The organism is Sedimentibacter sp. MB35-C1, assembly GCF_030913635.1.
Lineage (GTDB): Bacteria > Bacillota > Clostridia > Tissierellales > Sedimentibacteraceae > Sedimentibacter.
This window is the reverse complement of record NZ_CP133188.1, coordinates 57,672-115,342: the sequence shown is the minus strand read 5'-3', so window position 1 is coordinate 115,342 and position 57,671 is coordinate 57,672. Positions and strand designations below refer to the sequence as shown.

The window sequence follows — 57,671 nt, the reverse complement described above, 5'->3', positions numbered from 1 at the left end:
TTATTATTAAAAGGCAAGCAAGGACATATTAAACTTCATGTAAGGACATTTAAAAAGAATAACTACATATATATTTACGGCAACGAAAAATATGCCGAGTATGAAAAAATACGTAAAAAGCTGGATGTTGAAATTGCAAATGCCATTAAAATTCATAAGCAGTCTCTTCCAGAAAGCCTTCCAAGCTCAGAAAATATCTCTTTTGCCTCCTTGTATATTCCGGCGCAGGAACTGGGCGGGGATTTGTTCGATGTATTTAAAGTAGACAACGGGTTGCTTAATGATTATTTTGAACAATATGTATGCTTTGCGGCTGACGTATCGGGACATGGACTTGACAGTGCAATGCTGGCTATTTTTGTTAAGGATACTATAAGAAGCTACTTTACACTAAAACATATACCAGGGCAGGTGCTATCACCTAAAGAAATTATGGAATTTTTTGTCGAGCAGTATATGAATGAAGGATATCCGGTAGAATATCTTGTCTGCATTTTTTTATCCGTATTTGATTTAAGGACAAATGAGCTGACTTATTGTAATGCGGGATTTCACATGTGTCCCGTACTTATAAGAAACAATGGATATGTAACAGAGTTGAACAAAGCAAGTCTCCCGGTTTCAACTGCAATAGGCACAGACTTGTACAAGTATGCAGACCAGTCTCTGCCCTTGTCTCCGGAAATGACGCTGTTTATTATGTCTGACGGACTGCCGGAGCAAAGATCAAACAATGAATTTTATGAGACCAGGCTTAAAAAGCTGTTTACTGAAATATATAAGCTGAAGCCCGATGACATAGTAAAAAAAGTCCACAAAGATTTTAATGATTTTCTAAAACTTGAAAAAATCAATGATGATATAACATTAGTTGTGGTAAAATTATCATAGATTTTAAACTATGTTAAATTAAGTTGTTCTAATGATGCAGAATTACAAAGTTATGATTTGTTCTTAAGAAGGAGAAAAGGTATTATGGAATCCGTTAGCATAAAACTTTTAACGTTGAGTGATATAGATCAGCTGTTTGAATTTGAAAAAGAAAATAGAGTATATTTTAAAAATATTGGATTGCCTAGAATAGATGAATATTACAACTATAATTTTTTTGTTCAAATTGTTAAAGAATTGGTTTGTGAACAAGATAAAGGTATGCACTATATGTACACGGTAGTAGATTCGGGAAAACAATTTGTCGGAAAGTACAATCAGTATATGCTACAACATGGAAAGTGGATAGATAGTTTGCTATTTGAAAAAATATTGGACTAAATAAAACTACATCATACTAAATGTAGGATTTGAACAATTGAGGAGGACATATGGAAAAAAATCAAGATGTAAAAAACAAAATACGCAGTAACAGAGAATTTATGAAAAGTACATTTGCTAAGGAAAGACACAAATCTGATCAGCAAAAGCAGCTTCCTCAGCCGCCTTTGACAAAAGCACCTATGAGCAATACTGCTATTAAACTAAGCAAAGAATTTTCTTCATTAATAAAAGAGCCTGATTATTTAAAATTGGTTCAGGAAAGAAAAACTCACCGTGTTTATAAAAATGAAAGCATAACTATTGACCAATTATCATTCCTGCTGTGGACTACTCAGGGAATTAAAGAAATAAGAGGAAATAATTATGCAACAGTTAGGCCAGTTCCGTCTGCAGGAGCAAGGCATGCGTTTGAAACATATTTGACGGTTTTAAATGTAGAGGGGCTAGAAAAAGGTATATATCATTACTTACCAATGGAACACTCCTTAGAATTTATTAAATCAGTTGACGAACTTGAAAATAAAATATCTGATAGCTTGAGGGGGCAGACATTTGCCGCAAAAGCAGCAGTTGTTTTTTTCTACAGCGCAGTTCCATACAGATGCGAATGGAGATTTCTTTTGGAATCACATAAGTTAATGCTGCTTGATGCAGGGCATGTAATGCAAAATTTGTATCTAAGCAGCGGAGCAATAGGCTGCGGAGCATGTGCGATGGCTGAATTTGATCAGGAATTAGTTGACAATTTGCTTGGACTTGACGGAGAAAATGAGTTTATAATATACATATCGCCTGTTGGAGTTATATAATGCAACAAGAAATATAGTGTTATATGCTTAACTATTCGCAGTAAATACAATTATTAGGAGAGTGTTATGTCAAAAACAGCATTTTTAATAGTGGATATGCAAAAAAATTGCAAAGAAGAAACATCTTGTAAAGCATCCTTTGAAAGGGCAGTAGAATATATTAATGAAATAAGTCAATATTTCCGCAAAAAAAAGTATCCTGTAGTAATTATACAAGATTTAGAATCAGGAGGACCGGAAACGGACGGCTTTAAATGTGTGGATGAATTAATAATATCAGATGATGATTTTTTTGTACATAAATCTTTTAACAATGCTTTTTGGAAAACAGAGCTGGATGCCATTCTTAAGAATGAAGGTGTGGACTGTGTTGTTATAAGTGGATTTGCTGCAGAGTACTGCGTGTTGTTTACATACAACGGCGCCATTGAAAGAGGGTATAACGCTTTTTTGCTACAAAAAGGCATAGCAGGATTTAATGATGATGAGATTAAACACATTCAGCTGCTGAGATCTGTTGTCAGCTATGATTCACTTGAATACTTTTTAAAATAAGCTCCAAGTACGAAGGAGCATGCATAAAAACGCAGCGTATTGAATCAAAGTATGCTGTAACACTTGGATTTGTGTCATTCGCAAATCCTTCTTTATTTGCAAAAAAATATATATCATAATAATAAGTAGAAAGTAGTAACATTTATATTGACGTTACATAAAATGTAATGTTATAATAAATGTAACGATATTGGGAGGTTGAATATGGAAAGAAAAAACTACATTGTACTTAGAACCGATAAAGAATTGAAGATTTTTATGTCACCTGTCAGACAAAAAATAATAAAAATAATGAGCAGAGAAGGCAGGTCGGTAACTTCTAAACATATCGCCGACAAATTGAACACTTCGCCATCTTCGGCACAGCATCATATTAAGCAGTTGGAGCAGATTGGAATAATCGAATTTGACCACAACGAAATTATAAACGGCATAACAGCCAGGTATCTTAGATTATCTGACAAGACTGTCAGCATAGGACAGGATTTAAATGATGGCTTATCACTGGAACGTGATGCTCTGGCAAGAAGCATTATAAATGAAACATATAACGGTTATAATGAGCTGATAACGTCAAAGAGAGAATTAATAAGTGAAGAGTACAGAAATGGAAATAGATTAGTAGATCAATTGACAGGCGTTGTTCATTTAACTACCCATGAGGCAAATGAATTGTTCAGCATTATAGACGATTTTATAAAAAAACATTCAAGAGCTTCAGACAATACTCACCCCTTTGAGTATGCTTTGATTGCATATAGATCAGATTTAAATGATAATGACAGGAATGGTTAATTATGAGATTAAACATATATTCTCTGATATTTTTCCTCAATTCATATATAAATGGCCTCATGGTTCCTATATTAAGTTTATTGCTTATGGATAAAGGCGCATCCATGAGTAATTTATCATTAATAATAGGCATGTATGCAGTTACCGTAGTTATTTTCGAACTGCCTACGGGAATAATGGCAGATATTGTTGGAAGAAAAAGGACGTTTTGTATATCATTGATTGTATCCTTGATAAGTTCATTATTTTTCTTATTTGGAAAGGGTATAGCTGCAATATGTATGGGAATTTTTATGCAGGGGCTTACCAGAGCAATATCTTCTGGATCGTTTGAAGCTCTGTTTATTGATTCATACATTGATTCATTTGGAAAGGTCGCATTGCATAAAGTAACCACAAGGATAAATGTACTGGATGCATTGGGATTATCGGCGGGAGCATTAACCGGCGGATTATTTCCTGAAATTTCAAAAAATTACTTTACATTATTAGGAACATACGATTTAAATATTATAATCAAAATAATATTAACGCTTACAGTTCTTATGCTTGCATTTATTTTTATTAAGGAAACAGCTGCAATAGAAACAGAAAAAAGAATATCATTAAAACAACATGTTAAAAGTAGTTCTGCATTTATATTAAAAAACAGGACTATTATTTGCATTTTTATTTCTGTTTTTTCAACGGGATTTTTACTCTATGCATTAGAGGTGTATTGGCAGCCTCATTTCATAACGCTGATGGGGGATGAAGGCTTTATGGCGCTTCTCGGCGTTATGGCATTTTTGTATTTAGCTGCGGCTATGGCAGGACATATTGTATCAGGTGTGCTAATTAAAAAGATTAACGCTAAAAAAATGTATTTAATTCTAAGAGTATTTCTGTCATTATCATTGATAATAATGGCTTTGCAATTGAACATTGCTTCTTTTATAGCGCTTTATGCATTGGTGTATTTGATTTTCGGTATGGCAAGCATACCGGAAGGTGTGATATTAAACGAAGAAGTGCCTAATGAAATAAGAGCATCCGTGTTATCTGTTAATTCATTGATTCTTCAGACAGGGGGATTAACTGGTTCGGTTGTGAACAGCATTATAATTAAACACACTTCAATACCTGTAGTGTGGATAATTTCCGCAGGGGTAATTGTAGTATCAATACTGCTGATATTTAAAGGCCTACTGTATAATCAGGCAAATAATAATGACAATCTTGTAGCAGTAAAAGATGAATAATAGTTTATAAAAATAATCACTTATGATTCTTCTTTTCAATTAACATTCAAGTAGATTATAAGAGATATTTATGCTATAATTTTAACAGGCATAAAACCGGAGATGTTTGGTTGAAGAAAACTATTATATTAAACCGGCAAGATACAAAACTTATATAAAGGATGGATGTTGTATGCAGCAGATACTGGAAGGAATTTTAGAAGCAATCGAGGACGAAATACGAGCTCAGAAACATTACCAAATGCTTGCTGAAAAAGCAGATGATCCAAAAGTTAAAAAATTTTTTGAACAATTAAAATCAGATGAAGAAAATCATGAGAAGGCTCTGAGAACCCGCTACGAGGCATTTGAAAAAATGATGAAGGCGGATAGAAGTAAAAGCTAACGTTATAAAGCATTTAAAGCAAACGGATACTGTTCTTTTGGATTATAATTTCTCCAAAGAACAGTTTTTTTAATATTTGATTGATTTAAGTTAAAGGTAGTCTGAAATACCAGAGATTTTTTAGATTTCATTTGCTACAAGCTTTGTGATTTGCTCTACGGCATGAGAAACTTCACGGTCGTTTATTACCTCAATATCACAATACTCCTTGTATAAAGGAAACCTTTCATTATACAGCTGGTATAATTTATTTTTTCCGTCTGCCAGAAGCGGTCTTATGTTTGTGTCAATATCTCGAATTATGTTGTCCAGAGGCCTGTTTAAAAATATCATGATGCAGTTTTCTTTAAGCATTTTGATATTTTCTTTTCTTTTTACAATTCCGCCGCCTGTGGCTATTACGTGGAAATTTAATTTGCTCAATGCCTTAGTGTGTTTTGTTTCAACATCTCTGAAATATTCTTCGCCTATTTGAAACATTTCCTTGATGGTTTTGTTTTCATTTGTCTCTATATATTTGTCCATATCTATATAGTCCATGTTCATTTTTTGGGATAGCATATAACCTACGGTGCTTTTGCCGCTTCCGGGCATTCCTATTATTACTATGTTTTTATTCATAATATAAATCTCCTGTTAAAACATATCTAGTATATTATCTATAACTTTTGCTTCGATTTTTGATTTGTTCCATATTTCTTGTGATTTAACAGCTTGTGCGGCAAGCATGTATAGTCCGTTTATTGCTTTTAAGCCCTTTTCTTTTGCTTCCTTTAGAAATAGAGTGTTTGGCGGATTGTAAATTAAATCTACAGCCGTGTTGAATTTGTTCAAAAGCTCTTTATCAAGCGGACTTTGCTCGGTTTTTGGAAACATGCCTATGGGAGTACAGTTGATTACCATAGAACAGCTGTATAATTTATTTAATTCATTGTACGTAATAATTTTATCATCCGGATATTTTTCTTTTGCCGATTTTGCATTTCTGGATACCAGAATTAATTCTTTTATACCGCTGTCCTTTAGATACTGCGTTACTGCTTTTGATGCACCGCCGGTACCCAGAACAACAGCTGTTTCATTTTCAATTTTCACACCTGCATGATCCAGCATCATTCCAAACCCATAATAGTCCGTATTGTATCCTGTGGATGCACCGTTTTTATCTATGCTCACTACATTTACGGCTCCGATTTTCGAAGCCTCTGGGCTGAGAAAGTCAAGATATTTAATTATGTCCAATTTATATGGTATAGTAACGTTTACGCCTTTATAACCAAGTGCCTTTAATCCGTTAACAACAAATTGTAAATTTTCTTTTTTTACTTCAAACAGTCCGTAATGACCGCTTGTATGAGTTTCTTCCATTATTTTATTATGAATTTGAGGTGAGAAGGTATGTCCAAGCCTTTCGCCTATTAAGCCATATAAATTTTCCATTAACAGATCCCTCTTTACAATATTTTAATTTCATTTTTTTGAATATCCTTGCAGGTATTCATAATTTGTGTAAAAACTTTTTCCATATAGGTTTTGTACTTCTCGTTTTCTAAATGATTCTTGCATTTTTCAATAACAATTTTTTCTCTTGCTTCATCTAATACCGGCAGATTGTGTGCTGCTTTATATTCTCCAACCTTCAACACTAAATTAAATCTCTTTTCTAAAAGTTTTACTAAATCAGCATCTATTGAATTAATTTCATTTCTTACTTTATTTAAATCTATTTTTGGTTCCATATTTCACCTTCCCTTTCCAATATTAAGTCGAGTATCACCAGTGCTGCAGCACCCTCAATAACAGGCAGTGCCCTTGGTACTATGCATGGATCGTGACGTCCTGATATAGTCAGTTCAGTGTTTTTCATAGATGAAACGTTAACGGTCTTCTGGGTAACTGCTATAGACGGTGTAGGCTTTATAGCTGTTCTGAACACTATGGGCATACCGTTTGTAATTCCTCCTGTTATCCCGCCGTTATTATTACTTTCGGTAATAATTTTGTTTTCCTTCATACAGTATGAATCATTTGCTTCTGAGCCTTTCATACTGGTTATATCAAAACCGGCTCCGAATTCTATTCCTTTGACGGCCGGTATGGAAAATATCATATGTGACAGCTTGCTTTCTACTGAATCAAAGAAGGGCTGACCAAGGCCTGCATCAGTATTAATTATAAATGTTTCTGCTACGCCTCCCACAGAGTCACCTTCATCTTTTGCTTTAAGTATCTCTGCCTGCATCAGTGCTGATTTTTCATCAGAAATAACGGGAAAATTCATGTTGCGCAAGTCTTTAAGAGTATTGGTTTCTATTTCAGAAATATCATCATCCTTAATCTTGCATATGCTTTTTATACGGCTGCCGATAAAAATATTTTTATGTTCCTCAAGTATTTGCATTGCAGCTGCACCGGCAAATGCCAAAGGTGCAGTTATTCTACCGGAGAAATGGCCGCCGCCTCGATAATCGCTGCATCCGGCATATCTTACAAACCCGGGATAATCACTGTGACCGGGTCTCATGGTATCCTTTAAAATATCATAATCCTTTGATTTCTTGTCTTCATTGTATATAATTGCGCATAATGGAGAGCCTGTTGTTTTATCTTCAAAATAGCCGCTTACAATATGGTATAAATCTTTTTCGTTTCTTAGAGTGGAAAGGCTGCTTCTTCCGGGTGCTCTGCGCAGCATCTGTTTTTTAATATAGTCGTGATTCAACCTGATTCCAGGCGGAAGTCCGTCTATAACCACGCCTATGGCTTCGCCGTGAGATTCACCGAAAATACTTATTTTTAATTTATTGCCGAACATCGAACTCATCTGACATACCTCCCAAAGCTTTATAATCATCCCAGAATGAAGGGTATGATTTATTTACAGCTGTATGATTTTCCAATATAATTTCTTTTTCACATTTTGTTGCCGCTATTGCAAGGGACATTGCAATTCTGTGATCATTCCAGCTGTTTACTGCGGCACCTCCTGCTAAACTGTTTAATCCTTTTATTAATAGTCCGTCTGGCAATTCCCTTATACTTGCTCCAAGCTTATTCATCTCGGTAGAGATTGCCCTTAAGCGATCTGATTCCTTTATTCTTAGGCGCTCCGCATTAATTATTTTCGTTGTTATTCCGTTTTTCAGCGATGCAAGCACTGCTAAAATCGGAACTAAATCCGGTATTTGAGATGCGTCAATTATGATTTCTTCATTGCTGCTTATTTCTATGTGCTTGTATTTTTCTATTATGTTTAGTATTTCCTTGTCTCCCTGTTTTGTGCTGCTGTCAAATCCGTTACATATCAAATCATTTCCGATTTCATGAGCTACAAGGAAAAAAGCAGCTTGCGACAGGTCTCCTTCAACTGTATAGTTTGCAGGCTCATACACGGAATTCCCATGAATTTTAAACTCCTTATAGCCATTGTTCACAATATTAATTTTGAAATTGCTTAATATATCAAGTGTTAAATCAACGTAGCCCTTTGATTCCAGTGGGCCTTTAATTTTAACCGTTGAATCACCGCTCAGCAATGGAAGAGCAAGCAGAAGTCCCGATATAAACTGTGAACTGATATTGCCTGAAACCTTGTAGCTGCCGCTTATTAGTGAACCATGCACAGACAAGGGGAGTAAACCGCCAGTTGTTTTATATTTGATTTTTTGTTCGTCAAATATTTTATAATAAACATCTAAAGGCCTCTCAACAAGCTTGCCGGAGCCTGTAAAAGTGCATTCTTCTGACAATATTGAGCCAAGGGGAATCATAAATCTTAAAGTTGAGCCTGATTCTCTGCAGTCAATATGAGTCGTTTGTATTTTATCGGTTTCCCTTTTTATACGCAAGCTGTATGTACCGTTGCTGTTCTCAAATAAGTTTATTTTTGCACCGAGACTTCTCATGCCTTCTATGGTAGCCTTTATATCCTCTGATAAAACAACATTGTCTATTAAACTTTCGCCACTGCTGCATAAAGAAGCGCATATTATTGCTCTGTGGCTTAAGCTTTTTGATGGAGGTGCTTTTATTTCTCCTTTAAGTTTAGAAGGTTTTATCGTTATGCTGTTCATTTGTATTCTCCTGCTCAGATTTACTTTAGGAAGTTGTTTATATTTTTAACAGGCATTTGCGCTATATAAGCTTCACCTATTTTTTTCAATAAAATTAAGTTTATATTCTCTGAAATATTTTTTTTATCTAAAAGAATTGTTTCCTCTATATAATTCATGTCAATGTTGGGGAAACTGTAATCTATACTGAAGTTTGTCAACAGATTTTTTACTTTTTCAGATGTTCCCGGTTCGGTATATCCGAGAGCCTCGCTTTTCTGTGTTATAAAATACATACCTGCTGCCACCGCTTCTCCGTGAGTGTATGTCTCGTAATTATAGTATTTTTCAACAGCATGACCTAATGTGTGGCCGAAATTTAATATCATTCGTATCCCGGTATCTCGTTCATCTTGTTCAACTATTTCTCTTTTAATATTGCAGCATGTGAAAATGATAGTATCAATATTATTTAGTAATTCTTCTTTAGATTTTATGCGCATCAATAATTCATAAAGCTCTGAATCTTTAATGCACGCATACTTTATTACTTCTCCCAGGCCGTCCTTGATAAATTTATCAGGAAGAGAATTAAGTACCTCGGGGTCTATAAGAACTTTTTTCGGATGGTAGAAGCTTCCGACTAAATTCTTGCCCTGCTCCAGATTCACAGCTACCTTTCCGCCTATACTAGAATCAATTTGTGCTAAAAGGGAAGTTGGAATTTGCACATAGTCTACACCTCTCAAATAGGTTGATGCAGCAAATCCGCCTAAATCGCCTACAACTCCTCCTCCCAAAGCAATTATCATGTCGCCTCTGGTTATTTTTGATTCCAGCAAGCGGGTATATACACTTTCGAGCACTGTCATGGATTTGCTTTTTTCGCCGGGCTCCAGTATAATAAAGCTCGCATTAAAACCGCAATGTTCTAATGAATTTTTTACTAGCTCGCCATACAATGAATATACATTTTTATCTGTAATAACAGCAATTCTATTCCCGCCATATAGTTTTTCTATTTCAAACCCGATATTATTAATAATTCCTTTTTCCATCATTATATCATATTTTTTTGTCTGAAGGGTTACATTTAGTACTGTCATATATTCATCTCTTTTCTTCTTGCTCTGCTTTTGTTCATGAAAAATTCCAGGCTGTTTCTATCGTTGCACTTAATAACATTATAGATGTCAGTTATGTCTGAAATAAAATTACTGATCTCATTTAATATATTATCCTTATTCTCCAGTATCAGTTCACTCCATAGCTGAGAATTAATGTCTGCCACTCTTGTAGCATCCTTAAAGCTTCCGCCCACGCATTGAAAATTATTGTCAAGACTTGCATTGTTCATTAACGTGCATGCTATAATATGAGGAAGCTGACTGGTGAATGCAATTTTTTCATCGTGTGTTTGAGGTGACATTTCAATAATTTTATTAAAGCCTATGCTTTTTATTATTTGCTTTAACATTATTAAAGAGCTGTCCGAGGTGTTTTTGCTTGGGGTCAGAATGTATTGTGCATTTTTAAAAATATCGGCATCAGAATGGTTGTAACCTACTAACTCCCTTCCTGACATGGGATGCCCTCCTATAAATTCAAGGTCATCCCTCATTATGCTTAAGATATCTGAAACAATTTTGTTTTTCATCCCCATAGTATCTGTAATAAGCGCATTTTTCTTAAAAGATCTCATGTTGTTTTTCAAAAAATCCATGGTGGCATTAGGATATGTGCATAATATTACCAGATCGGAATGCTCGAGAGGATACTGCGGTTCTGTATATCCATTGTCTATTACGCCTGATGATTCAGCTTCATTCAATGCATCTACATTTATATCAATTGCCCATAACTTGTTGGTTTTTATGTTTTTTCTTATAGCTTTGGCATAAGAACCTCCGATTAAGCCTATCCCAACTATGGTTATATTTAAATCAGACATGGATTTCAATTTCAACACCTCTCTAACCTTTATATAGCTTTGTTTTCTATTTCAGCAATTAGTTTTAACTTTTTCATAATATCATCAAATCTGTTTGGTTTAACAGACTGACTTCCGTCGCACAATGCATTTTCAGGGTCATTGTGAACCTCAATTATTAGTCCGTCGGCTCCTACAGCAACAGCTGCTTTTGACAGTGCTTCCACCATCCACCATAAGCCAGTTGCATGGCTTGGATCTACAATTACAGGTAAATGGCTAAGCTTTTTAATTGCAAGTATTGCACTTAGATCCAATGTGTTTCTTGTGTATTTTTCGAATGTTCGTATGCCTCTTTCACACAATATTACATTTTCGTTGCCACCGGCTAAAATGTATTCGGCAGACATAAGAAGTTCTTCTATGGTTGAGGATAGTCCTCTTTTCAGCAGAATAGGTTTATTAATTTTTCCAAGTTCTTTCAGTAACTCAAAGTTTTGCATATTTCTGGCACCGACTTGAATGATGTCAACATCCTCTACAAAGTCATCAAGAAATTCTGTTGACATAATTTCTGAAACAATAGGAAGGCCGGTTTCTTTTTTGGCGTATTTCAAAAGTTCAAGCCCATGTTTTTTCAGTCCTTGGAAGCTGTATGGTGAAGTCCTAGGCTTAAAAGCGCCTCCTCTTAAGAATCCTGCTCCAGATGCCTTTACGGATTTTGCTATGGATAAAATTTGTTCTTCACTTTCAACAGAGCATGGCCCGGCTATTATTGCCAATTTATTACCGCCTATGGTTTCATTACCTACTTTTATTTCTGTGTTGTCCGGGTGAAATAATCGGTTAGCTTTTTTGTATGGTTCCTGTATGCGAATTACGTTATCGATAATTCTGTTTTTTTGAAATACGCTTTGGTCAATGTTATGGGTGTCTCCGACAATACCTATAATTCTGTAATTCATTCCTATCGACTCGTGTGGTTGGCAGCCCATGCTGCAGATTTTCTCCTTTATTGAAGAAATTTCCTTTTCAGTTGCAAGTTTGTTAATAATTAATATCATTTTTCTGTCCTCCGATTTGTATTTTGTCCTAAATAAATAAAAAGAGCCCTATAAAGGACTCTCCAATAATTTCTTATAAGATGAGAAAAATTTAAATTACCTGAGATAAAACAGGCAAAGCATTTTTTATCAAAATGCCGGCATTAATCCTTTATAAATATATTTATGCAGTTTTTTTATATAACAATAAAAGTAATAATAATAGTAATAATTACTCTGATAACGGCTATATAAATTAGTTGCATAAAAGTTATTTATAAATTCCATTATAAATTTTCTCCTTCAAATATCGTTTAAGCTATTCTAACACATAATTTGAACTTGTCAATAAAAAATTTATAATTATTAATAATTTTACGCAGTCAATACATGCCGCATGTTTAGTATTTAAAGCTACCCAGAATTTTAAAAAATGGGAGTTTTTGTTCAAGCTGACAAAGAATAGTTTGTATTCTTTTGTCTAAGATATTTCCCTCGAAATCCAAATAAAACAAGTATTTCCAAGGACTTCCCAAATCAGGCCTAGAGTAAATATATGATAAATTTATGTTGTAGTAGGAAAACAGAGCCAGAGCTTTATCAAGTGTTCCTATTTCATGAGGTACCGTAAATACTATGCTGATTCTATTATGGCTTTCGTCAGCAATCAGGTATTTTGATATTGCCCCGAACCTGGTGTAATTATGTTTTGAATTAATATTATTCTCAAGGATTTTTAGACCATAGTTTTCAGCTGCTTCAGGCGAACAAATACATGCAGCACTTTTGCTGTTCATTAAATATATTTTTTGAGCCGCAACTGCCGTGTTTGTTTCATTTATTGCCTTAAACCCGCGTAAGTTTATATAATCCTTGCATTGCATGATTGCCTGAGGATGTGAATACACAACTTCTATGTCATTAATGCAGGAGTCCATGGTTCCTGCAATGCAGTGATCCACCTTTCTGATGTAATTATAATTTACATATAAATCATATCTCAATAGCAGATCATAAACGTCAGTAACGTAACCCGCAGTTGAGTTTTCCACAGGTACGATTCCAGCTTCAGCATTTCCGTTGTGAACATCTTTAAATACATCCTCAAATGTTGATTTATTAATGTAATTTTTATTTTTAAACAGATTTTTTGCCGCTCCTTCTGAATATGAAAAAGGCAGGCCCTGATAGCAGACATTATCAATTTCAATTGGATCAGTAGTATAATTAACAGAGCATTTATTATTATGTCTGCTTCTTTTATATCTGTAATTGCTGTCCAAAGACAATAAGTTGTCAAGAAAATAATTATATTCAATAGAGTATTTATTGTTGGTTTCATTATTTTTGACGGAAGTTATTTTGTCTGAGACGCTGCTTTCTGCTGAAACAATTTGATCTAATAAAGACATTCGCTTTTCAAATATATCTTTCATTAAATCATCATATTTATTCATTTCAGCAACTAAATTACTATATTGTGTCATATCTTACCTCCATTCTTTATAAAATAAAAAACCTTCCGCCTCCATATTGTTAACAATATAGGGACGAAAGGTTAAAATTCAACTGTTCCGTGGTACCACCCAAATTCGGCATATGCCGCTCTTTTTTCGAATACGAGATTATAATCCGATATTCTATCCTTGTAACGCAGGAAGTACGCTCAAGCTTACTTAATTCAGCCGAGTGCTCAAGAAGGAACTTCAAAATGATTATTCTAATATTCGCTTGCAGTCAATGGCGAATACTCCCTGGTAGCTTCTTCAAATTTACTTTCTTCTGTCATAGCAGTTTTATTATTGAGTTTTTAGTATGATATTACTAAAATTATGTTTTGTCAATAGTTTTTTTAAAATACTTTGCATGTAGAATTTATTTTGGCGATATGGCAGAGTACTATTCGAATTCAATAAAACATTTGAAATTTTTTTAACAATATGTGATATATTGGTTGCAAAAAAAAATTAAATCTAATATAATTAAATAAATAGCTGTATCTGACACCGAATACGGGATATGAGGTGAAAGGCCGGGCAAGTACATGATTAATTGTGGAATTCTGCGCCTTTTTGGCGTTTTTTTTATTATAAACGGAGGGTTAACATGGAAACAAGAGTTGCTATTATAGGAGTAATTGTAGAAGATATTGATTCGGTTGAGAAACTAAACGGAATTCTGCATGATTACAGCATGTATATCATAGGTAGAATGGGAATTCCATATAAGGAAAAGGATATTAGTATTATTAGTATTGCAGTGGATGCGCCTAACGATGTAATCAGTGCCCTTTCAGGCAAGCTGGGGAAATTGCCGGGAGTGAGCAGTAAAGCAGTATATTCTAAGTTCCCTGCAAAAACGAGCGATGGATAGGATGAAGTATCTTATTGATAAACTGCACAAGGCTCATAATCTTACCACTGAAGAATTTAAGTCGCTGATTGAAGGAAGAACTCCGGAAATTGCAGAATATCTATTTGAACGAGCAAGACAGGTGAAAATAGCAAATTATGGTTGCGATGTGTATATCAGAGGGCTGATTGAATTTTCTAATTACTGCAGGAATGACTGCTATTACTGTGGGATTAGAAAAAGCAATGCTGGAGCAGAACGCTATAGGCTGACCGAGGAGGATATTCTTAACTGCTGCAATACAGGATATAACCTTGGATTCAGAACATTTGTACTGCAGAGCGGCGAAGATTTATACTTTACGGATGAAAAGATGGTGCATATTATTAAGTCTATAAAAAATTGTTATCCAGACTGCGCTGTGACGCTGTCAATAGGGGAGAGAAGCTATGAAAGCTATAAGGCATTTTATGATGCCGGAGCCGACAGGTACCTCTTGCGCCATGAAACAGCTAATGAAGAACATTACAAGAAGCTTCATCCGGAAAACCTTTCTTTGTTAAACAGAAAAGCCTGCCTTTTTGATTTGAAAAAAATCGGATACCAGGTTGGGTGCGGATTTATGGTGGGGTCTCCTTATCAGACTGTCGAAACCCTTGTAGAAGATTTGATGTTTATAAAAGAACTGCAGCCGCATATGGTGGGAATAGGGCCGTTTATTCCACATAGCGACACACCATTTGCCCATAAAGAGAGCGGAACATTAGAATTGACATTGTTTATGCTGGGGCTCGTAAGGCTGATGATTCCTGAAGTATTAATGCCCACAACAACGGCTTTAGGTACAATTGATCCCCTTGGGCGCGAAAAAGGAATTCAGGCCGGCGGTAATGTAGTAATGCCGAACCTGTCTCCTGTTGCCGTAAGAAATAAATATATGCTATATGATAATAAAATCTGCACAGGTGATGAAGCCGCCGAATGCAGGTTTTGCATGCAGAAACGAATGGAAGGTATAGGCTGCCGTGTAGTAGTTTCCCGTGGCGACCATCGTTCCTGCAATAAATAAAACTGAAGGGAAAGAGATTCTGACCCGATAAAGAGAGGAGAAAATATGTATAATCCAAAATCATCAAAAGCAGAGGAGTTTATCTGTCACGACGAAGTGCTCAAGACGCTTGAGTATGCAGAAAAAAACAAGAAAAATACAGAACTTATTGATAGTATTATCGAAAAAGCCCGTCTTAGAAAGGGTCTTACCCACAGAGAGGCAGCAGTTCTTTTGGACTGTGAGCTGGAAGAGAAGAATCAGGAAATATATGCACTTGCAGAGCAGATAAAAAAAGACTTTTACGGAAACCGCATAGTTATGTTTGCTCCGTTGTATCTGTCAAATTATTGCATCAACGGATGTGTATACTGTCCGTATCACTTCAAAAACAAACACATTACCAGAAAAAAGATGACACAGGAAGAGATTGAACGTGAGGTTATAGCATTGCAGGATATGGGACATAAGAGGCTTGCATTGGAAGCTGGAGAAGATCCTATAAATAATCCTATTGAGTATATTTTGGAATCAATTGATACCATATACAGCGTTAAGCACAAAAATGGTTCAATACGACGTGTAAATGTAAATATTGCAGCAACAACCGTTGAAAACTACAGAAAGCTGAAAGAGGCCGGAATCGGTACATATATTCTGTTCCAAGAAACGTACCACAAGGATAGCTATGAAAAGCTTCACCCCACAGGGCCAAAGCATAATTACGCATATCACACAGAGGCTATGGACAGGGCTATGGAAGCCGGGATAGATGATGTTGGCCTGGGTGTATTGTTTGGACTTGAACTGTATAGATATGAATTTGCTGCTCTGGTAATGCATGCAGAGCATCTTGAGGCAGCGTTCGGCGTTGGGCCTCACACTATCAGCGTACCGAGGATCAGACCTGCGGATGATATTGATCCGTCTGCATTTGATAACGGAATAAATGAAGATACGTTCGCAAAGCTGGTAGCCTGTATCCGAATAAGTGTTCCGTACACAGGAATGATAGTGTCTACACGGGAAAGCAAGGAATGTCGTGAGAGAGTTCTGCATCTTGGTATATCTCAGCTGAGCGGAGGTTCTAAAACAACTGTGGGAGGCTATGCAGAGACCGAGCCTGAAGAAGAGGATTCGGCACAATTTGAGCTTAGCGATAACAGAACACTTGACGAAGTCGTTAAATGGCTTATAGATTTTGGATATATTCCAAGCTTCTGCACGGCCTGCTACAGAGAAGGAAGGACAGGAGACCGTTTCATGCAGCTTTTAAAAAGCGGACAGATACATAATTGCTGCCATCCAAATGCACTCATGACGTTAAAGGAATATTTGGAGGACTATGCTTCTCCTGAAACAAAGGATGCAGGGGACAAGTTGATTTTGCATGAAATTTCTAACATTCCTAAAGAGAAGGTAAGGAAAATAGTTCTTGAAAATCTGGGAAAAATCAGCCGCGGCAGCCGGGATTTCAGATTCTAGGGAGGTATGTATGGGACTAAATGAAACGCCTGCCGCAAACAGGATTCACATAAGCTTTTTCGGAAAAAGAAATGCCGGTAAATCAAGCGTTATGAATGCTGTAACCAACCAGGATATGGCAGTTGTATCTGATATAAAAGGAACTACAACAGATCCGGTTTATAAATCAATGGAGCTTTTGCCTCTGGGTCCTGTTGTGATGATAGATACTCCGGGAATTGATGACGAGGGAGAGCTTGGAGCGCTTCGCATCAAAAAAGCGCAGCAGGTATTAAATAAAACCGATGTTGCTGTTCTTGTAATTGATGCCGTTGAAGGAAAGTCCGAAGAGGAAGAAAAGCTCATTTTACTCTTTAAAAAGAAAAACATCCCGTATATTCTTGCATATAACAAGGCTGATTTGAACAAAAAAAAAGAATCCTTAAATGAAAACAGCATTTATGTCAGCGCAAAAACAAGAGAAAATATTGAAGAGCTCAAAGAAAAAATAGGGAGTTTGGTACGTGCGGATGATTTTAAGCTTAAGATTGTCGGAGATATACTGAACCCGTTAGACTTTGCTGTTTTGGTAGTGCCCATTGATAAAGCTGCACCTAAAGGAAGGCTCATACTTCCTCAGCAGCAAACAATCAGAGATATTTTGGAAGCTAATGCAGTATCTGTTGTGGTAAAAGAATCTGAATTTAAGAAAACTCTTGAAAACCTTGGTAGAAAGCCGAAAATAGTTATTACAGACAGCCAGGTGTTTGAAAGGGTGAACGCCGAAACTCCGGAGGATATTTATCTAACATCTTTTTCTATTTTGATGGCCCGATACAAAGGTGTGCTGAAAACAGCTGTAAACGGAGCCAGAGCTGTTGATTTGCTGCAAGACGGCGATATAGTTCTGATTTCGGAGGGGTGTACACACCATAGGCAGTGCGAGGACATCGGTACAGTAAAATTACCGCGGTGGATTAAAAACCGAACCAAGAAAAACATTGATTTTAAATTTACTTCCGGAACGGAATTTCCGGACGATTTGAGCAGCTTTAAGCTGGTTGTTCACTGCGGAGGCTGTATGATTAACGATAGGGAGATGAAGTACCGCCAAAAATGCTCAGAGGACATGAAGGTTCCGTTTACAAACTATGGAATTTTGATTGCATACATGCAGGGAATATTAGAGCGAAGCATAGCTATGTTTCCTGATATTGATAGTTATATGTGATATTGCTAATTGATAAAAGACTATAGTACCCTTTAAAGTGGAAACATAGTCTTTTTGTCTGTTTATAATATGCATATCCATGCATTAATATTTTAGCAGAATATGTGATGAATAATTAATTCAATATTATAATTTGAAAATTTAAGTACGCTGCAAATATACACCATAGAAGATAAGGTATTTGCAAATATGCTGCTATTGGCTTTACTCTATAAAATTGTACAATCATTATAATAATGCAGGCTATAAGGACTAGAAGCAGAATGAAAGACATTAAGTAATTTTGAAGATTGAAAAAAATTATGGACCACATAAAATTTAAAAACAGTTGTACAAAATACCACTGTAATGCGGATTTTTTGTAATGGCTGTGTGAAGTAAAGACTATGTATGATGATATGCCCATCAGTATATATAAAATTGTCCAAACGATGGGGAAAATAAAAAAAGGCGGCATTAATGCAGGCATATTGATTTGGCTAAAAGAGGATAAGCCGTTTTGTGTAAGCATTGCAGAAATTTGACCGACTGTAAGAGGAATTAAAATGCTCACAAGCAAAGTTGTAATCTTTTTGTTCATATATGTATAACTCCTTTCATTTTGTAGTAATATATTAAATACACTTTAAATTTATGCATAAATAATTATTGATTTTATGGACTTCTTAATATTATAGTTGTACCTTGAATCATTGACGCCTATTCTATTGTTTGTTATAATATTATCAATTAATGTTGCTGGAAGGAGTGTATACATGGGAAGCAAGGTAAGGGTATGGACGAAGCAAAATGCTAATATTTTAGGTGATTTAGATAAAAATGGACGCTATATTGTGAAAAGGGAATACATACAGCAGAAGATGGAGGACCACGCACAGCTATACTTTGATGTTTATAATTGGTATCGCAAGGCAGCTGAAGAAATTGCGCCTGTGCCTGATGATGCGGAATATCCTATTTGGGTATCTTTAAAGGAAAGCGAAAAAATACCGAACAGTGAAGGAAATGTATTGCTGGAAATTGAAGTGAATGAAGAAGATCTTATTACAGTAGATATTGAAAAATGGGGACGAATTGTAAATTATGGCTATATACCAAAAGACAGGGCTGATCAGAGGGAGCACGACAAGATGCTTAGCAGCTACGGAACAAACGATTGTTCAGCATATATGTCACCGTTTTTTCCGATAATTAAGAAAAAAATTATAAAAAGCTGGGACAGGATTTTTGATGAAAGTATTACCTTAAGCCCTGTTCGTGTAGGAACATTATGGGAGTTGAAAAAAGAATGGATAACAAAGATAGAAAAGTAACTCTTTATACTATACAAACCGAAAACGTTTTAGAACAATTGAAAAAAAATGGACACCATACCGCAAAAATGAAATTCATTAAAGAAAAGTACGGCGAAGTTGCCACGACATTTGTTGATGCTTACAAATGGTATGTATCAAATGCTGAGAAAATTGTTTCCAGACCCGTTGAAGCAGAGTCGGCTGTTTGGGGATATGGTGATCCGAAATACATTGAGAAGCATAGCGGGTGTCAAATTTTGCAGCTTCATGTACCCGTGGAAAAGGTAGTATTTTTTAGAATGATTGACTGGAACAAGCGCTTGAATTTACGATATATAGGAAAAAACCAACAAGAAGAAGATTCATATAATCAAAAGCTTGTTCAGCATGGAGTGGACTATGAAGGAAATGTGTTCCTTACACCGTTTTATCCTCAGCTGAAAGGCGAACTGACAAGAAGCTGGAATAACTTGTTTCGCTATGACAATCTTGTCAAGGATCAGGGAGACTTACTATTTCCTGATATGCAGGCAGGATTTTGGTGCCTGGAATGGGAATGGGTTCAAAAAATACTTTGAGAATTGACAATTATAGATGTCTATATGTTAGTACCAGAACATTCTTTAAATGGATGGTTATAAGTACAGCATCAATTTATACGGGCAATACATAGTCTAATATGTGGAGAAAGAGAACATGGTTACAAAATTTTTGCTTACTGGGAAGATTTACAAATACATTAGCTATTTCATATGTTGCATTTTGGTTGCATTTCTTATTATAAGTCTGTCGGCTTGCACCTATTCTTCAAAATCTGAAGTTGAAACTGTTCGCATAACTAAACAAATTGGCGATGAAATTGCTCTAGAAACATTTGATTTAAAAATAAGAGGTGCCGAAGAAGACAAGTTAATCAGCTCATATTACGGTTCAACGGCGTATGCGACAGATGGGTTTAAATTTGTATTAGTTGTATTAGAACTTAAGAATACAACAGATAAAGAGTTTGAATATATACCTGATTTGAAACTGGAAGATAAAAGCGGTCGTGAATTTTATCCGTATCCTAACACTATTGGAAATATAAACAACCATATTGAAAAAAGAAAATTATCACCGGGTATAAGTGAAATAGGCTACCTTATTTACGAAATATATGAAGACTGCGAGAGCTATAGTATTATTGCGTCTAATGAAGAAAAAAATGAACGATATGAAGTCAACATAAAATAAAAATATGTAAACATATTTAAAAGGCTTAAGGGAAATCCTTAAACCTTTTTTGTTATTATTCAATCACATCCTCAGGAAGGCTTGTTTTAAAACTGTGTTCTGTCAATGCTGAAAGATTTTCTATTCTTTCATTAATTATGTTTCTGAAGCAGTTCGGTAGATGATCTCCGTGAGCTCTGTGTATTGCAACGCATTCAATGCATTTGCCGTGATATTTGCAAGGCTCCTTACAACTACAATGATCTTCTTTTCCAAGACTTTCTTTTACTTCTGCAACAAATTCATCTTGAAGTTTTTTGTAAAGAGAACGATCTCCTCTTCTGTGCGCTTCTAAAGCTTCTTTTTCTTTCGGGTTGTTATCGATTATCATTAAACGCCCTCCAATTATTAATAATTTATTATATTATAGCACAATATAATATTTATTTTATTATAAAATTTTTTACTTTTTTGATGGATTCTTTTCATTCTCACAGTATTGGTGATCACCCGTAAGATGCTGGAGGCAGCCCTTGCGCTCAATATCGCAGGAGACTAGCTTGGTTATTTTCTGAGAGACTTTTATAAGTAAATTTTTATTTACATCATAATGAGTGTAGTAACCTCTTTTTTCACCTGATACGATACCTGCATTTCTCAATACTTTAAGGTGCTGAGAAACAGCAGCTTCCGATATATTAAGTTGACGTGCAAGCGCTCCTACGCAAAAATCATACTCAATCAGAAGTTCTATAATTTTTAAACGGTTTTCATCTGAAATTGCCTTCATAATATTCAAAAAATTATCCATTTAGTTTATATCCGCCTTATTTTGTAAAGTTAAACAATGTTTGTTTAATAAATAAAAAACGGCTGTGCTTGTTATGAACAGCTTGTTTACTAAATAGAATACAGCTTAAAATATCATATGTCAAGTTGTACAAATGATATATAAATAATTGCATGATTAATTGATTAAGTTTATCTTTTGGGGTTTCTGTACGCAAAAGTAGTTGACATTACTATCTTCAAAGTATACAATATTTGCACAGACTATAGTCTGTGACTTTGGTCTGTATAAAAAGGAGGAAAAATTTGAATAAGAGAACAAAACAAGCAAATGAAACTAAAAAAAGGATTATTGATTGTGCAAGAAAACTTTTTGCCGAAAAAGGGTACAACAGTGTAACAGTAGACGAGATAATCAAGGAAGCAAATTCATCAAAAGGTGGGTTTTATACTCACTTTAAAACAAAGGAAAGTTTGATTTCCGGCATGATTCCATTTGCTGACGAGGCTTACGAAAAATTTGCTCAGACAGATAGAAAATGTAAAGACACTATGGAAAAAATATTTTCCCTAATTAATTTTGTTTTTTATTTTATGGAAAACGAAGTTGGACTTGAATTTCTTTCAGTTATGTATTCGTCACAGATTAAGGATCTAAATACAGAGCGTTTTATCATTTCGCCGGAAAGGGAATATTATAAACAGCTCAGAGTCTTGATTGAGGAAGCCAAGATAAAAAAAGAGATTACCGATGAATTGGAAACAGAAGAAATTATGTCATTTTTAACAACATGTATACGTGGAGTGTTATATGACTGGTGCTTGAAAAAAGGAATGTTTCAGCTTTCATCATATGGTATGAGGCTGGTTAATATGGTGCTTAACCAAATGAAGCCTTAGCTCTGAAGTTTTGATAATGTTATGCGGATTATTTTATGGAGGGAAATATCAATGAGGTGTAACATGAAACAAGTTAATCGAATTATAAGTTTTATTTTGTCCATGTGTATTTTTATCAGCTCACTCCCAGTATATGCGTACAGTGAAAACGATTACGAAAGTGGAGGCGATCAATCGTATGTTCCGCAATCTGAGTATGAAGCATCATTAAATTCTCTGTTTAATCAGATTAACACAAGAGGAATAGCAGTTTATTCAGATGTAAGTGAAAGTTATTCAATATCTCCATCAGATATAGATTTTGATACCAGGGTTACATATGAAATAAATAATCCCATATATGCGGATTATGAAACAGAAAAGACAGCTGTGATAAAATTTAAGCTGAGCAATTCAAGCTATAAAACTGTTTCATTTGATTATGAAGTATATCCTGGCAGTGCATTGGAGTCTGAGCATTTTAACGGTGCTGTAACAGGCTCTGTTATTTTTGAGGCCGGAGAAACTGAAAAACACTTAAATATAAATATTGAAAAGCTTGTAAATAACCCTGAATCTGAAATTCCACTAAAGTCAAGCGCAGGAGAATTTTGGTGCGGAGACAGGATTTTTTATATATGCTGTTCCAATATAAAAAATGCATTATTCGAAGAAGATTCTGAGTGCATGACAGTACCTGTGAAAATAAAAAATAATTTTGATTTTAGACAAAGCTATAACAGGGCAAAGAATGTCTACATGGCTGATATTTCTAAAATACAAAATGCGCTGGTTTTTCCAGATATTCCAGGCAAGTATAAAAATACTGGGGATGATATATGCATAACAACTGGTACAGCTATAGCTGGTGATGTAAGAACTATGATAGATACAGGAATATTCACTCACCTTAACTTAATGCATGGATACTTTCTTAACGACGAAGAGGCGTTCGGAGATGTCAAATTTATTATGAAAAGGGACTATATATGGGGTTCAGAGACTGCCTTGGAAAAAAATATTTTCGTTGGCGGAAAAGATAGAATTAATTTTGAATTGGAGAATGTTCCTATATTAGAATTAGGGCTTGGACCGGAAGCTGAAGCAAACGGCATTATCAGATCACTTGGCATAGCTTTTGACTATTCATATCTTACAGATGATATATATACCGTTTTTTGTGACCAGGACGATAATTATCTTCAAAATCAAATGAACTTTGAAGATAAGGTAAAACCTTATCCTGTGCGTGTCGGTGCACCGGAAGGAGAATTTGCCTTGGGAGAGAAGGTACCGCTTACGGTTACTTATAACGAACCTATTTTGACAGACAATATTAGTATAAAAGCAAATGGTGTATTATTGTACCCTGAGGAAGATAACGGTACAGTTTCGGAAACTGTAAGTTTTTTATATAATATGGGCGATGATTTTGAAGGAACTATAGTTATAGCAGAAATATACGGCTCCACTGATGTTTCAGGAAAAGAACAAGAGGACAGTGAATCAAACATTTATGAAATCACAACTGTATCTCTTAAGCCATACAGTTTGGGAGAGCTGTTTTCATACTGCTCGGAAACATCCATAGATATAAATCAGACAGGCAATATAAATGCACATGCTGAGATAAAAATATCCGTAAAGAAAAATAAAGAAATGGTTTTTTTTCTCAATGAACACAGGCAGGAGGATGGGCTGATAGATATAATTAAGGCAAGAGTTGTAGGGAGTGACGGAAATGCAATTGACGTTCCTTTTTATAGCATAAAAGAAGATGCCTTCGTGTCAGAATTCAGAGGTGAATTTGAAGCTCCTGCTAACATTTCCAGTACTGATATAGAATATGTCGCTGAGATATACTTTGACGAAAACGCAGCAAATGAGTTTATTATGCTGTATTCACTGTCAAAGAAGTACACTGTACCTCATATTGTTTATATTGATGATGAAACCGATTTTGAGATTATATACACTGGCTGGCCTGATGGAAATAAAATATCTTCCGGCAGTGAAGATGCAATTTCATTAGGCTGCAATATAAAAAATGATGCTACATGGCAGAAGCCGGAGGATTTTAAGTGGTCAAGCAGCGATGATACAATTGCTTCTATTACCACATCCGGAGCAATTTCCCTTACAGGGAAGGCAGGAAGCGTAAAATTCGGCTTGACTGCCATGAATGCGGGGCTGCCAGGCAAACAGTTTACTATATACACTGATATTTTGGAAGTTGTTGATACAAATTCAGCATTTTTAAATATTAGTGGATGGTCAAAAAATATTGAAGCGATAAAAGGGAATGATGTAAGGATTTATTATTCTACCAACATAATGTCAAGGAACGATGAACTTGGTGAAACAGAAACGGCAACTGAATATTTTTATGATCTGTACGAGGCAGTGTATGACGGAGATGAGCTTAGCAAGGGAAATCATGTATTTCACAATATTTCGAGCTTGACTGATGCTGAATCTGTTTTTTGCTATACCGTGGATAAGCAGTATCTTTCAGAAATATCCTCAAGGGATAAGTACAGCTACATACTTGAAATATCAGCAAGGGATTTGAAAACAGGCATATTGTTCTCAGCTGCAGCTAACATTCGCGTGAAAAGTCTCCCTGCAAGAGCAGTTTTAAGCAAGCCGGATAATTTTTATGTTACGGACGATCAAAATTTAAGTATAAAATTTGATATTGAAAATAAAAACCCTTCAACAGAAGCTTATCTTTCTGTAACGAGAAACGATGAAATGACTCCAGTATTTTATACGGATAATGCTGATGATTCCGGGAAAGAGTTAAATATAAGCATAAGAGCTGTTGACAGTGCGAGGCTATATGATACCTATACCGTATCGCTTAAGGCAAGAAATGAGCTCGACGAAAGCAGCTCCTATGATTCATATATTCTGTATGTTTATAATTCAGAAGCTTTTAAAATAGCTATTGATGGAAAAAACAGAGAAAGCTTTTTCATTAGTGCGGAAGAGTTTTCTAATATGACAAGTGAAGAAATACTGGACCTTAACAGGAATATATTATTAAATTATGATATAAATCTGAACTATGTCCAATGCAAGTGGAGTAAAATTCTAGATAAAATAGTATGGTCCGTGGGTGATGAAAGCAAAATATCGCTGAAATACAAAAATGGAGGTGTGATTAACAGTGTAGACTATGGCGTTTCGCTGCCTCCTGATACTAAGCTGCAGCTTGAAGGAATATCAGAAGGAGAATCATATGTTACAGCAACACATGTTCTTACTGGAACGGAATCAAGAGTTGATGTTACTGTTGATGAGCTTCGGGATAAATTATTCCTATTTCAAGTTTACCCTGTGCAAAAAAGTCAGGTGTCCTACAGAAATGGGGAAGGATACCTTAAAACGGCTTATACCGATAGCAGCGGAAGAATTGCTATTTATGAAGAAAGCGGAATTAAGGGTGATGTAGAGTTTAGTCCTGAGCAAAGCGAATTGTACGACAAATACATACTTAGAGGTGATGTTCTTAAGGCAAAGCAGGAAGAATCAAATTATAACGGCCTCTACGTACAGAACAATATTATGTTTAATCGTTCTGAGCGTGTAGTTATGTTTAATGTGTATGTTTCAAATTATAATAAAGATGACGGATACAGCGGAGATATATTAATCAAGGGAGGTGTATACAGGAATGGCATATATTGTCCCAATGCCAAAATTAACGGAAAAGACGGAAGAGAGGAACAGCTTGTAAATGCTCCTGACTCCATTTGTACATTAAATTTAGATCCGTCGGAATTTATTAACGAAATTGAAACAGATCCGATTACTCCAGATGACAAGATAGAATATGTATTCGAAATTAATATTCCCGAAGGTTCTTGCAGTCCTGTATTTATGAAGATAGGCAGCGAAAGAGCATACTCTTATAAATATAACGGTGTTATATTCGGTGACATTGTTTTATTAAGAAACAATTATGATTCAAGAATTGAAAACGGATTTAATATATTAAGCCAAAGAGTTGTGATAGAAGGAAATGAACAGGTAGTTCCCAATAATGTAATAATAGAGGATGAGCTAAAGGAAATCTCCTTAAATACGGAAATTATGTACAAGGGAGATTTTGACAGCAGCTATGAGGTGAAATTTGAAGATAAAACGGATAACGGTAAGAAGTATTTAACGAATACCGAAGTTGAGTCACATGAATTTTCTGATACTGTATTAATAAAAAGCGAGTTTGATTTGCAGCAGTATGCTACTAATTTGGAAAAGGGTGAAGAAGGAATCCTCGGCATGCAAATTACCGTAAAGAGTAAAAGCGGGCTGGATATTATAAACCTTCCCACAAACTACAAGGTAAATCAGTTCAGTGGCATTGTCGGGCTGGATACACTGGAAGCAGGAGAACTTAAGGAAATTAGCAGCGAAGTTATCAATTCTACTAAAGGACCATCATTGCTTGGGTCAGGCGGAAAAAGCTCATATATTGGGGTAAACCTGGATTTTTTAAGTGAATATTCTACGGAATCCAAAACTGCCAGACTTGAAATCATGCCTACGGATAATCCTCTTGTATTAAGAGGAGTCATAAAGATTTCTGTAGGAGATCTGAGCAAATACGTTAAGTCAGGCGTGTACAGTAAAGATGAAGGAGCATCACTTCAGTACAACTATATGCCTGCTTACAGCGATTTTTGGAACAATCATATGTGGGACAGCAAAATTTTTATGGAGATATACAAAGGAGGTTACGGCTCTAACAAAAAAATGTACGGCGGCGGCGCATACCTGGACTGTGAGATAATTTACGATATTGATGACCATGAATGGAAAATCGTCATATTGAAGTCATTCATTCATATAGGCGGAGCATATCATTATAAGCATGTTTATAACACTTGGATAGGATTAGTTCCTGTGACGGCAGAGTTTTTAGCCGGAGGAGAGGGCATGGTAGGTTTAAAGACAATATTGAGTGAAGACAGATCAGACAGAATATATATTACTGAGCTTCAGCCTTCTATTTATATCAGAGGATTCGGCGGTATAGGCAGGGATTATGATGTTGTAAGCCTAAAAGCCGGACCTTATGGCAAGACAGAGCTTGATCAGCGGTATTTATGGCTGAATAGTGAAAAAAAGAACAGCAACGGACAAAGGATAACCGTTAAAGGTGAAGTTGGAATAGAATATGAAATAAAGCTGATTATTGCTACTATCGACGGTTCTTTTGAAATAGGTGAAGTAAACAAGACATGGACATACAATGATTATAACAATATAAACAGGATATACAATTCCTCCTACTCTTCTGCAGGATTAAATAAGCTCTTTAGAAGCAGTGATGTGCCTTCACTTGCGTCAACACCATCCCAAGATGAAAGTGCTACTTTTGAAGGAAGAGGATATTTGAAAAATGACAGACAGTGGAATGTACAAAATACAATGGCAAGGGGGGTTTCTGCAGAGGATATAACAGCTATGCAGACTAATGCTTACCCATATTCAAATCCTGTTGTTACGTCTGACGGAGAGCTGATGGTATATATATCTGATATGAATAGTGAGGATATAAAAGATATGTCAGTGTGTTTTTCTAAAAAATCAGGAGGATTGTTTCCAGAAGGTGATGAGATAGATAGTTCCGGTTATGCGGATACGGATGCGGATGTTGACGGGACAGCGGACGGAGCGGCAGCTGCATGGACTCGTGTTATCAATGACGAGGTGTATAGTGAAGGTAGTGAGGCTTCAGCTTCAGATATTCAAGAAATGATGGCAGGAACTGAAATTATGGGTGCAATATATGACGGCTCTGGTTTTACTACAACTCGCCTCACAAATAATTCTGTACCAGATATGTCTCCTGCAGTGGCTTCAAACGGAGTTAACGCAATAGTTGCTTGGAGAAGCCTGTATGCCGGAGATATTAGCAATCCGCTAGATTTTGACGGCAGAAATAATATTATGTATCGCATATTTGACGGAAGTAATTGGAGTGAAGAAAAATGTCTTTTTGACGGAAGTGTTGACAATGTGGTAGGCATTAGTGCAAAGATGCTGTCCGATGGCATCTCAGCAATTACATATGAAGTTAAAATCAAAGAAACAGAAAATACTGAAATTTATTGTGCTGTAATTGACGAGACCGGAAATATTGTAAATAATATCAGAATCACAAACAATGATCACAGAGATGAAAGTCCTCGTATTACATCCGCAATATTCCCCGATGGTAAGGAACGATTTATTGTGGGATGGAATCCAAGACATGCCGATGAGCCTGAAGAACGAAGTACTATAAGAATGGCTTCTGTTGACGGAAAAGGAAGAGCATACGTGCAATTTGAAAGTGAGATTGAAGCTTCCGATACTGCAGATTACAGTAGCTTTAAATTTACTGATGGTGCCGAAAGGTTAGAGGATTTATCTGTTGTATGGGTGCAGCCTGACTTTGATTCGGAAGAATATAATTATTCGTTGTGGGGAAGGAAATTCATTGAGGATGATGAAGGAAGCATAACAATATCTCCTGAAGTTAAACTTTTGGAGCTTGATAAAAGTAACATAGTTGATTTTTTCGATTCATATGTAGATAGTAGCGGAAAAATAAACTTCACACTTCAAATAACAGATTACGGTACTAAAAATGAAAGCAGCAAGCTGGCATATGCATCTGCTGCATATAGTAACAAATTGACTGTTAATGAAATATATTATTCTAATAAAGAGATTCTGCCCGGTACGAAAATGCCTATTATGTTCAGGCTCTATAACAGGGGAATAGAGCCGGTGGAAGGCATAAGTATAAATCTTGGAGGAGATGTTTACGAATCCAGAGAGTACAATTATATTATGCCAGGCGAATACAAGGATATCAATTTTATTTATTCAGTTCCGGAGACCATTGAAAATCCGGACTATACGATAAAAGCAGAATACTCGTCAACTTCGGACATAATATCGGGCACCATTAAAATGGATGTCCCAGATGTAGAAATATATGGAATAGATATAGAAAAGGAATTTGAAAGAGAGCGTTTATTAAGCGTATTTCTGCATAACGATACATTTTCTGAGCTGACCGAGGGAAGACATGTAATAAAGCTTAATGCATATGATACACCTGATTTTAGCCGTATGCCTATTGCTTCCTTGACAATCTCCGATTCAGAGAGCTTTGATATAATTAACGGCGGATTGCTGAAAAAAAATATTATGCTAGATGAAGATTCGCTTATGGGCATATTGAAAGACGGAGAAATACCGGATGAAGGTGTAAGAATATTTTTTGATGCAGTACTGGAGGAAGACGGAAAAATTATCGAGGATGCAGATGCAACAAACAATTATGATTATGTTACAATAAGAAGCCTGATAGAAAAAAATACGGAAAAAGTTTCTCTGACAAGCATGATGAACTCAGAGAACGGCCATACCCGCATTTATGTTGAAGCATTAAATAATTCCTTTAAAAAAATATCAGGAGGAAATATTATTGTAAAATTAAAAGATGCGGACGAAAAGATAATTGCTTCAAAACAGCTTTACGATTCAGGTGCCGGAGAATTGTCCATAGAAGGTGAAAGCATATATATAGCGTCATTTGATTTTAGCCAACAAGGTGCCTCCTTTGATGCGGTATATACAAATGATAATTCCGGAGAAGGTGAAGACAGCGGTAACGGTTCGCAGGACAAAGCAAAAGATAAAGATCAGGAATATCCTGTGGAATATATAAATCCTTTTAAAGACGTAATGGAAACAGACTGGTATTATGAAGCAATTAAATTTGTCGTGGAAAACGGTCTGATGATAGGTACGGAGACTAACATGTTTGGACCCGGCATGCCAGTTTCAAGAGGGATGCTTGCAACGGTACTTTACAGGATGGAAGGTAAACCTGCTGTCGGCAATTCTTCTTTCATTGATATTGAAAAAGGGGAATATTATACTGATGCAGTGGCGTGGGCTCATGAAAGCAAAATTGTAAACGGTATAAATGAAATAAGGTTCGGCCCGAATGAAGGAATAACACGTGAGCAGTTTGCATCCATGCTTTACAGATATGCTATGTATAAAAAATATAGTATAGGAATAAGCGCAGATTTATCTAAATATTCAGACAGCAGTGCAATTTCTGAATATGCTGTATCTGCAATACAATGGGCAGTCGGTAATGGCATAATAAAAGGAAGAGAGGACGCGCTTCTTGCTCCGATGGAAGGTACAACAAGAGCTGAAATGGCAGAAATGCTGCGTAGATTCATGGCATTGTATAAATAGCTAAAAATAAGAGATAGCTTTGATATGCTCCTCATGTAATGGACGGTTTTAATAACAAAAACTATACATTGCAAGAGGAGCATATTTTAATGTCAGGAGGCAGAAAAAATTAACCAGTTAGAAAATGCTTGGATTCTAATTATCCTCTTTCTAAAGCTGTGGGACCCGTCCTTGTCATTTCAAGAATTCCATATGGCTTCAGCAGTTCAAAGAAGGCATTGTTCTTTTCCTCATCACCGGATATTGATATAATCATTGTTTTTTTGCTCACATCAATTATGCTGGCTCTGAATATATCAACAATCTGTATGATTTCCCCACGCTTTGTCCCTGAATTAACTTTTACCATCATCAGTTCCCTTTGTACGGAATCCTCTTTTGACAAATTGGTTATTTTGATTACATTTATGAGCTTGTGAAGCTGCTTTGTGATTTGCTCTATAATATAGCTGTCACCGGTAACGGCAACTGTAATTCTTGAAATGCCGGAATCCTGAGTTTCAGCTACGTTCAGGCTGTCAATATTGTAGCCTCTTCTGGTGAAAAGACCTGCTACTTTACTGAGAGTTCCGGAATAGTTTTCTACGAGGATTGATAAAATAACTTTTTCATTATTCATAGTTTTCGCCTCCCATGTGCGGAACTGAAGGTATGTCAGGATCAACTATACATTCTAAAATAAATGGTTCATTATCTTTAAATATTTCCTGTATTGCATGATCTGCTTCGCTGTCGTCTGCTATTTTCATTCCTTTGATTCCATAAGCATCCGCTAGTTTCATAAAATTTGGATTAAAGCCAAGGTCAATTCCAAAAAAAGAGTTCTCGTTGTATGCGTTTTTTTGCAGCTCTCTTACCATCCCCAGCTTCTTGTTGTTAAATATAATAAATTTTACGCCCGCACTATATTCTTTTGCAGTTGCAAGATCGCTCATAAGCATTTGAAATCCGCCGTCTCCCATTGAAGCTACAACTTTTTTCCTGGGAGCTGCCAGCTTTGCACCTATTGAAGAGGGAAGACTGTATCCCATTGTTCCCAAACCTCCGGAAGTTAGGAATTTTTTGTTTTTGCCTGCTATAAAGCTGTGCGCGGCCCATATTTGGTTAACCCCTACATCTGCAACCCATATGCTTCCATTTTCCATGAAACTTGATATTTTGTTTATAAGAAGTTTTGGGTTCAGAGATGCTTTTTTAGCAAAAAGTTTTTTAAGATAATTTTTACGCCTTGTCTGTACATCCTTCAGCCAGTCTGCGGTATCTAATTTGTAGCTGTATTCCAGGAGGCTGTTGAGAGTTTCTTTTGCGTCTCCAACTACAGGAATTCGTGTTTCAAAATTTTTGCCTATTTCCGCAGGGTCAATATCAATATGTATTATATTTTGCCTGTGGTTGCTTTTTTCCATCATAAAAGTAGTGCGGTCAGCAAAACGCGCTCCGATAACAATAAGCAGATCAGATTCATTTATCATTTTGTTTGCAAAAGGGTATCCGTGTGAGCCTATGAGCCCGGCAAAATACGGACTGTCATTATCAAAAGAATCGATTCCCATGAGGGAGCAAACAACAGGTATTTTGCATTTTTCAACGAATAATTCCAGTTCCTCCATAGCGTTTCCTGACCTTACGCCTCCACCTATGCATATTACAGGTTTATGAGATTTATTTATCATATCCGCAGCTCTTTTGACCTGCCTAGGATTACCGATAAATGTAGGTTTATATCCACGTATATTTATCTCTTGAGGATATATGAAATCTATTGTTTTTTCCTGAACATCCCTTGGAATATCAATGAGTACCGGACCTTTCCTTCCTGTAGATGCTATATAAAAGGCTTCTTTTATAACTCTGGGGAGCTCATTTGCATCTTTCACCAGGTAGCTGTTTTTTGTAAAAGATTCAGTTGCCCCTATTATATCAGCTTCCTGAAACATGTCTCTGCCTATGCTGTTTGAACTGACCTGCCCTGTAATAACTACAAGAGGTATAGAATCCATGTACGCTGTTGCTATGCCGGTTATTAAATTAGTTGCTCCGGGGCCTGATGTTGCAATACATACGCCGGTTTTGTTCAAAGCTCGTCCATATCCGCTTGCCATGTGAGCCGCAGACTGCTCCTGGCGTACTAGCACATGTTTTATATTTGAATTTCTCAGGGCTTCATAAAGCGGAAGGACTGCGCCACCCGGATATCCAAAAATAACATCTGTGTTTTCTATTTCAAAACATTTTACAATTGCTTCTGCTGCTTTAATTTTCATGCAAACACTTCCTTTCGTCATAAATTCGGTATAAAAAATATAGGTATAAAAAAAGCAGGCGTTTTCATAACAAAGGACGAAAAAACCCGCGATACCACCTTAATTCCATATAGGCACTTGATACTGTAACGGTGAATCCGTTTAACTCTACTGCTATTTCAAGTTAAAAGCTCAAAAGCTACCTTCGATATACATTGCTTGCAGAACTTGCAGCACGGGGTTCTGCTCTCTAAAAAGCTTTATATACCTACTCTCTTTTTCATAGCCGATTATTTAATTATTACTTATAATAATCAGATGATGTACATTTGTCAATAATAATTTTAAAAATATTAAAAATATATTTTTATCCCAATAAATATATATTTTGTAATTATTGTATATATATGATAGATAAAATCGTTGCCATATTAACGTAATAAGTGTATATTAATAAGTAGATGTTAATAAAGAAGTACGTAATAACAGATTGTTAATTATGTGAAAGGAGAAACACAAATGAGTAAATTTATAATAGCAGAAGAATTTTGGGAAGTATTTCCTGATGTAGAAATTGCTGTGGTTTTGGCTAAGGGAATTAACAACAGCGAAGAAGCTGCCGAAGATGTCAGGCCTGATATTATAGAAATGCTGGAAAATAGCAATAAAGAGGCAAAAAAATATCTGACAGAAGGGGTCTTCAGTGAAAACAAAGCCATTTCTGTTTGGAGGAAAGCATATCAAAAATTTAAAACCAAAAAAGGAGTGCGCTGCTCTATCGAAGCATTGCTTAAGCGGGTTGATAAAGGAACGGAAGTGGGTACGCTTAATCCTCTTGTAGACATATACAATTCTGTTTCGCTGAAGTACGGACTGCCCTGCGGTGGAGAAGACATTGACACTTTCAAGGGAGATTTGCTTTTGACAAAGGCGACCGGAGAAGAGCTTTTTTTGGCTCTCGGAGATGAAGAATACAGCAATGCCCTGCCCGGAGAAATTGTTTATAAAGATGATGAAGGAGTTGTTTGCAGGTGCTGGAACTGGCGCGACGGGCAACGTACAATGCTCACTGAAGATACACGCAATGCGTTTCTTATTATCGAATCGGTTGATGCGGATAGAAAAGATGATTTGAGAAATGCGGCAGAGGCGCTTGCAGAGCTTACGACAAGGTATTTGGGCGGAACTGCCCAGATTACATACATGGATATATCGAACAAAGAATTAGAAATTTAGAATGGAAGGAATTGTTATGGAATGGAGTAAATTATTCGATATAAGCAGTATGCCTTCTATGGAAGATATAAAATGCTATATAGGTAAATCGAAACCTATATGGAATGAACTCATTTCATTTATTGAAGATACATATAAGGTAAGCTGCCAAATGTCATACAGCAAATGCTCATTACAACCGGGATGGAATGTAAAATATAAAAAGAGCGGAAAATCTCTATGTACGCTTTATCCTATGAAAGATTATTTTATTGCTCTGGTTGTAGTAGGAGTAAAAGAAGATGATGAGGCGAAAGCAGCTATAGAGGCAGGAATGATTACAGATTATGTTGCTAATTTATATAATAAAGCTGCATTTTCTGCCGGCGGCCGATGGCTTATGATAGAGGTGAGGGGCGCTGAGCAGTTAAGTGATATTGAGACACTTATAAAAATCAGGGTAAAACCAAAAAAATAAGATAAAAAAGGAGTGTGCAATGATTGTTTTATGGTGCATTTCTTTTTTATTTAAATGACATGAAACCGGCGTAGAAATATTAATATGACTGTGCCACATGAGAAAAAAGGTAAATGGTAGTTTATATTAATTTATGGAAAATATGAACGATTTACAGTATAATATTTAGAGTACTTTTAACATTAGGGGACTTAAATGAAGAAAACAATAACAGATGAAATTTATAAAAAATTAAAAGAAGCAAAGCACTTATCTGCAGTTAATCCTGATAAATCATATGAAATAAGCTTTGAAGCTTATACTATGTCCAGAAAACATAACCTTAAAATTGAAGAAGGATATGCTTTAACAAGTATGGCTTTTGCATACAGAGCAAAGTCTAAAATAAATAACATGCTTGAATGTTCACTGAAGGCATTGGAAATATTTGAAGAGGAAGAAGATATTTCAGGTCAGGCAAAAGCATCGAATATAATTGGTATTGCTTATTTTTACAGTTCAATGTATGAGGATGCTTTAAAATATTTTTTACGAACAAAGGAACTTTACTCAAATATTAAGGATGATTTTTTATTCAGCTGTGTTTTAAATAATATTGGTGAAGTATACCGGGAATCAGGAATATATAATAAAGCGCTGGAATATTACTTTGAAGCTTTGGAGGTTACTTCTGAAAAAGAATATATTTTAAACACCGCTTCGATTTACAGCAACATAGGAGAGATATATTATGCAGAGGAAAAGTATTATTATGCGTTGAAGTATTTTACTAAAAGTTACGATATACTTATAAATAAAAATGATATGGTTACCTTGGGAGAAGTCGAAAATAAACTGGGTAAGGTTTATTTTAATATTGGAAATCACATTATGGCTGAGGAGTATTTTATATACTCTTTGAGCAGATTAGATAATTTAGACAATAAATACTACGCAATAGATGTACTGGTAAGTATTGCAGGACTAAATCTGGAAAGGGATATAGATAAATCTTTGTATTACTACGATAAAGCGTTGAATTATGCAGAAAGTCTTGGGGCAAAGAAAAAGTTGTGTGATGTGTATAAATTAATTTCTCAACTTTATGAAAAGAAGAATAATTATAAGACCGCTCTTTTATATTATAAAAAATATGATCGGATAGGAAAAGAAATCAGTGCTCTTAATTTAGGCAATAAACTCGAAATATTAAGAATAGAGCTTGGGCATTATAAGGATAACGACAAATTTGAGAATGTAAAGAAAAGACTTGAAAATGAAATATTAAAACAAAGGGCTGAACTAGAAAAAACAAAAGAATCTAATGAAATATTAGAAAAAAAAGCTTATGAAGATGAGCTTTCGGGAATACCGAACAGAAGGGCGATAAGCAGACATATCAGCAGCATGTGGCAGAGCTGCAAGAAAAATAGCGAAGAAGTGATATTGTTAATGATTGATATAGATAATTTTAAGAGATATAACGATTTCTGGGGGCATTCGAAGGGCGATGAATGCCTGAAGAAAGTGGCCGTGTGCATTAATGAAATAAAGGAAGCTAAAAAAGAGATATTTGGAAGATACGGCGGAGAAGAATTTGTTTATTTTGCAAAAGGCTTAAATTGTGAGCAAGCCTTAGAATTAGGAAATTTAATTAGAGAAGAAGTTGAAAAACTTGGGATGCACTATATCTTTGACGATGAAATAAAAATAACGACTATAAGTGTTGGCGGAGTGCTGGGAAGAGCCTCAGACATTAATTCTTTTGAAAAACTGCTTGAAGAATCTGACAAGCAGCTGTACAGAGCAAAAGAAGCCGGCAGAAATAAGACTTTTATTAAATGCCTCTCAGAATAATTGCCGACTAGCACGTCAAACATTTTTTCCTCTAATTTGTATAATGAAGTGTCTATAGACGATATAAAAAACGGAGCATGACTCCGTTTTTTTAAGCTAAACTTTAAAATGAACATCTCGGATACCATTGAATTTCTGAATATGGAATTGTAAATTGGACAATTCCCGTTGAATATGGAGCTATGTCATATTGTTGATAATATAATGTCAGTCCTTCTGGTGTCAGATAAAAACTGTTTTCATTGAAATTTTTGACTATTAGGCTTTCGTATTCGCCAAAGTAAATGCCGGGGTTTTGTCTTAAATTTTGTCCGGCCTGTGCTATAATTTTGTCAGTAAGAAAATATTTGTAATCTGTGCCGGGTCTGAATAAGTTGCATAGCTCAATTAACATACTGCTGCATAGTTCCCAGGTATGCGAGCTTCTTACAGTGTTTCCGTGAGCGCCTCCCGTAAATTCGTACTTGTCATAATACATGCTTAGAAAGCAGTTCTCATTATACGTAACTGTGTATTCCATATAGGCTTCATAAGTATGAAACGGAAAATCATTTTTTTTAGAATCATGATAAAAATTGACGGCCTGCTTATACAGATATCCGGCATAACGCATATATTCTCTGACGTCCGTTGATATTTGATTATTGATAACTATCTCAGAGTGAGGATTGTACATCATATTTACAACCGGGTACTTGATGGTAAGTTTCAGAACTTCAACATCGTTATATCTGAATGTGCGTTCATATTTTTTCATGCTGATGTCTGCCATAAAGCAGTTATTTTTCATTTACATCCCTCCTGCTATATAATATGTTTTATCTGCACAATGTTTCTTGTTAATACAATTGGGTATTGCAAGTGCTAAAAGTTTTTTAACTTATGCAGTATATTACTGTTGTTGAACAGAGGATAATGATGTATAATTACTTGCGATTGTAATCGCTATCAAAATATGGCTTGGGGGATGTATGAAAAGAAATGTTATTATGAACCTGCTTGGTAATATTATTTATTTAATTGCAGGGTGTTTTGTCACAGCATTTTCCGTTAATTATATACTTAAACCGAACGGGCTTATTACCAGCGGAATAACAGGCCTGTCAATAATTATGGAAAAATATATTAATATAAACTACTCCTATATTTATTATTTTATAACATTTTTTATACTTATTGTGGCATTTTTGCTCATGGGCAAAAAAGAGGTTATGAAAATAGCATCTGTATCAATTCTATATCCCACTATATTATTAGGGATGCAATCTATTGAATTCAAATTTGTGGAAAATGACCTGCTTCTTGCAACAATATATTTTTCGATTTTTTACGGAATAGGAGTTGGGATGATATTAAGGCGAGGATTTTCCTTTGGGGGAACCGATACAATTTCTAGAATTTTGAATAGAAAAATATTTCCTTCTATCAGTGTCAGCTATATTATGCTTGCTCTTGATGGAGTGATAATTATTATATCTGGATTTGTATTCGGAAGAAATATTGCATTATATTCTGTTATAAGCCAAATTATTGTTACTAAAATATGCGATTATGTAATAGTAGGATTAGGAACAAAACTTTACAAACTGGAAATAATAAGCTGCAAGCATGAAGAAATAGGAGATTACATCATGTTTAAAATTGGCAGGGGAATTACAATATATAATACAAAGGGCGGCTACACCAAAAAGGAAAAAATTCAGATAGAATCGGTGTGCTCACCAAGCCAGTCCGTAAAAATACAGAAATTTATAAAAGAAACAGATCCGGAAGCCTTTGTAAAAGTTCTTCCTATGATTTCTGTATGGGGGAGAGGGAGCAGATTTATCAATATTAATGCAAAGGAATGATCGTATTGAATCGTTCGTATACTTTAAACATAATAAACAGACAGCATAAAAAATCTTATGCTGTCTGTTTTTGTTTGAATAAAATTTTATATCCGATAATATTAATGGCTGCAATCATGCCCGTGTTCGTGACATGATTCTCCTGAGTCGTTAAGCTTTCCTTCAAGCCAACTCATAGCTACGCTCTTAACATCTCCGGAGCATCCTCTTAAGACTTCAATACCTGCACTGTGTAAAACATTTACAGCACCGTCTCCCATATTTCCGGCAAGCATTACTTTTACGCCTGCTTCGGATAGAACTTGCGCAATATTTGATTTGCATCCGCATCCTGCAGGCGAGTTTATAATTTCTTCGGATAATATTTGTTTTTTATCTTTATCAACAGTATAAACTGTGTAATACTCACAATGTCCAAAATGAGAATCAATTTTATTTTGTCTAGATGGTAATGCGATTTTCATAATAACCTCCATTTTAATAATATTAATATAATTTTTGACATATGTTAACAATTAATATTAATACTGTATTTATCATTTGTCAATAATTAATTGACCCAATTTCTTGCTAATGATTATATTCTTCGGCTTCTTCAGCTTCGGCTTTAGTTCTTTGCACGGTTCCGTGCGGATGGTTCGGCGGGGCATATATGGAGTAAATTTTTAAAGGCTCAGCTCCTGTATTAATAAGATTGTGCCATTTTCCTGCAGGTACTACGAAGATGTAATCATCATACACTTCCTCTATAAATTCATCAAGTTCTCCGGTGCTTCCCATTCTAATAATTCCCTCACCTTGTTCAACTCTTATGAACTGATCCACGTCCGGATGCATTTCCAAGCCTATATCTTCTCCGGGTTCAATGCTCATTAAAGTAATTTGGAGATGATCTCCTGTCCAAAGGGAAGTGCGGTAGTCATTATTTTGTAAAACAGCGTCTCTTATATTGACAGCAAATGGTTCGGGTCCATAGTCTATGAGACCGATGGTATAATGGTTGGCTTCTTGCAGTCTGTAATCAGTGCCTGAGACATATTTTTCAGAAGGATATAAATTATTTGGATATCTTTTCATATAGTATTCGGTGTACATTGGATAAAAATATTGGTAATGATTCATCCTTCTTAAATCATACATAGGGTTTGAGCCATAGCAGGGTCTATTCAAGTAATTTGCACGGGGATATTTATTATAAGTGTTGTACATTATTTTTCCTTCCTTTCCTATCTTATAACAATATCTTATGCACATAAACATCATTTGCTAATATTTGTTAATCATATCCTTAAATTTATCAGGTTTTTTATATTTTTTCTTTTCGAGTTCTATAAATTTTTTTACCTCTCTGTTCGAGGTTGGTTCTGCTTTCATTTGATCTATAAACTGTTTGGCTTCAGTTTGCAGTAGTAAATCTACTTCATTATCTGGATGTATAGTCATAGTGTTCTCCTTTCAATTATGAAAAATTCCTCTTAAATTATGCTTTGACACCATATAATAAGAATATGTAGATTTATTATAACTATACTATTTATTGCTTTAATCAATTTTTTTCGCTGATAAATTTCTTGATGCAAACTTGAACCACACGAATAGAGTTATCCCTTTTATTATGGAAGACATGCTGACACTGAACCATACGCCGGATAAGCCCATTGCAGTAGAGCTTAAAATTATTGCGGCAGGTATTCTAAGTGCATTTAAAATAACCCCGTTAATTGTTGGAGGCAGTGTTTTTCCAAGGCCGTTAAATGCGCCTGTTGTTCCTATTTCAATGCTCATGAAAAATTGAGATGCTCCGAGTATTCTTAAATAGGTTATGCCTTCTCTTATTGCCTGTGGATCATCGGGAACAAATATGGTGAACAGTAACTCTGCTGCAAAAATTAGAAGCAAGGTTGAAAGTATTCCGATTCCTCCAAGTATTTGTATTCCTTGTTTGTATCCTTCCTTAATGCGCTCTATTTTTCCGGCTCCGTAGTTTTGTCCGGTAAATGCCGAAATTGCAGCTGAAAATCCGTCAGCTGTCATCCATGTTATGGATTCTATATTTGACCCTATGCTTTGAACTGCTACGGCAACCGGGCCAAACCCGGCAACAATTTTTGTTATAAACATATTTATGAATGCATGAATGCCTGTTTGAAGAAAAGGCGGAATTCCAATGTTTACTATTTTGCATATAAAATTAATATCAGGCTTCTCAAAAAGTTTTACATGTGAATACAGATTGTTGTTGAGTTTTCCTGTTATGAGGAAGATGATTGTTACAAAAATCTGTGACATTATGGTTGCAAGTGCCGCTCCGTTTATCCCCAGTTTTGGAAGGGGGCCCAGTCCGAATATAAGGATGGGATCAATTATTATATTTGCAATCAAACCTATGGTGTTTATTTTAAAAGGAGTGAGACTGTTTCCGGAGCTATTTAAAATTGCCGAGAAAATAGGATTTAAAAAGTGGAAAGTGATTCCTGTGCCTATGATTGCCAGATAGTTTACTGCCATTTCAATTACATCTTTGTCATCCAGATTAAAAAACGCTATAAGCTGATGTCTGAAACTAAACAAAATCAAGGAGTATAGTACTGCTATAAAGAAATCAAGCTGAAATCCGTTTGTTATAAATTTCTTGGCATTTTCCACGTCATTTCTTCCGAGACACTGTGCTACATTTACTCCTACACCTACCTGAGAAATTAAAATTAATGCAGCTCCAAACCACATGAAAAAACCTGCCGTTCCAGCGGCTGCAACTGCACCGGTGCTAACTCTGCCCAGCCATATTATATCAGTAAGATTATATGCCATTTGAATAAAGCCTGTTCCCATTATAGGAAGAGCAAGCTTAACTAATGTGTACCTTATGCTTCCTTCTGTTAAATTTATTCTGCTGCTCATAAAAATCCTTTCTCAATTGAATATATTCTTAGTTTAACTTAAAAGTAATCTTTGTACAAGCTGATAAATTTTGGATTTTAATTTGCATATCTAAAATTTATGATATAATAGATAAAATATTAAAAAAAGGATGTATGTATGGAAACAAAATACGATAAAATCAAGATAACTGAGAAAGCTTTGAAGTATCTCGAGAAAAAAGGAAAAGCATCCATTGTAATCGAGTTTCCGGGATACAGAACTAACGGAGACTTTGCAGTTGTTCCCGTTCCAGAGGTGTTTGCAAAAAAGCCAAAATCTGCAGAAGAGTACAATAAGGTGAATATTGATGGAATAGATGTCTATGTTTCAAAAACCGTATACATGCCTGAAGATAATGATGTTGTAATTGATGTTGAATCATTTTTTAAGATTGGTTTCCTTACAATGTCAGGATTCGGAACAGATTCACAGTAGGTGATAATTTGGATAGAGTAGTTTTTTTAGTTGATATGAATGCTTTTTTTATAAGCTGCGAACAAACCAGACATCCTGAAATCACAGGAAAACCTGCAGCTGTGGCAGGTGATCCCGAAAACAGATCGGGAATAATTCTAACAGCAAATTATGAGGCAAGAAAACGCGGAATCAAAACAACTATGATTCTCAAGGATGCTTACAAACTTTGCCCTGAATTAGTTGTAATTCCTCCGGATCATGGTTTCTACCACCAGAAATCAAGAGAAGTAATGGAGATTTTGTCATCATTTACGCCTGTCATAGAACAAAACAGTATCGATGAGGCCTGGCTTGATATGACTGGATGCGGAGGGATTTTTGGCGAGCCACGTGAGGCGGCTGAAAAAATTATGCGCAGAATTAATAACGAATTAAATCTATGGTGCTCTATCGGAATTTCTGAAAATAAATTTTTAGCAAAAATGGCATCGGAAATGAAGAAACCTCATGGCATTACCGAACTTTGGATAAAGGACATAAAGGAAAAAATGTGGCCTTTACCTGTAGGAAGTATGTATGGTGTCGGTAAGAAGACAGCCTTTAAACTTCAGGGTATGGGAATATACACAATTATGAATCTAGCTGTGTTTGACAGAGAATACCTTGTAAAAAAACTTGGTAAAATGGGTTTAGAGATTTCACTTTTGGCTAACGGAATAGACCTATCACCAGTCAAATGCAACTCGGACGGAGACATGAAATCAATTGGAAGATCCACTACTCTTCCTCATGATACAACTGATATGGAATATATAAAGGCTGTATTATTTGAGCTTTCGGACAGTGTGGGTATGACGGCACGCAGTCATGCAAAAAAAGGACGTACCGTACAAATAAGCATAAAGTATTCTGATTTTAAAAGTATTACAAGGCAGATGACGGTTCTGGCTACATGTCTGGTAAGAGATATATATTCTGCCGGGGTAAAGCTTTTTGAAAAAAACTGGAATCGCGAACCCATACGGCTTATAGGAATAAGTCTCAGCGGATTTGAAAATTATGAATCAGAACAAATATCGTTGTTTGATGTGTGTGAAGACAGCAGAGACATGAATTCAAACAAAACAGATATGATAGAAAAAACTATTTACGATATACGTAAAAAGTATGGTGCATCTATTATTAAGCCCGGAGCAATAATTGATAAGTAAGGTGTTTGTAAACTAATTATACGAACAAGCCCTGTGCGATTTTTCGCACAGGACTTGTTATATGCTTTCAAATGCAGAAGTGTAGTTGTGTCATATTTTTTTTATGCTGTTATTTATTCTGGAGTCTTATCCATCCGGATTTTTAATTTGTCCATTTTATAATATAAGGTCTGTCTGGGCACACCTAATTTCTTAGAAGTTTTTGATATATTGCAGCCATATTGCTTTAGCGCGTTAACTATTACATTTCTTTCAAATTTTTCTACTTGCTCGTACAGTGGCCCTGTGTAGGCAGGGCTTGCTAAAGGGATATCAGAATTGCAACATTTTATAATGTCCTTTTGCTGATTGATAATAACGTAATCCGGCATGTCGTTCATGGTTATTATGTTGCCTTCTGTAATGTTAATTGCATGCTCAATTGAATGCCTGAGTTCTCTTACGTTTCCGGGCCATGAATAGTTTTGGAAAAAAAGCAGTACTTCGTCAGAAAACCCTGCTATATTCTTATTTAATTTTTGGCTGAAATGGTGTAAAAAGTAGTTGCTTAGTTCAACAATATCGCTTTTGCATTCTCTCAAAGGAGCTACGTAGAAGTTAATGGCGTTCAATCTGTAAAACAGGTCGCTTCTTAATTTTCCTGATTTAATTGCCTCATAGGGATTTTCGTTTAATGCGGTGATTATTCTTACGTCTACATCATGTGCCGTGTTATCACCTATTCTTCTGATTTGATTTTCCTGAAGGAACCTCAGCAGTTTAGCCTGTAATGTTATATCCATTGAATTTATTTCATCAAGGAACAGCGTTCCGCCATCTGCCGCTTCAATAAGTCCCATAGAATTTTGTGCGCCTGTAAAGCTTCCCAGCTTTGTCCCGAATAGTATACTTTCAAACAATGTACTTGGAATCGCGGCACAGTTTTGCGCGATAAAAGGTTTTCCACGCCTGTTGCTTTCATTGTGAAGGGATTGAACAACAAGTTCCTTTCCGGTTCCGGTTTCTCCGTAAACAAGAACAGGCGAATTGCTGTTGGCAGTTTTCTTGATTTTATTTTTTAAATCGACCTTTAAACTACTGCTTCCGATAATATTGTCTAAAGTGTATACGGCTTTTCCGTTAACTTTATTTCGTTTTTTGCTTTTATTCAAATTATTATATTTTTCAACATCAGAAAAAATTTCAATAACACCTTCTAGCTGACCATTTTCATGTAAGGGTATAGTGCTTGAAAAAATAGTAACCTTTCGATCCTGATAGTTATAATAATTTTGAACATAGTTTTTTAAACTCTCGCCGGTTTTCAGCGTTCTCATTATTGTACTGGTTTCTTCGGTCAGTCGAGGAAATATTTCCAGAAGATGTTTTCCGATAGCGTTTTCCACTTTAAGCCCAGCCAAGTCATGTATTGATTGGTTGTAGAAAATGACTTTCCCGTTCTTATCTACTATAAATATACCGCAATACAGATTTTCGGAAACCAGTTTTAATATATTTTTATAATCCATAAAATCACCTGAAGTTTTTTTATTATGGCTATTATAACACAAATATAATTTAAGTAAATAGTTAAATCTTATTATGGCCTTCTATACATGTGTAATAAAAAGCTTACATTTTTTGTCTGGAATTTATGCATGTTAAAAATAGAGCTATTCTACCTATACTCTAAAAGTAAGTGTTTTCCTGATGCGTAATATTTTGCTAATATTGGCATAATATTTGCTACCTTATTAGAAACTGCAAAATTTATGTTAAGGAGGGTGAAGTTTCTGAACTGCTATAATTCTTGAGCAATGAGAGTCGTAAAATGCAAATAAATATATTGATACACATGTCAAAAAAACCGTCACATGTTATGTGAAATATTTGTACAAAAAATACGATATATAATACATATATTGAAATTTTAACATGTATTTTCTTGGCAAGAAAATTGCAAGCATATATATGAATATATAAATTGGAGTGTGTATGACTAAAGCTAATATTTTTAACATTCAAAAATTTTCTGTTCATGACGGCCCGGGCATAAGGACAACATTTTTTTTTAAGGGATGTCCCCTAAGCTGCCTGTGGTGTCACAATCCAGAAAGCCAAAAATATAATAAACAAGTGCTTTTTGATAAGGACAAATGTGTTTCATGTTTGAATTGTCAAGAAGCATGTCCGGAAAATGCAATAAGCGTAAAAAATAACGTTGTTACAACTGATGAAAAGTTGTGTAAGCACTGTGGTTTATGTGAAATTTACTGCATACCAGGTGCAAGACAGGTTGTGGGCAAAGAGTATACAATCGAAGAAATAATGAAAGAGGCTTTGAAGGATAGAGTGTTTTATAACAAGTCTGGAGGAGGGGTAACCGTTTCCGGCGGAGAGCCTTTGGCGCAGATAGATTTTGTAGAGGAATTCCTGAAGAGATTAAAAGCCGAGAATATTCATACTGCAGTTGATACCAGCGGTGCAGTAAACTATGACAGTTTGCAGCGAATATCAGAATATACAGATTTGTTCTTGTATGATATTAAGCTTATGGATGATGAAAAGCATAAGCGCTATATCGGAACGTCAAACAAATTAATTTTAAGCAATCTGGAAAAGTTGTCAGAGCTTCATGACGGCATAAATATAAGGATGCCCATAATTGAAGGAATAAATGCCAATGAAAATCATATTAAGAAAACAATAGAGTTTATTAAAAAGCTTAATATAAAAAAAGTCAACTTATTGCCGTATCATGATATAGCGATGCACAAATATAAAAAGCTTGGCATTTCTTATGAAGAAGAGATAATGTCTAAGCCATCTGACGAAAAACTTCAGCAATTTAAAAACATGTTTATAGATGAAGGATATGAAGTAAAAATAGGAGGTTAGTATGAGAGGATACACTGAAAGGACTAAAAAATTAAGACAGGAAAGCGTAACGACACAGCCAAGGGTTAGCCTTGAAAGAGCATTGCTGGAAACTGAATTTTATCAAAAATATTTTGGTGCAGTTGAAACGCCGGTACTTCGTGCGATGAATTTTAAAAATTATATGGAAAAAAGAAAGCTTTACATTGGCGAAGGGGAACTGATAGTTGGAGAAAAAAGTGAAGGGCCACAGGTTGTTCCTACATTTCCGGAGCTTTGCGCACACACTGTAGAAGATATGACGGTAATGAACGACCGAAAATATATTAATTTTAAGGTTAACGAAGAAGACAAGGGGGTTCAGGCAGAAAAAATTCTTCCATATTGGCAGAACAAATCTACTAGAGATAAAATTTTAGCTTCTATGACTCAGGAGTGGAAAGATTGCTACGCAGCTGGAATGTTTACGGAGTTTATGGAACAAAGAGCGCCAGGGCATACTGTTGCAGACGATAAATTTTATAAAAAGGGATTTTTGGAGTTTAAAAAAGAAATAGAAGAAACTATAGAACAATTAGATTTTTTAAATGATGCTAATGCATATGACAAAAAAGCACAGCTTGAAGCAATGGCTATTTCTTGTGATGCAATAATAATTTACGGACAGAGATATGCAGCATATGCCAGAGAGTTAGCTGAAAAAGAAACAGATGCTAACAGGAAAAAAGAACTTCTGTGGATTGCTGGCAATTGTGATGTAGTACCGGCACACAAGCCTGAAACATATGCTCAGGCATTGCAGATGTACTGGTTTGTTCATATAGGGGTTACAACAGAAACGAATACATGGGATGCATTTTCACCTGGAAGGCTTGATCAATATTTATATCCGTTTTACAAAAATGATTCAGAAGCCGGCATAATCGATTATGATAAGGCCAGAGAACTGATGGAATGCATTTGGATTAAATTCAACAACCAACCTGCACCTCCAAAAGTTGGAATAACTTTAAAAGAAAGCGGAACATACACTGATTTTGCAAATTTAAATACCGGTGGTATAAATCCATATACAGGTGAAGACGGTGTAAATGACGTATCTTATATCATACTTGATACAATGGATGAAATGAGATTGTTACAGCCAAGTTCCAATGTACAAATAAGTGAAAAGACACCTGATGAATTCTTGAATAGAGCTGTTGAAATATCCAGAAAAGGCTGGGGACAGCCTGCATTTTACAATACTGAAGAATTAATTAGCGAGCTTATGAATGCTGGAAAGACATTGGAAGATGCACGATTTGGTGGCTCAAGCGGATGTGTTGAAACAGGTTGCCACGGAAGAGAAGCATATGTTCTCACAGGGTATCTGAATGTTCCGAAAGTATTTGAACTTATGATGAATAACGGATACGATAAGTATACTGGCAAGCAAATAGGATTAAAAACTGGTAATCCTGAAGAATTTAAAACTTTCGATGAGTTAAGAGAAGCATTTTATAAACAGCTTGAATATATTATCAACGTTAAAATAAGAGGAAATAACGTAATTGAAAAAATATTTGCTGAGCACATGCCTTCGCCGTTCATGTCAGTTCTTACAACAGGCTGTATGGAAAGCGGAAGAGATTATAATGCAGGCGGATCTAAGTACAACACTAGATATATACAGGTAGTAGGTATAGGGACAATTACAGACTGTTTTGCATCTGTAAAATACAATGTATATGAGCAGAAACGTTTCACAATGAGTGAGCTGGTTGCAGCTACTAAAGCTAATTTTGAAGGATACGAAATGCTTCATAATTTAGTATTGAACCATACTCCTAAATACGGCAATGATGATGATTATGCAGATAATATAATGCTTGATATATTTACTAATATAAGAGACAGAATAAGAGGAAGAAAGACTGTGTGCGGAGGGACTTACCAGATAGATATGCTCCCTACAACATGCCATATTTATTTCGGTTCTGTAATGACAGCTTCAGTAAACGGAAGGCTTAACGAAAAACCTGTTACAGATGGAATTTCTCCTGAAAAAGGTGCTGACAGAAACGGTCCAACTGCAGTAATTAATTCATGTGCAAAGATGGATCATACATCAACTGGAGGAACGTTGCTTAACCAGAAATTCACACCTTCATCAATAGCTGGACAGGAAGGAATTGATAATGTATCTGCTCTTGTAAGAGCGTACTTTGAAATGGAAGGCCATCACATACAGTTTAATGTAGTTGACAGAAGCACGCTTCTAGATGCACAGAAGCATCCTGATGAATACAAGGATCTGATTGTTAGGGTAGCGGGATATTCAGACCACTTTAACAATCTTGAAAAAGCACTTCAGGATGAGATAATAGATAGAACTGAACAAAGTTTTAATTAATTGATTATAAGAGAGACCTGCGAGATATAAGGTCTCTTTTTATTTGTAATTTTTAATAACCAGAAAAAAGACGATCAACTCCTTATTTCTAAATGTCTGAATTAACTATTGATTTTATACATAGAATGGTATTATATTAATATGGTAGTGCATTATTTAGGTTGTACCGGATTTTTATCCGATTTAACACGGAAATGCCGTGTGCTTTACTTGCATAGAATTTGGAGGAAATTAAATGTACATTGAATTATTAAAGGCAGCGTTTTTGGGAATAGTGGAAGGAATTACAGAGTGGCTTCCTATAAGCAGCACAGGACACATGATACTTGTAGAGGAGTTTATTAAATTTAATGCATCTGAAGCATTTATGGAAATGTTCAGGGTGGTTATTCAGCTCGGCGCTATTATGGCAGTGGTTCTGTTATATTTTCACAGGCTGAATCCTTTTTCGCCGAGAAAGACTTCAAAGCAGAAAAAAGATACCATACTGCTATGGTTAAAGGTTATTGTAGGAGTGCTGCCGGCGGCAGTTCTTGGATTACTGTTTGATGATTGGTTTGACGAAAATTTTTATAATTTCCAAACCGTGGCAGTTACCCTTATTATATATGGTATACTTTTCATAGTGATTGAGAATCGCAATAGAGGAAAAAGCTCCAAGATAAAAAGCTTCAGTGAAATGTCTTATATGATGGCATTGGGTATAGGAGTCTTTCAGGTATTATCACTTGTTCCGGGCACATCGCGTTCCGGTGCTACCATTTTGGGAGCAATAATACTGGGGAGCTCAAGATACATAGCTGCGGAATATTCTTTCTTCCTGTCAATTCCTGTTATGTTCGGAGCCAGTGCTCTGAAGCTGTTTAAATTTGGACTGAATTTTACAGGGCTGGAGCTGGCGGTATTATTGACGGGTATGGTTGTAGCTTTTGTTGTATCGCTGGCAGCTATCAGATTTTTAATGAAGTATATAAAGAACAACGATTTTAAAGCATTCGGGTGGTATAGAATTATTTTGGGAGCAATAGTTATAGGTTATTTTGCAATTGCAGGCTAGTTAAAAAAAATCCGGTTTAAGCAAACCGGATTTTTTCGTTAATTTTATTGATAATAAATGGAAATGGAATTATACTAACATAATAAACAATGTGTTTTTTGGAGGAATTATGTATAGAATTATGATTGTGGAGGATGACTTAACTATTGCAAAAACCTTGAAGGCTCATCTTTCAAAGTGGGACTATAATGTGTTTTGTGTGGACAATTTTAAAAATATAATTGAAGATTTCAAGAAATTTGAACCTCATATTGTTCTGCTTGATGTTATGCTTCCTTTTTATAACGGCTTTTTCTGGTGTAGCGAAATTCGTAAAATTTCAAAGATTCCAATAATGTTTATATCCTCTGCTTCAGATAATATGAATATTGTAATGGCAATTAATATGGGCGGAGATGATTTTATTGCAAAGCCTTTTGATTTGAATGTTCTTACGGCAAAGCTGGGAGCTCTTTTGCGAAGGTCATATTCTCTGCACGGACAGATGAACACCATAGAATATAATGGTGTTATTTTAAACATGAGCGATGCATCACTGACATACGAAAAGAATAGGATTGAATTGACAAAAAATGAATACAAAATTTTGCAGATACTTATGGAAAACATGGGAACTGCGGTTTCCAGAGATGAAATTATGCAACACCTTTGGGAAAACGACCAATTTATTGATGATAATACTCTTACGGTAAATATGACACGTCTTCGCAAAAAGTTGTCTGAAATATGTCTTGAAAATTTTATTAAAACAAAAAAGGGAATGGGATATATGGTGGAATAATATGAGTGATGTATTCAAAATGTTCTTATTATATTTAAAGCAAAATATCTTTTTTGCAGTATCTGGAGTTATATCGCTGATTATCTTTGTATCAGTTTTTTTTCTTTATTCGTTGCCATTAGAACCTATACTTTATGCAGTTTTATTAACAGTTGCCTTTATTGCGGCAGTATATATGCTGTGCTTTGTTAAATTTTACAAACGGCACAGGGCCCTTAAAGAAATAATGGACAATATCTGTGTATCTGATTATAAATTTCCGGATACATTAAGCATAATTGAAGAAGACTATCAGGAATTAATTAAAAAAATAGACAGGCACAGGGTTGATATTATTAATGAAAAAAATAAAAGCTATTCAAATATGCTTGATTACTACACAATATGGGCACATCAGATAAAAACTCCGATTTCAGCAATGCGCCTGATACTACAATCCGAAAAATCTGAGATAAATGAGGAGCTTTTGGAGCAGCTTTTTAAAACGGAGCAATATGTGGAAATGGTACTTCAGTATATCAGGCTCGAAAATTTAAATTCTGATTTATTGTTTAAAAAATATTCCCTTGATAATATGGTTAAGCAGGTTGTAAGGAAATATTCCAAATTATTTATTCGTAAAAAAATAAATTTAGTATACGAAAATTTAAATATGTATGTTTTGACTGATGAAAAGTGGCTTGTATTCGTTATTGAGCAATTAATTTCCAATTCGCTTAAATACACCAACTCCGGCGAAATTTCAATATACATGGATGAAACTAGGCCATGTACGCTGGTTATTGAAGATACGGGAATAGGAATTGAAAAGGAAGATTTGCCGAGAGTTTTTGAAAAGGGCTACACTGGATACAACGGCAGAGCAGATAAAAAATCAACGGGAATTGGATTGTATTTGTGCAGGCAGATATTGAACAGGCTGTCGCATTCAATTGAAATTGAGTCGGAAGTAGGAAAGGGAACAAAAGTAAAAGTAAAACTTGAAACTCAAAACGTTGAATTTGAATAACCTTACTAAACTGTAAGGATGATAGGGGAAATGTAAGCTGAAGTTATGGCAGTGCATTTTTCTTTTTTGATATTATGAACAGGAAGTAAATTTAAGGAGGAAGCTATGTCACTATTAGAAGTAAATAATTTAAAGAAAATATATTCAACAAGATTTGCGGGAAATCCTGTTCAGGCATTGGCAAACATATCATTTTCAGTTGAACGTGGAGAATATACAGCGATCATGGGTGAATCGGGTTCGGGTAAAACAACTTTGCTGAATATACTTGCCTCTCTCGATAAGCCGACAAGCGGAGAAGTATTATTAAATGGGAAAAATATAGTATCAATCGACGAAAAGGAAATATCAGCATTTAGGAGAGATAATCTTGGTTTTGTTTTTCAGGATTTCAATTTGCTAGACACATTTTCAGTGCGTGATAATATTTTTCTTCCGTTGGTTCTGGCAGGGGAAAAATATGAAGAAATGAGAGATAAATTAAAACCGATTTCCAAAAGACTTGGTATTGAAGAAATTTTAAATAAATACCCTTATGAAATCTCAGGAGGACAAAAGCAGAGAGCTGCCATAGCGAGGGCGCTTATTACAAAACCTGAGGTAATACTTGCTGACGAACCTACTGGTTCTCTTGATTCACGCTCTTCCGACGAGGTCTTAAAGCTGTTCAGTGAACTGAACAAAGATGGGCAGACTATTCTTATGGTTTCCCACAGTGTGAAGGCTGCAAGTCATGCTAAAAGAGTGCTGTTCATAAAAGACGGAAGCATATATCATCAAATATACAGGGCAAATATGTCTAATGAGGACATGTATCAAAAAATATCGGATACTTTGACTATGATTGCAACCGGGGGGGTGCAAAATGAGTAAATTTTTTTATCAGAAGTTAGCCTTGAACAATATTAAAAAAAACTCAAAGATGTATATTCCTTATATCTTTGCATGCATAGGAACAATTATGATGTTTTATAACATGAGCTTTCTTACTGTTGCTGACAGTATAGGAATTGTCAGTGACAGTGAGTCTCTAAGAGCTATTATGTACTTGGGGGCTATAGTAATTGGGATTTTTTCTACCATATTTTTATTTTACACAAATAGCTTTTTAATCAAACAGCGAAAAAAAGAATTTGGACTGTTTAATGTGCTGGGAATGGAAAAAAAACATGTGGCCAAAATAATGTTTTATGAAACATTGATTACTGCGGCTGTTGCAATATTGGCAGGAATACTTTCGGGGATTCTTCTCAGCAAACTTATAATATTGTTCTTATTTAAATTAATTTCCATTGAAGCTGTATTTGGTTTTGAAATTCCTGCGACATCTGTGCTGGTAACAGTCCTGCTGTTCAGCGGTATATTTGTTATAAACCTTGCTTACAATATTCATCAGGTTCATTTATCAAATCCGATTGAGTTATTGAAAGGTGGAAAAACAGGGGAAAAAGAACCAAAGACAAAGTGGATAATTGCTCTCATTGGAATCATAACTCTAGCAGCCGGTTATTATATTGCGATTACCGTTGAATCTCCTTTGGCCGCTCTCAACTTATTTTTTATTGCTGTATTACTTGTAATGGTTGGGACATACTGCTTATTTACGGCAGGAAGTATTGCGGTGCTGAAAATGCTTAGAAACAACAAAAAATATTACTATAATTCAAAACACTTTATTTCTGTTTCGGGAATGATGTACAGAATGAAACAAAACGCGGCAGGGCTTGCAAATATATGTATTTTATCCACTGCTGTGATTATAATGATTTCATCTACAATTTCATTGTATGTGGGGGTAGAGGATGCTTTAAGAGGTAGATTTCAGCGAAATATTTTGATCAGTGCGGACAATGTGTCGGAAGAAAAAGCTGAGGAATTGGATTGGTATATAAATATGGTTTCATCTGAATACAAGCTGGAGCAAAAGAATATTGTCAGATATCGATCCATGAGTGTATATGCAGTGAGAGATGGAGCTGTGTTTATGCCCGCCACTAATGAATCTTATGCGTCAGATAATTTTTATGTCCTTATTTTTATGACGCAGGACGAGTACAACAAACTTGAAGCTAGGTCGGTTTCACTAGAAGAAGGAGAAGCCCTTGTATTCAGTGCTGATGGTGATGTTAAGGGAAACAACTTGGATTTTAACGGGTATAAAATATCTGTAAATGAATATATGAATTCGTTTGATTCCGTGATTGAAAAGGTTGATACAATGACATACAGCAGCTATGTGGTAGTTGATAACACGAGCACCATTGAGAAGATATATAATTTATTTAATACTGACGAAAATAAAATGGAAGAACTGTCATATTTTTACGGATTTGACACGGATGCAGATGAAAATTATCGAATAGAAGCAGTCAAAGGGCTAAAAAGTATATTTGAAGGGATAGATGTTCCCACATATGTACAAAGTGTTGATGAATATAGAAATTCATTTTACAGTCTCTATGGTGGATTGTTTTTTCTGGGAATATTTTTGGGATTGCTTTTCATCATGGCAACGGTGCTCATTATTTATTATAAACAGCTTGCAGAAGGGTATGATGACAGAGAAAGATTTGAAATAATGCAGAAAGTAGGAATGAGCAGTAAAGAAGTAAGAGATACAATAAAAAATCAGGTTTTGTCGGTATTCTTCCTTCCTCTCTTAATGACAGCGGTTCATATTGCGTTTTCTTTTAAAGTTATAACAAGACTGCTGGCAATATTTAATCTTACAAATGTACCATTATTTGCAGTTTGCACAGTCGTTACTATTATAATATTTTCGATTATGTATGCACTTGTATATAAGATTACCGCAAGGACATATTATAGGATTGTGAGCAGATAGTTTGACCGTGGTTGAACCTAAGTAGCATATAGAAGATCCCTCTCGGTACGATAGAGTCGAGGGGGAGTTTTACATAATAAGCTTAATAAGTACGGGAACTGTTAGTAAAGATATAAGAGTCGTTGCAGAAACAATTATTGCGGCAAATTCTCTTTCTTTGTTGTAATTTTCAGCTAAAATTGATGTCATGGCGGAGGCTGGCATGGCAGTCATTATAACGATCGAATAGACAGCTTTAGAACTGTCTTTCAGCAGAAGAGACAGCAAGTAAATAACAACCGGAATAACTATTGATTTAATTAATATTCCGTAATATATTGTCCAGTCCTTTAAATATTTCTTCAATTTTATGTTTGATAATATAACACCTATAATAAACATAGAAATCGGACCTGTTATGCTTCCTATACTTTTAATGCTTGTCAGTAGAGCACCTTCAATTTTTATTTCCAACGACATCAGGATTATGCCGACTGCAACAGCTATTATGGATGGATTCAGCAAAAGGCTTTTGATTTCTTTTTTTAAATAACCCTTTTCCAAATTTCCGCTGTAAAGCATAATTCCGTAGGTCCATACAAATATCACAAAAAAAACATTGAATATGGAACCATAAATTACGCCTTCAGCACCGAATACAGAATTAAGTATGGGAAATCCCACATAGCCGGTATTCACAAATATGTTTGCAAAGTGCAGAACGGTGCGTTTTTCTCCTTTAACAGGAGTAAGCATGACATATGAAACAGCTGCCATAACAGCATAGGCGCCAAGGCTGTAGTAAAAAGTTTTAATAACGTTGTACTTAATAGAATCATCATATGAAAACATGAAGGAAGATACTATCATAAAAGGAAGAGCTATTTTAATAAGAATGTCAGTAAGACCTTTGTTAAGCTCTGGAGTTATTATTTTTTTTTTGCTTCCGTAAAAACCAACTAATATTATTATAAAAAGAGATAAAACACTGTCGGTAATGGCTGTAAAATTCAAAATGAACCTCCTTATAGCCTGATGTACTTATAATATGAGTGATGAAACTTATTGTTTCTATTTATTTATAATCTTTGGTTTATTATGGTTAACCTCCTAATGCCAAAACAACTTGCCAATAATTTCAGATGGGGTATGAAAAAATTTATGGTATAATTATAAAAATATCTTTAGGGAGACGTTATGAAGAAATACCTTAAAATTAATAATATTGCAGTATTGCTGCTAATTGTAATACTTTTAGGTTACAGGGTTGATAATACGGTATTTGCGGATAAAAATTTAAAAGCTCCGGAATCACCTGTGAATTTAACGGTTAAGGAAGTAACTGAAAGTTCAGTCACCTTGGAATGGGACAAACCACAAAGCAGCAATATTAATAATTACAAGATTTATAAGAACAGTACATATATTGATTCAACAAAAACAAATACATATAAGGTAGAAAACCTTAATCCAGATACAGAATATGAATTTTATATAAGGTCAGAAACAGCAAATAACAACGTGTCGCCTGCAGGAGAACCGATTGTTGTAAAAACTGATACGTCAGTTGAATCGGCTAAAATTATCGGATACTATCCTGCGTGGAAATCATACGATGAATTTACGCCGGATAATATTGATGCTCAAAAGCTAACGCATATTAATTATGCATTTGCCTATATAGGTCAGGACAATAAAATAAAATTAGGATATCCTGACAAGGACCCGGAAAATTTTGAAAAGTTAAACGAGCTTAAGGGAATAAACCCTGATTTAAAAATATTAATTTCTGTTGGAGGATGGAATTGGTCCGCAAAATTTTCGGATGTAGCAAGCTCAGATTCTTCGAGAGAGATATTTGCTCAAAGCTGTGTGGACTTTATAGTCAAGTACGGCATTGACGGGATAGATTTAGACTGGGAATATCCAGTAGGCGGAGGTCTGGAGGGAAATTCTAATAGGCCTGAAGATAAGCAGAATTTTACACTTCTTCTTAAGGAAATACGTGAGAAACTGGATGAACAGGGGGTCAAGGATAATAAACATTACCTTCTTACCATAGCATGCGGAGCGAGCAGCTATTACTTAGAAAACATAGAAGCTTCTAAAATAAATGAATATGTTGACTATGCAAATCTTATGACCTATGATCTTCATGGGCCGTGGGATTCATATTCTGATTTTAATGCGCCGCTCTATAGCAGCAGTGCATGGTCTCCGCAGTACAAAGCAAGTGTTGATTCAAGTGTAGAGCTATGGATAAACGCAGGGTTTACAAAAGACAAGATTGTTGTTGGAGTGCCATTTTATGGTTATTTGTACAATGTAGAGACCCATGATAGCAGTGGACTTTACCAAGTGAGCAATGGAGGCGAGGCGCTGAGTTACAGCACGATCATGCTAAATTACTTGAACGGTAGTTATAATAAAATGTACAGCGAAGAATCAATGGTTCCTTGGATTTATAAGGACAATATTTTTATAAGCTATGATGATGCAGAATCAATTGCATTGAAATCAGAATACGTTAAAGACAAAGGCCTTGCAGGAGTTATGATCTGGGAGCTCAGCCAGGACTACAACAGTGAGCTGTTAAATTCAGTATTTAACGCATTGAATTAGCTATTTCTTAAATTTAATAACATTAGGATTAATGATGGCGTAATTTAATATTATTGCGTACGGTAATATAAATCCTACGAACGCTTGAATCATTGAAACAGCCCTTGACAGCCCGAAGGGAGTCATGTCGCCGTATCCTACTGCAAATAATGTAATGAAGCTGAAGTAAAGGGAACGAGTGATAATGCCTATAGGTGTATGCTGCTGGTTCGAAACAGCTGCATAATGGTCAGCGATGTATCCAAGCCCTGCGTAATCAATCGCTATATATATTGCAGTAAATACTGCGGCAATAATAAAATATAAATTAAATAAAACCAGGACGTTATAAACAATTAAAATGGTTTTTCGTTTCAAGATAGTACTCCTTGAAAAATATGTCTGCTTATAAATTATATGCAGGTATATTTTATTTAATAAAATAAATTTAATTGGTGGCATTTAAACTAAGATTGAGTTATAATATGTTATGATTAAATACAGGGGGAAGCCATGACTAAGCAATTAAAAGCAGACCTTATGCTGCTGATGATAACTATATTTTGGGGGATTTCTTATTATCTTTCTGATATAAGCCTGTCAGATATGGGGTCATTTACGTTGAATGCGCATAGATTTCTAATCGCTTTTTTTATTGCAGCATTATTGACATTTCCAAAATTGAAAAATGTTTCGAAAAACACATTGAAGTACAGTCTTATAATTGGTGCGGCACTTACTGTGGTGTACATAGGTGCAAATTTTGGAGTTATGTATACAACTTTATCAAACACAAGTTTTCTGTGCGGGCTTGCTGTTGTGTTTACTCCTATTGTGTCAAGTATAATTCATAAGAAGGCACCTGATAAAAAACTTACTATGGTGATAATTATGACAACCATTGGAATTGCTCTATTAACATTAAAAGATAATTTTTCGCTTAACCAAGGTAATTTATTTGGAGATGCAGCTTCGGTAATGTGCGCGCTTGCATATGCCATTGATTTGAATATTACTGAAAAAGCTGTTTCTCTTGAAGACGTAGACCCGTTTCAGCTTGGAGTTTTTCAGTTGGGAGTAACTGGAGTTTTGAATTTTACGCTTGCAATTATATTTGAAAAACCTCACTTCCCAACACAGCCGAACATATGGGCATCTGTGTTATTTTTGGCAATATTATGTACGGGAGTGGCATTTGTAGTGCAGGCCATTGCCCAGCAATATACTACAGCATCCCACGTAGGTGTAATTTTTTCTCTTGAAACTGTCTTCGCAGGAATAGTGGCATTTGCGTTTGCAAAAGAGGTTCTTACATTTAAGGCATATTTTGGCGCAGCACTG

General features: G+C 35.4%; 53 protein-coding genes and 1 other annotated feature (2 of these 54 cut by a window edge). Of the genes, 31 read left to right on the top strand and 22 right to left on the bottom strand.

Annotated features, from left to right (window positions below):
• From RBQ61_RS00575 to RBQ61_RS00545, 7 genes are all read left to right on the top strand, one after another.
• Positions 1–891: the 3' portion of a SpoIIE family protein phosphatase gene (locus RBQ61_RS00575; protein WP_308138610.1), read on the top strand. It extends 249 nt beyond the left edge of the window; only the last 891 of its 1,140 coding nucleotides appear in the window; its start codon lies beyond the left edge, outside the window; it ends in the stop codon at positions 889–891.
• 84 nt (positions 892–975) lie between these two features.
• Positions 976–1,272 (top strand): hypothetical protein, encoded by a 297-nt coding sequence (locus RBQ61_RS00570; protein ID WP_308138609.1) that lies wholly within the window; start codon positions 976–978, stop codon positions 1,270–1,272.
• Between the two features lie 50 nt (positions 1,273–1,322).
• Positions 1,323–2,084: a SagB/ThcOx family dehydrogenase gene (locus tag RBQ61_RS00565; protein WP_308138608.1), complete on the top strand. Its 762-nt coding sequence runs from the start codon at positions 1,323–1,325 to the stop codon at positions 2,082–2,084.
• A 66-nt stretch (positions 2,085–2,150) separates the two neighbouring features.
• The gene (locus tag RBQ61_RS00560) at positions 2,151–2,639 is read left to right on the top strand and encodes a cysteine hydrolase family protein (RefSeq protein ID WP_308138607.1); all 489 of its coding nucleotides are present in this window, start codon (positions 2,151–2,153) and stop codon (positions 2,637–2,639) included.
• 204 nt (positions 2,640–2,843) lie between these two features.
• Entirely contained in the window at positions 2,844–3,434 is a 591-nt protein-coding gene (locus RBQ61_RS00555; protein ID WP_308138606.1) for a winged helix-turn-helix domain-containing protein, read from the top strand.
• A 2-nt stretch (positions 3,435–3,436) separates the two neighbouring features.
• Positions 3,437–4,675: an MFS transporter gene (locus RBQ61_RS00550; protein WP_308138605.1), complete on the top strand. Its 1,239-nt coding sequence runs from the start codon at positions 3,437–3,439 to the stop codon at positions 4,673–4,675.
• A 106-nt stretch (positions 4,676–4,781) separates the two neighbouring features.
• A complete protein-coding gene (locus RBQ61_RS00545; RefSeq protein ID WP_374049894.1) occupies positions 4,782–5,060 on the top strand; it encodes a ferritin family protein in 279 nt (92 codons plus the stop codon).
• Between the two features lie 120 nt (positions 5,061–5,180).
• Here the strand turns inward: RBQ61_RS00545 and RBQ61_RS00540 are convergent, their stop codons facing one another.
• The 9 genes from RBQ61_RS00540 to RBQ61_RS00500 all read right to left on the bottom strand — a co-directional run bounded on the left by RBQ61_RS00540 (position 5,181) and on the right by RBQ61_RS00500 (position 13,572).
• Entirely contained in the window at positions 5,181–5,681 is a 501-nt protein-coding gene (locus RBQ61_RS00540) for a shikimate kinase (protein ID WP_308138604.1), read from the bottom strand.
• Between the two features lie 15 nt (positions 5,682–5,696).
• On the bottom strand, positions 5,697–6,500 hold the full coding sequence (gene aroE / locus RBQ61_RS00535) for a shikimate dehydrogenase (protein WP_308138603.1): 804 nt from the start codon (positions 6,498–6,500) through the stop codon (positions 5,697–5,699).
• A gap of 14 nt (positions 6,501–6,514) precedes the next feature.
• A complete protein-coding gene (locus tag RBQ61_RS00530) occupies positions 6,515–6,799 on the bottom strand; it encodes a chorismate mutase (RefSeq protein WP_308138602.1) in 285 nt (94 codons plus the stop codon).
• On the bottom strand, positions 6,784–7,884 hold the full coding sequence (gene aroC / locus RBQ61_RS00525) for a chorismate synthase (protein ID WP_308138601.1): 1,101 nt from the start codon (positions 7,882–7,884) through the stop codon (positions 6,784–6,786). Before aroC ends, RBQ61_RS00530 begins: the two co-directional genes overlap by 16 nt.
• A complete protein-coding gene (aroA, locus tag RBQ61_RS00520) occupies positions 7,862–9,133 on the bottom strand; it encodes a 3-phosphoshikimate 1-carboxyvinyltransferase (RefSeq protein WP_308138600.1) in 1,272 nt (423 codons plus the stop codon). The genes aroC and aroA overlap by 23 nt, the downstream gene beginning before the upstream one ends.
• A gap of 20 nt (positions 9,134–9,153) precedes the next feature.
• The gene (aroB, locus tag RBQ61_RS00515) at positions 9,154–10,218 is read right to left on the bottom strand and encodes a 3-dehydroquinate synthase (RefSeq protein WP_308138599.1); all 1,065 of its coding nucleotides are present in this window, start codon (positions 10,216–10,218) and stop codon (positions 9,154–9,156) included.
• Positions 10,215–11,063 carry a prephenate dehydrogenase gene (locus tag RBQ61_RS00510; RefSeq protein ID WP_308140075.1) on the bottom strand — a complete coding sequence of 283 codons (849 nt, stop codon included), beginning with the start codon at positions 11,061–11,063 and terminating at the stop codon, positions 10,215–10,217. The genes aroB and RBQ61_RS00510 overlap by 4 nt, the downstream gene beginning before the upstream one ends.
• Before the next feature lie 29 nt (positions 11,064–11,092).
• Positions 11,093–12,106: a 3-deoxy-7-phosphoheptulonate synthase gene (aroF, locus tag RBQ61_RS00505; protein WP_308138598.1), complete on the bottom strand. Its 1,014-nt coding sequence runs from the start codon at positions 12,104–12,106 to the stop codon at positions 11,093–11,095.
• A 380-nt stretch (positions 12,107–12,486) separates the two neighbouring features.
• On the bottom strand, positions 12,487–13,572 hold the full coding sequence (locus tag RBQ61_RS00500; RefSeq protein ID WP_308138597.1) for a prephenate dehydratase domain-containing protein: 1,086 nt from the start codon (positions 13,570–13,572) through the stop codon (positions 12,487–12,489).
• Positions 13,573–14,191: 619 nt separating this feature from the next.
• On the opposite strand from RBQ61_RS00500, the gene RBQ61_RS00495 reads away from it, so the two are divergent.
• Genes RBQ61_RS00495 through hydF form a run of 4 tightly spaced genes read left to right on the top strand, consistent with a single transcriptional unit; the run spans position 14,192 to position 18,180 of the window.
• A complete protein-coding gene (locus RBQ61_RS00495; RefSeq protein WP_308138596.1) occupies positions 14,192–14,458 on the top strand; it encodes a TM1266 family iron-only hydrogenase system putative regulator in 267 nt (88 codons plus the stop codon).
• A 1-nt stretch (position 14,459) separates the two neighbouring features.
• Positions 14,460–15,506, top strand: coding sequence for a [FeFe] hydrogenase H-cluster radical SAM maturase HydE (hydE, locus tag RBQ61_RS00490; RefSeq protein WP_308140074.1), 1,047 nt, complete (start codon positions 14,460–14,462; stop codon positions 15,504–15,506).
• A 45-nt stretch (positions 15,507–15,551) separates the two neighbouring features.
• Positions 15,552–16,970, top strand: a complete 1,419-nt coding sequence (gene hydG / locus RBQ61_RS00485; RefSeq protein ID WP_308138595.1) for a [FeFe] hydrogenase H-cluster radical SAM maturase HydG — start codon at positions 15,552–15,554, stop codon at positions 16,968–16,970.
• A gap of 10 nt (positions 16,971–16,980) precedes the next feature.
• Entirely contained in the window at positions 16,981–18,180 is a 1,200-nt protein-coding gene (hydF, locus tag RBQ61_RS00480) for a [FeFe] hydrogenase H-cluster maturation GTPase HydF (RefSeq protein ID WP_308138594.1), read from the top strand.
• A gap of 115 nt (positions 18,181–18,295) precedes the next feature.
• On the opposite strand, the gene RBQ61_RS00475 is transcribed toward hydF, so the two are convergent.
• Positions 18,296–18,760, bottom strand: a complete 465-nt coding sequence (locus tag RBQ61_RS00475; protein ID WP_308138593.1) for a TspO/MBR family protein — start codon at positions 18,758–18,760, stop codon at positions 18,296–18,298.
• A 175-nt stretch (positions 18,761–18,935) separates the two neighbouring features.
• Here RBQ61_RS00475 and RBQ61_RS00470 point away from each other — a divergent pair, with 175 nt between their 5' ends.
• The 3 genes from RBQ61_RS00470 (at position 18,936) to RBQ61_RS00460 (ending at position 20,708) form a co-directional block, all read left to right on the top strand.
• A complete protein-coding gene (locus RBQ61_RS00470) occupies positions 18,936–19,493 on the top strand; it encodes a DUF3841 domain-containing protein (protein ID WP_308138592.1) in 558 nt (185 codons plus the stop codon).
• Entirely contained in the window at positions 19,469–20,053 is a 585-nt protein-coding gene (locus RBQ61_RS00465; protein ID WP_308138591.1) for a DUF3841 domain-containing protein, read from the top strand. The genes RBQ61_RS00470 and RBQ61_RS00465 overlap by 25 nt, the downstream gene beginning before the upstream one ends.
• A 118-nt stretch (positions 20,054–20,171) precedes the next feature.
• Positions 20,172–20,708 carry a hypothetical protein gene (locus tag RBQ61_RS00460; RefSeq protein ID WP_308138590.1) on the top strand — a complete coding sequence of 179 codons (537 nt, stop codon included), beginning with the start codon at positions 20,172–20,174 and terminating at the stop codon, positions 20,706–20,708.
• 55 nt (positions 20,709–20,763) lie between these two features.
• Here RBQ61_RS00460 and RBQ61_RS00455 read toward each other — a convergent pair whose 3' ends face one another.
• Positions 20,764–21,078 (bottom strand): LPS biosynthesis protein, encoded by a 315-nt coding sequence (locus RBQ61_RS00455; RefSeq protein ID WP_308138589.1) that lies wholly within the window; start codon positions 21,076–21,078, stop codon positions 20,764–20,766.
• Positions 21,079–21,150: 72 nt separating this feature from the next.
• Positions 21,151–21,498 (bottom strand): helix-turn-helix transcriptional regulator, encoded by a 348-nt coding sequence (locus RBQ61_RS00450; RefSeq protein WP_308138588.1) that lies wholly within the window; start codon positions 21,496–21,498, stop codon positions 21,151–21,153.
• Positions 21,499–21,782: 284 nt separating this feature from the next.
• Between RBQ61_RS00450 and RBQ61_RS00445 the strand changes: the two genes are divergently transcribed.
• Together RBQ61_RS00445 and RBQ61_RS00440 are read left to right on the top strand one after the other, a co-directional pair.
• The gene (locus RBQ61_RS00445; protein ID WP_308138587.1) at positions 21,783–22,376 is read left to right on the top strand and encodes a TetR/AcrR family transcriptional regulator; all 594 of its coding nucleotides are present in this window, start codon (positions 21,783–21,785) and stop codon (positions 22,374–22,376) included.
• 63 nt (positions 22,377–22,439) lie between these two features.
• The gene (locus RBQ61_RS00440) at positions 22,440–30,635 is read left to right on the top strand and encodes an S-layer homology domain-containing protein (RefSeq protein WP_308138586.1); all 8,196 of its coding nucleotides are present in this window, start codon (positions 22,440–22,442) and stop codon (positions 30,633–30,635) included.
• A 139-nt stretch (positions 30,636–30,774) separates the two neighbouring features.
• On the opposite strand, the gene ilvN is transcribed toward RBQ61_RS00440, so the two are convergent.
• Positions 30,775–31,254: an acetolactate synthase small subunit gene (gene ilvN, locus RBQ61_RS00435; RefSeq protein ID WP_308138585.1), complete on the bottom strand. Its 480-nt coding sequence runs from the start codon at positions 31,252–31,254 to the stop codon at positions 30,775–30,777.
• On the bottom strand, positions 31,247–32,899 hold the full coding sequence (ilvB, locus tag RBQ61_RS00430; RefSeq protein ID WP_308138584.1) for a biosynthetic-type acetolactate synthase large subunit: 1,653 nt from the start codon (positions 32,897–32,899) through the stop codon (positions 31,247–31,249). Before ilvB ends, ilvN begins: the two co-directional genes overlap by 8 nt.
• Positions 32,900–32,968: 69 nt before the next feature.
• Positions 32,969–33,171: a binding site (T-box leader), on the bottom strand.
• Positions 33,172–33,397: 226 nt separating this feature from the next.
• Between ilvB and RBQ61_RS00425 the strand changes: the two genes are divergently transcribed.
• The 3 genes from RBQ61_RS00425 (at position 33,398) to RBQ61_RS00415 (ending at position 36,407) form a co-directional block, all read left to right on the top strand.
• Positions 33,398–34,114, top strand: a complete 717-nt coding sequence (locus RBQ61_RS00425; RefSeq protein WP_308138583.1) for a B3/4 domain-containing protein — start codon at positions 33,398–33,400, stop codon at positions 34,112–34,114.
• 16 nt (positions 34,115–34,130) lie between these two features.
• Positions 34,131–34,571, top strand: a complete 441-nt coding sequence (locus RBQ61_RS00420; protein WP_308138582.1) for a DUF3788 domain-containing protein — start codon at positions 34,131–34,133, stop codon at positions 34,569–34,571.
• A 195-nt stretch (positions 34,572–34,766) separates the two neighbouring features.
• Entirely contained in the window at positions 34,767–36,407 is a 1,641-nt protein-coding gene (locus RBQ61_RS00415) for a tetratricopeptide repeat-containing diguanylate cyclase (protein ID WP_308138581.1), read from the top strand.
• Between the two features lie 103 nt (positions 36,408–36,510).
• Here RBQ61_RS00415 and RBQ61_RS00410 read toward each other — a convergent pair whose 3' ends face one another.
• Positions 36,511–37,197 carry a DUF3298 and DUF4163 domain-containing protein gene (locus RBQ61_RS00410; protein ID WP_308138580.1) on the bottom strand — a complete coding sequence of 229 codons (687 nt, stop codon included), beginning with the start codon at positions 37,195–37,197 and terminating at the stop codon, positions 36,511–36,513.
• Between the two features lie 181 nt (positions 37,198–37,378).
• Here RBQ61_RS00410 and RBQ61_RS00405 point away from each other — a divergent pair, with 181 nt between their 5' ends.
• The gene (locus RBQ61_RS00405) at positions 37,379–38,257 is read left to right on the top strand and encodes a YitT family protein (protein ID WP_308138579.1); all 879 of its coding nucleotides are present in this window, start codon (positions 37,379–37,381) and stop codon (positions 38,255–38,257) included.
• Between the two features lie 101 nt (positions 38,258–38,358).
• On the opposite strand, the gene RBQ61_RS00400 is transcribed toward RBQ61_RS00405, so the two are convergent.
• The 4 genes from RBQ61_RS00400 to RBQ61_RS00385 form a co-directional block, all read right to left on the bottom strand.
• Positions 38,359–38,721 (bottom strand): NifB/NifX family molybdenum-iron cluster-binding protein, encoded by a 363-nt coding sequence (locus RBQ61_RS00400; protein ID WP_308138578.1) that lies wholly within the window; start codon positions 38,719–38,721, stop codon positions 38,359–38,361.
• Positions 38,722–38,827: 106 nt separating this feature from the next.
• Positions 38,828–39,466 carry a cupin domain-containing protein gene (locus RBQ61_RS00395; RefSeq protein WP_308140073.1) on the bottom strand — a complete coding sequence of 213 codons (639 nt, stop codon included), beginning with the start codon at positions 39,464–39,466 and terminating at the stop codon, positions 38,828–38,830.
• A 57-nt stretch (positions 39,467–39,523) separates the two neighbouring features.
• Positions 39,524–39,700: a hypothetical protein gene (locus RBQ61_RS00390; protein ID WP_308138577.1), complete on the bottom strand. Its 177-nt coding sequence runs from the start codon at positions 39,698–39,700 to the stop codon at positions 39,524–39,526.
• 99 nt (positions 39,701–39,799) lie between these two features.
• A complete protein-coding gene (locus tag RBQ61_RS00385; RefSeq protein ID WP_308138576.1) occupies positions 39,800–41,158 on the bottom strand; it encodes an MATE family efflux transporter in 1,359 nt (452 codons plus the stop codon).
• A 138-nt stretch (positions 41,159–41,296) separates the two neighbouring features.
• On the opposite strand from RBQ61_RS00385, the gene RBQ61_RS00380 reads away from it, so the two are divergent.
• Both RBQ61_RS00380 and RBQ61_RS00375 read left to right on the top strand, forming a co-directional pair.
• Positions 41,297–41,614, top strand: a complete 318-nt coding sequence (locus tag RBQ61_RS00380; protein WP_308138575.1) for a CC/Se motif family (seleno)protein — start codon at positions 41,297–41,299, stop codon at positions 41,612–41,614.
• Positions 41,615–41,622: 8 nt separating this feature from the next.
• Positions 41,623–42,807, top strand: a complete 1,185-nt coding sequence (locus RBQ61_RS00375; RefSeq protein WP_308138574.1) for a DNA polymerase IV — start codon at positions 41,623–41,625, stop codon at positions 42,805–42,807.
• Positions 42,808–42,920: 113 nt separating this feature from the next.
• Here the strand turns inward: RBQ61_RS00375 and RBQ61_RS00370 are convergent, their stop codons facing one another.
• Positions 42,921–44,315 carry a sigma-54-dependent Fis family transcriptional regulator gene (locus tag RBQ61_RS00370; RefSeq protein ID WP_308138573.1) on the bottom strand — a complete coding sequence of 465 codons (1,395 nt, stop codon included), beginning with the start codon at positions 44,313–44,315 and terminating at the stop codon, positions 42,921–42,923.
• A gap of 466 nt (positions 44,316–44,781) precedes the next feature.
• Here RBQ61_RS00370 and RBQ61_RS00365 point away from each other — a divergent pair, with 466 nt between their 5' ends.
• The 7 genes from RBQ61_RS00365 to RBQ61_RS00335 all read left to right on the top strand — a co-directional run bounded on the left by RBQ61_RS00365 (position 44,782) and on the right by RBQ61_RS00335 (position 53,750).
• Positions 44,782–45,684 carry a trans-4-hydroxy-L-proline dehydratase activase gene (locus RBQ61_RS00365; RefSeq protein ID WP_308138572.1) on the top strand — a complete coding sequence of 301 codons (903 nt, stop codon included), beginning with the start codon at positions 44,782–44,784 and terminating at the stop codon, positions 45,682–45,684.
• Between the two features lies 1 nt (position 45,685).
• Positions 45,686–48,058 (top strand): trans-4-hydroxy-L-proline dehydratase, encoded by a 2,373-nt coding sequence (hypD, locus tag RBQ61_RS00360; RefSeq protein WP_308138571.1) that lies wholly within the window; start codon positions 45,686–45,688, stop codon positions 48,056–48,058.
• A 235-nt stretch (positions 48,059–48,293) separates the two neighbouring features.
• Positions 48,294–49,115 carry an undecaprenyl-diphosphate phosphatase gene (locus RBQ61_RS00355; RefSeq protein ID WP_308138570.1) on the top strand — a complete coding sequence of 274 codons (822 nt, stop codon included), beginning with the start codon at positions 48,294–48,296 and terminating at the stop codon, positions 49,113–49,115.
• 109 nt (positions 49,116–49,224) lie between these two features.
• Positions 49,225–49,896, top strand: a complete 672-nt coding sequence (locus RBQ61_RS00350; protein ID WP_308138569.1) for a response regulator transcription factor — start codon at positions 49,225–49,227, stop codon at positions 49,894–49,896.
• A 1-nt stretch (position 49,897) separates the two neighbouring features.
• Positions 49,898–50,905 (top strand): HAMP domain-containing sensor histidine kinase, encoded by a 1,008-nt coding sequence (locus tag RBQ61_RS00345; RefSeq protein WP_308138568.1) that lies wholly within the window; start codon positions 49,898–49,900, stop codon positions 50,903–50,905.
• A 105-nt stretch (positions 50,906–51,010) separates the two neighbouring features.
• The gene (locus tag RBQ61_RS00340) at positions 51,011–51,778 is read left to right on the top strand and encodes an ABC transporter ATP-binding protein (protein ID WP_308138567.1); all 768 of its coding nucleotides are present in this window, start codon (positions 51,011–51,013) and stop codon (positions 51,776–51,778) included.
• Positions 51,771–53,750 (top strand): ABC transporter permease, encoded by a 1,980-nt coding sequence (locus RBQ61_RS00335; protein WP_308138566.1) that lies wholly within the window; start codon positions 51,771–51,773, stop codon positions 53,748–53,750. The genes RBQ61_RS00340 and RBQ61_RS00335 overlap by 8 nt, the downstream gene beginning before the upstream one ends.
• A gap of 69 nt (positions 53,751–53,819) precedes the next feature.
• On the opposite strand, the gene RBQ61_RS00330 is transcribed toward RBQ61_RS00335, so the two are convergent.
• Positions 53,820–54,743 (bottom strand): AEC family transporter, encoded by a 924-nt coding sequence (locus RBQ61_RS00330; RefSeq protein ID WP_308138565.1) that lies wholly within the window; start codon positions 54,741–54,743, stop codon positions 53,820–53,822.
• A 183-nt stretch (positions 54,744–54,926) separates the two neighbouring features.
• Here RBQ61_RS00330 and RBQ61_RS00325 point away from each other — a divergent pair, with 183 nt between their 5' ends.
• Complete coding sequence (locus RBQ61_RS00325) at positions 54,927–56,351, top strand: glycosyl hydrolase family 18 protein (protein ID WP_308138564.1); 1,425 nt, start codon at positions 54,927–54,929, stop codon at positions 56,349–56,351.
• Here the strand turns inward: RBQ61_RS00325 and RBQ61_RS00320 are convergent, their stop codons facing one another.
• Positions 56,352–56,708, bottom strand: a complete 357-nt coding sequence (locus tag RBQ61_RS00320) for an ion channel (RefSeq protein ID WP_308138563.1) — start codon at positions 56,706–56,708, stop codon at positions 56,352–56,354. It abuts the gene before it with no gap.
• 135 nt (positions 56,709–56,843) lie between these two features.
• Here RBQ61_RS00320 and RBQ61_RS00315 point away from each other — a divergent pair, with 135 nt between their 5' ends.
• Positions 56,844–57,671, top strand: partial view of a DMT family transporter gene (locus RBQ61_RS00315; RefSeq protein ID WP_308138562.1) — the 5' portion only. Its footprint extends 81 nt past the window's final position; only the first 828 of its 909 coding nucleotides appear in the window; its start codon is at positions 56,844–56,846; its stop codon lies off the right edge, out of view.

Coding starts and splice junctions, on each gene's coding strand:
- RBQ61_RS00570 (WP_308138609.1), top strand. CDS start 976: ATGGAATCCGTTAGCATAAAACTTTTAACGTTGAGTGATATAGATCAG.
- RBQ61_RS00565 (WP_308138608.1), top strand. CDS start 1,323: ATGGAAAAAAATCAAGATGTAAAAAACAAAATACGCAGTAACAGAGAA.
- RBQ61_RS00560 (WP_308138607.1), top strand. CDS start 2,151: ATGTCAAAAACAGCATTTTTAATAGTGGATATGCAAAAAAATTGCAAA.
- RBQ61_RS00555 (WP_308138606.1), top strand. CDS start 2,844: ATGGAAAGAAAAAACTACATTGTACTTAGAACCGATAAAGAATTGAAG.
- RBQ61_RS00550 (WP_308138605.1), top strand. CDS start 3,437: ATGAGATTAAACATATATTCTCTGATATTTTTCCTCAATTCATATATA.
- RBQ61_RS00540 (WP_308138604.1), bottom strand. CDS start 5,681: ATGAATAAAAACATAGTAATAATAGGAATGCCCGGAAGCGGCAAAAGC.
- aroE (WP_308138603.1), bottom strand. CDS start 6,500: ATGGAAAATTTATATGGCTTAATAGGCGAAAGGCTTGGACATACCTTC.
- RBQ61_RS00530 (WP_308138602.1), bottom strand. CDS start 6,799: ATGGAACCAAAAATAGATTTAAATAAAGTAAGAAATGAAATTAATTCA.
- aroC (WP_308138601.1), bottom strand. CDS start 7,884: ATGAGTTCGATGTTCGGCAATAAATTAAAAATAAGTATTTTCGGTGAA.
- aroA (WP_308138600.1), bottom strand. CDS start 9,133: ATGAACAGCATAACGATAAAACCTTCTAAACTTAAAGGAGAAATAAAA.
- aroB (WP_308138599.1), bottom strand. CDS start 10,218: ATGACAGTACTAAATGTAACCCTTCAGACAAAAAAATATGATATAATG.
- RBQ61_RS00510 (WP_308140075.1), bottom strand. CDS start 11,063: ATGTCTGATTTAAATATAACCATAGTTGGGATAGGCTTAATCGGAGGT.
- aroF (WP_308138598.1), bottom strand. CDS start 12,106: ATGATATTAATTATTAACAAACTTGCAACTGAAAAGGAAATTTCTTCA.
- RBQ61_RS00500 (WP_308138597.1), bottom strand. CDS start 13,572: ATGACACAATATAGTAATTTAGTTGCTGAAATGAATAAATATGATGAT.
- RBQ61_RS00495 (WP_308138596.1), top strand. CDS start 14,192: ATGGAAACAAGAGTTGCTATTATAGGAGTAATTGTAGAAGATATTGAT.
- hydE (WP_308140074.1), top strand. CDS start 14,460: ATGAAGTATCTTATTGATAAACTGCACAAGGCTCATAATCTTACCACT.
- hydG (WP_308138595.1), top strand. CDS start 15,552: ATGTATAATCCAAAATCATCAAAAGCAGAGGAGTTTATCTGTCACGAC.
- hydF (WP_308138594.1), top strand. CDS start 16,981: ATGGGACTAAATGAAACGCCTGCCGCAAACAGGATTCACATAAGCTTT.
- RBQ61_RS00475 (WP_308138593.1), bottom strand. CDS start 18,760: ATGAACAAAAAGATTACAACTTTGCTTGTGAGCATTTTAATTCCTCTT.
- RBQ61_RS00470 (WP_308138592.1), top strand. CDS start 18,936: ATGGGAAGCAAGGTAAGGGTATGGACGAAGCAAAATGCTAATATTTTA.
- RBQ61_RS00465 (WP_308138591.1), top strand. CDS start 19,469: ATGGATAACAAAGATAGAAAAGTAACTCTTTATACTATACAAACCGAA.
- RBQ61_RS00460 (WP_308138590.1), top strand. CDS start 20,172: ATGGTTACAAAATTTTTGCTTACTGGGAAGATTTACAAATACATTAGC.
- RBQ61_RS00455 (WP_308138589.1), bottom strand. CDS start 21,078: ATGATAATCGATAACAACCCGAAAGAAAAAGAAGCTTTAGAAGCGCAC.
- RBQ61_RS00450 (WP_308138588.1), bottom strand. CDS start 21,498: ATGGATAATTTTTTGAATATTATGAAGGCAATTTCAGATGAAAACCGT.
- RBQ61_RS00440 (WP_308138586.1), top strand. CDS start 22,440: ATGAAACAAGTTAATCGAATTATAAGTTTTATTTTGTCCATGTGTATT.
- ilvN (WP_308138585.1), bottom strand. CDS start 31,254: ATGAATAATGAAAAAGTTATTTTATCAATCCTCGTAGAAAACTATTCC.
- ilvB (WP_308138584.1), bottom strand. CDS start 32,899: ATGAAAATTAAAGCAGCAGAAGCAATTGTAAAATGTTTTGAAATAGAA.
- RBQ61_RS00425 (WP_308138583.1), top strand. CDS start 33,398: ATGAGTAAATTTATAATAGCAGAAGAATTTTGGGAAGTATTTCCTGAT.
- RBQ61_RS00420 (WP_308138582.1), top strand. CDS start 34,131: ATGGAATGGAGTAAATTATTCGATATAAGCAGTATGCCTTCTATGGAA.
- RBQ61_RS00415 (WP_308138581.1), top strand. CDS start 34,767: ATGAAGAAAACAATAACAGATGAAATTTATAAAAAATTAAAAGAAGCA.
- RBQ61_RS00410 (WP_308138580.1), bottom strand. CDS start 37,197: ATGAAAAATAACTGCTTTATGGCAGACATCAGCATGAAAAAATATGAA.
- RBQ61_RS00405 (WP_308138579.1), top strand. CDS start 37,379: ATGAAAAGAAATGTTATTATGAACCTGCTTGGTAATATTATTTATTTA.
- RBQ61_RS00400 (WP_308138578.1), bottom strand. CDS start 38,721: ATGAAAATCGCATTACCATCTAGACAAAATAAAATTGATTCTCATTTT.
- RBQ61_RS00395 (WP_308140073.1), bottom strand. CDS start 39,466: ATGTACAACACTTATAATAAATATCCCCGTGCAAATTACTTGAATAGA.
- RBQ61_RS00390 (WP_308138577.1), bottom strand. CDS start 39,700: ATGACTATACATCCAGATAATGAAGTAGATTTACTACTGCAAACTGAA.
- RBQ61_RS00385 (WP_308138576.1), bottom strand. CDS start 41,158: ATGAGCAGCAGAATAAATTTAACAGAAGGAAGCATAAGGTACACATTA.
- RBQ61_RS00380 (WP_308138575.1), top strand. CDS start 41,297: ATGGAAACAAAATACGATAAAATCAAGATAACTGAGAAAGCTTTGAAG.
- RBQ61_RS00370 (WP_308138573.1), bottom strand. CDS start 44,315: ATGGATTATAAAAATATATTAAAACTGGTTTCCGAAAATCTGTATTGC.
- RBQ61_RS00365 (WP_308138572.1), top strand. CDS start 44,782: ATGACTAAAGCTAATATTTTTAACATTCAAAAATTTTCTGTTCATGAC.
- hypD (WP_308138571.1), top strand. CDS start 45,686: ATGAGAGGATACACTGAAAGGACTAAAAAATTAAGACAGGAAAGCGTA.
- RBQ61_RS00355 (WP_308138570.1), top strand. CDS start 48,294: ATGTACATTGAATTATTAAAGGCAGCGTTTTTGGGAATAGTGGAAGGA.
- RBQ61_RS00350 (WP_308138569.1), top strand. CDS start 49,225: ATGTATAGAATTATGATTGTGGAGGATGACTTAACTATTGCAAAAACC.
- RBQ61_RS00345 (WP_308138568.1), top strand. CDS start 49,898: ATGAGTGATGTATTCAAAATGTTCTTATTATATTTAAAGCAAAATATC.
- RBQ61_RS00340 (WP_308138567.1), top strand. CDS start 51,011: ATGTCACTATTAGAAGTAAATAATTTAAAGAAAATATATTCAACAAGA.
- RBQ61_RS00335 (WP_308138566.1), top strand. CDS start 51,771: ATGAGTAAATTTTTTTATCAGAAGTTAGCCTTGAACAATATTAAAAAA.
- RBQ61_RS00325 (WP_308138564.1), top strand. CDS start 54,927: ATGAAGAAATACCTTAAAATTAATAATATTGCAGTATTGCTGCTAATT.